Consider the following 54,343-nt stretch of genomic DNA (forward strand, 5'->3'; position numbering starts at 1 on the left):
GCGCTGCCTGACCATTAATGTCTGCCAGATAGCTGGCCATGGCGCGCACGTCGGCTTCCGGCAGGGTGGCGAGATGGCTTACCACCGGTGCCATCGGTCCGGCGGCAACGCCGTGCTGCGCATCGTAACCACTGCGCAGGTAGTTATACAGCGACTGCGCGGTCCACGGCTGCGGGGCTTTATTCAGCTGATTGAGCGCGGGCGCTTCCCAGCCGTCGACCCAGCCACCGGCGAGGAAATTGTCCCCGCGTTTTTCCGCGCCCAGCAGATTACGCGGCGAGTGGCAGGCGCCGCAGTGTCCGGCCCCGTTCACCAGATAGGCACCGCGATTCCATTCGGCGCTTTTACGGGGGTCAGGCTGGTATTCGCCGCGCCCCAGGTAGAGCGCGTTCCAGCCCGCCATCAGGAAACGCAGGTTATAGGGAAAGCGCATCTGGTTCTCTGGCGGTGCCTGCTGTACCGCTGGCTGCGACATCAGCCAGGCGTACAGCGCCTGCATATCGCCTTCGCTCAGCTGGCGAAAGCTGGTGTAGGGAAACGCCGGATAGAGATGATGACCGTCGCGGCTGATGCCCTCGCGCATGGCGCGATCGAAGGCGTTAAATGACCAGCTACCGATGCCGGTCTGTTTATCTGGCGTGATGTTGGTGGTGTACAGCGTGCCAAACGGCGTATCCATCTTCAGGCCGCCGGTATTGGTCGCGCCGCCTTCCGTGGTATGGCATACCGCGCAGTCACCGGCGGCGGCCACCTGACGGCCGCGTTCCAGCATCTCTGCCGACCAGCTTCCGGCGGCCGGGGGTGTCACGGGCGCAATCGGTGCGCGCCACGGCAGCGCGTTGATCGCCACGCCAGCGGCGAGGCCGAGCAATCCTGTTACGCCACCCAGCGCCCATTTTCGGCTGCGGCGGCGGGCGGCTTGGGCCGGTGCCGCCAGCTGTGGCTCCGGCTGCGGATCGGGGCCGTTCAGCGCCTGACGCAGTTTGTCAGCGGTGATGGGCAATTCGCGAAAACGGATACCGGTGGCATCAAATACCGCGTTAGCGATGGCCGCGGCGCTGGGCACTGACGCGGATTCCCCCGCGCCGAGCGGCGGTTCGTGCGGGCGCGGCACCATCATCACGTCGATATCTGGCACTTCCGGAAACGTCAGGATCGGGTAGCTGCCCCATTCCTGGCTGGCGATCAGGTTGCTTTCAATTGTCACCTGTTCTTTGAGCACCCGGCTGGTGGACTGAATGACATTGCCGTGAATCTGATGCTTTACCCCTTCCGGGTTGATCATCATGCCGGCATCATGGCCCACGGTGATGCGCGTAACGGCGATCTCGCCGCTTTGCTTATCAATCGCGACATCCGCGACCCAGGCAGCCCAGGCGGCGCCGAAGCCGGGAAATTTGCTGTGAATATAGCGTGCGTAGGCAAAACCGCGCCCGCGCAAAATGCCGGGTTCGCTGGCGGTCTGCTGAATGGCGGTGCGCGGCGTCCAGTCTGCGCGCGCAGCGGTGGAGCGCATTAGCTCGGCGGCGCGATCGTCCTGAATGTAGCGCAGCCGGTACTCCACCGGATCGACGCCTGCCGCGTGGGCCAGCTCATCCATATAGGATTCATGGGCAAAGGTGTTGGGCAGGGCTGAAACGCCGCGCATCCACGAGGCGCGTACAATCGGCGCCATGTCCTCAATGGTGACGCGCAGATGGGGAAAATCGTAAGGTGGAATGGAGGTGCGATCGCCCATTTCATACGCCAGCGCCACCGGATCGACGCGGCCGGTCAGCAGCAGCGCAAGGGTGGGTGCGCCGTTGGATGGATAAGACGTAGTGAAATCATACACCTGCGGATTGCCCTGCGCGTCCAGCCCGCCGTCCACCTCCATCAGCTGCGCAGTGCCTTTCGGTTCCCACACGTGCTCCTGGGCGCGCGTCAGCTGTACCCGCACCGGCTGGCCCACCGCGCGTGACAGCAGCGCCGCATCGGCGGCCACGTCATCGGCGCAGTTGCGACCATAGCAACCGGCGGCTTCCATGCGGTTCACTTCAATAGTCTCTTCCGGCCTCTCCAGCAGCCATGCCAGATCGGCGCGCAGCAGGTGCGGGTTCTGCGTGCCGCTCCACACCTGCAGCGAATCAGGCTGATAGTCGGCCACCGCACAGGAAGGGCCAATCGACGCATGCAGCTGATAGGGCCAGACATAGCTGCGGGTAAAACGCTGCGCGACATTCGCCAGCGCGGCATCCACTTCACCGCTGTCATGCACCACGCGCGAGGTGCGGGGATTATCACGAATAGCCTGTTCGATATCTCGCAGGTCCGGCAGGCTGTGTTCCCACGGCTTCCAGCGCACCTGTAACGCGTCCATCGCGGCGATGGCCTGCTCCTCGCGCTCGGCCACCACGCCGACAAAATCCGCGATCTGCACCACTTTCACGATGCCTTCGAGATGCGCGATCGAGCTTTCGTCAATGCTGAGCAATGAGGTGCCGACAAAGCTGCCGGTGTCATAGCCCGCATACGGTGGACGGATGACCCGGCCGTGCAGCATACCGGGCACGCGCAGGTCATGCACCCACGTCAGTTCGCCGGTGGCTTTGGCGGGAATATCTACCCGCGCCGAGCTGGTACCAACTAAGCGATATTCACTTGCGGGCTTGAGTGTTACCTGATGATCAATCGGCACGATGCTGCGCTGCTGCTGCACCAGTTCGGCAAATGACAATTGCTCACCGCCGGGGTGCTGCAGGAAACCGCTGTCCAGCGTGATGCTCTCCACCGGCAGCTGCCAGCGCGCGGCGGCCTGTTGTAACAGCCACTGGCGCGCCGTTGCAGCCGCTTTACGTAGTGGTACGGCAGAAATTTGCAATGTGGCGCTGGCGATGGTGGCGCCCTGGTTGGGTACGCGCAGCGTATCGCCCAGTACCATTTGCACCTGATCCATGCGCAGATTGAGCTCTTCGGCGACGATTTGCGTCAGCGCGGTTTTCACCCCGGTGCCGAGATCGACATGGCCATTGAAGGCCCAGACGCTGCCGGAACCGTCAATAGCCAGAAACAGTGCGCGCTCTTTGGCTTTCAGCGTCGGCGTCTGGCCTTTGGGTACCAGCCCTGGCGGCGGCTGAATCTCATCGACAATCAACAGGACGTCGCTGGCTGCCAGCAACTGCTGCTGCGTGGGTACATTCGCCGCACTCATGATGCCGCCTCCGCCTGCTGCAGGCATAAGGTGATGGCGCGCTTCACCGCGCACAGAATCTCCTGATGGGTGCCACAGCGGCACAGATTACCGCTCAGCGCTGCACGTATCTGCCGGTCATCAGGGCAGGGCTGAGCGCGCAGCAGCGCGGCGGTGGTCATGATCATGCCGTTAAGGCAGTAACCGCATTGTGCGGCCTGCGCCTCAATAAACGCCTGCTGCACCGGATGCAGTGCTTCGCGGTTGCCCAGGCCTTCCAGCGTGGTGATAGCGCGCTGACGCACGCCATACGCCGGGATGACGCAGGTGCGCGCGGCAACGCCATCGATCAGCACGGTGCAGGCGCCGCATTCGCCCAGGCCGCAGCCATATTTGGGTCCGTTAAGCTGGAGTTGATTACGCAGCACCAGCAGCAGCGAGGTATCGCGATAGCTGCTGATGGGGTGAGTCGCACCGTTCACCTCAAGGGCGTAATGGCACGTGGATGCAGGTGAAACCGGTGTGGCAGTCTGATGTGCCAGCATTTTCATTATTAACCGCCTTAGCGAGGCGGCTAAGCGCCCCGGGTTAGGGCTGGCTCGTATCGTCCAGCATTTTCTTCAGCAGATAAATCAGCGCGACCCGTTCGGCCGGATTCAGCTGCCCGTAAGTCATTTCGGTGATGCGCATCGCGTTATCAGTCGTGCTGTCAATCAGGCGGTGGCCTGCATCGGTCAGCATGACAATCACTTTGCGTTTGTCGGTGGGATCGGGACCCAGACTGACCAGATCGCGCGCCTTAAGACGCTCAACCACACCGCGAATGGTGGCCTGATCGACGGCGGTATAGCGCACTAAATCGTTCTGTGCGCTCGGACCGCGATCGCGCAGCGCACAGAGGGTAATAAATTGCACGGCGGTGATCTGTGAATCACCGACGTGTTGCTGAAAAATCGCCGCATGGCGTTGATACACCTTGCGCAACAGATGGCCAACCTGCTCGGTATAGTCATAGCGCTGGTCTGCGCGCGGATCCTGCTGGTGCGACATGCCTTTATCCTTTTTCCCGGAAACTGTCAGGCAGTGTAATGCATTGTCACTGCGCTGACAGCCGTTCCCTGCGCACGATTAACGCGCGCGTGAGGCCTCCGGTGCCACCACTTCACCTTCCGCCACCACCAGCAAATCGTCCACTTTGATGTCGCAGCGGCGCAGAGCAATGTCCATATGGCACGGCGTTTTGCGCTTACCGCCCACTTCGGTGTTCGGTCCGGTCGAAAACAGGAAGTTGCCGTAGAAGGCGCGCGCGTCCATACACATGCCGTCGTTTTTGTCGTGTAATCCCATCGCTGTCCACTGCGCGCGCGGCTGCAGCCCCCAGCCGATGTGGGAAATACCGTACACTTCCGGATCGTTAAAGTAGCGCATGTAATCGCGCAGATACTCAGCCTCAAAGCCGCCGTGGATGTGGGTGACAAAGCCCTGCTCAATCTCCAGCGTAATACGTTCACGCGCGTAAGATTTAAACGGCAGCAGGATGTCGCCGACGTCCAGCACCAGCACGCCTTCAGCCTGATCTTCATTCGGCCAGGTAAACAGGAAGCCGCTCGGCCAGTGATCCCAGCGGCCTGGCTCATCCGCGTAGCCATATTCCGTTACCGTGGGGTACTGGCCGAGCGGGGCACGAAAATCACTGCCAGCCGGCGATTTCACCGTCATCATGCGCGCTTTTTCCAGCACCGCCGCCGCAGCCATCACGCGCGACTTGTCCTCTTCGTTTGGCAACATTCGTGCCAATACTTCCGGCGGCTCGACGGCCAGCAAAATTCGTGTCCCGGTTTTCAGGATTTGTTCCTGCTCCGGCGAATGCAGCAGCATCATGGTATCGACGATCAGATCCGCCGCTTCCAGCGCGCGCTGCGCGGCAATGTTGCCGGTAAGCGCGGTATCACCGCAGTAGGCGGTCATGTCGTTACCCATTGCCGTCGGGTGATTGAAGGCCGGCAGCTCAACGCAGTACACCTTCGCGCCCAATCGTAGTGCAGCATCAGTGGCGGCCTGCACGGTGCGTGCATCGGAATAGTGACTTTTCAGGATGGCGACACTCTGGCTGGCGTCGACTTTCGACAGCCGTAAAACCTGCTCGAACATCTGGCCTAACTGGCTCTGATTTACTGCCATGGCGGTTTCCTCTCAGGGTTAGATGTCAGACAATTTGCTGCGCAAAACTTCAGCTATTTATAGCGAACACGCTTTATATGTTTGTTATAGACGTGTTGCGAAGAACAGTGCAAGCATTTCTTTTTGACATAAGAAAAGCCTATTTAACCTTATCATCAGGCTGTGATTAACATCATGTTATCGAGTTTTCACTGTAAATACGGTTGCTTTTAACAGTGTCATAACCTCAATAATTAAAGTGTATGCACTATAAATTCACTGTCGGGTTTGATCGTTTATCCGCGTGCATACCTTCAAATCAGCGTCTGTGTGAGAGGAAAATATGAGCAATATGAAACGCATCGCGGTAATCGGCGCCGGGCTGGGCGGGCTTGCCGCCGGCTCGCTGTTACAGAAAGCGGGATTTCATGTCACGGTCTACGAACAAAGCCCGGCTTTCTCCCGTCTGGGTGCCGGCATCCACATGGGGCCGAACGTGCTCAAGGTGTTTCGCCGCATGGGCATCGAACAGCAGCTGGAGGATCTGGCTTCGCATCCCGATTTCTGGTTCAGCCGCGACGGCGAGACCGGGGAGTATTTGTCACGCATTCCGCTGGGCGCTTATGCGCGCAAAGAGTACGGTGCGGCTTATGTCACGGTGCACCGGGGCGATTTGCAGGCCATGCAGATGACCAGTCTGCAGCCGGGCAGCGTCCAGTTCGGTAAGTGCCTGAGCAGCGTCGAAGACAGCGGCAGCGATGTGGTGCTGCGTTTTCAGGATGGCAGCGAAGCGCGCGCGGATATCGTGATTGGCGCGGATGGCATTAACTCAAAACTGCGTGAGCATCTGCTGGGGGTGGAAGCGCCCACTTACAGCGGCTGGGTGGCGCACCGTGCGCTGATCCGCGGCGAACAACTGCGTAAATACAACCTCAGCTTTGAAGATTGCGTGAAGTGGTGGTCTGAAGATCGTCATCTGATGGTCTATTACACCACCAAAGCGCGCGACGAATATTATTACGTCTCCGGTGTGCCGCACCCGGCGTGGGATATCAAAGGCAGCTTCGTTGACAGTAGTCAGCAGGAGATGCTGGAAACCTTTGGTCACTACCATCCGGTGGTACAGGCGCTGATCGAGTGCAGCGAATCGGTCACCAAATGGCCGCTGCTCAACCGCCAGCCGCTGCCGGTATGGAGCGAAGGGCGCATTGTGCTGCTGGGTGATGCCTGCCATCCGATGAAACCGCACATGGCGCAGGGCGCTGCGATGGCCATTGAAGATGCCGCCATGCTGTCGCGCTGCCTGACGGAAACCGGTCTTGATGATTATCGCACCGCATTCCGCCTGTATGAAGCCAACCGCAAAGAACGTGCGTCGCGCGTGCAGGCCGTCTCTAACGCCAATACTTTCCTGCGCACCCAGGAAGATCCGGCCTGGGTGTACGGCTACGACGTGTTTGCCGCGCCGCTGAAAAGCGAGGTGACTTCATGAGCCGTTTTATGCACGGCGGTCAGGTACAGGCCAACGGCATTCGCCAGCACTATCTGCGCTACGGCGGCAGCGGGCCCGCGCTGATCCTCGTACCGGGTATCACCAGCCCGGCAATCACCTGGGGTTTTGTGGCGGAAGTTTTTGCGCAGCATTTTGATACCTGGGTACTGGACGTGCGCGGTCGCGGGCTCTCCAGCAGCGGTGAAGGGCTGGATTACGGCATGGAGAGCTGCGCCGATGACATCAACGCCTTCGCGGATGCGCTGGGGCTGACGCGCTATCACCTGGTTGGCCATTCGATGGGCGCGCGCTTCATCATGCGTGCGGCGGTGAAACAGCCAGCCGGCGTGCTGTCGCTGTCGCTGATCGATCCGCCGGTTTCCGGTCCGGGACGGCGTCTCTATCCGGGGCAGTGGCCGTGGTATGAAGATTCCATTCGCGACGCGCAGCGCGGCATGGACGCTGAAGCCATGAAGCAATACTGCCCGGCCTGGAGCGATGACCAGCGCCAGCTGCGCGCCGAGTGGCTGCACACCTGCTATACGCCAGCCATCCGTCGCGCCTACGACGATTTTCACCAGCTCGATATCCATCAATATTTCCCTCAGCTGCCGGCAAAAACCTTGCTGATGGTGGCAGGCAAGGGCGGCGTCATTCAGGCGGAAGATGAAGCCGAAATCCGCGAGCTGCTGCCGACCATTGAGATCAGCCGGGTAGCCGGCGCCGGTCACATGATCCCGTGGGATGATTTTCACGGCTTCTTTAATGCCTTTGGCACCTTCCTTGGCCCCTCACTGACTCCGGAGACGCAGCCATGACGCGTTCGTATCGTATCGGCCAGATTGTGCCGAGTTCCAACATCACCATGGAAACCGAAATTCCCGCCATGCTGCAGGCGCGCCAGCTGATTCGCCCGGAGCGGTTTACCTTCCACTCCAGCCGTATGCGCATGAAGCACGTCAATAAAGATGAACTGGCGGCGATGGATAAAGAGTCCGACCGCTGTGCGCTGGAGCTGTCCGACGCGCGCGTTGACGTGCTCGGCTATGCCTGTCTGGTGGCGATCATGGCGATGGGCCCGGGCTATCATCGCCAGTCGCAGCAGCGCCTGACGCAGGTCACGCGCGACAACGAGGCGCTGGCACCGGTGATCACCAGTGCCGGCGCGCTGGTCGATGCGCTGCATATTATGGGCGCGAAGAAGATCGCGCTGGTGGCGCCCTACATGAAGCCGCTGACCGAGCTGGTGGTGGATTACATCCAGCGCGAAGGGATTGAGGTAAAGCAGTGGCGCGCGCTGGAAATTGCCGATAACCTCGCCGTCGCCCGCCACGACCCGGCCAATTTACCCGGCATCGTGGCGGACATGACGCTGACGGATGTTGACGTGGTGGTGCTGTCGGCCTGCGTGCAGATGCCATCGCTGCCGGCGGTGGCAAAAGTGGAGGCGCAGACCGGCAAGCCGGTAATTACGGCCGCCATTGCCACCACGTACGCTCTGCTGAAGGCGCTGGAGCTGGAGCCGGTGGTGCCGGGCGCGGGCGCACTGCTGTCCGGTGCGTGGTAAGGAGAAAGCATGAGCCAGAGTGTCAGTGATAACTACGCCGGTGTCTGGGGCAACCGCATCGGTTTTGGTCAGCGTCCGGCGCTGCTGATGATCGACTTTCTGCAGGGCTACACCACGCCGGGCGCCGCGCTATTTGCCCCGGGCGTGGTGGAGGCGGTGGCCGCTGCGCAGGGCCTGCTGGCGGCGGCGCGCCAGTGCGCGATTTCGGTGATCCATACGCAGATTCGCTACCATCCGCAGCATCAGCAGGACGGCGGGATCTGGGTGCAGAAAGCCCCGGTGATGCGTGACATGGTGGAGGGCAATCCGCTCGCCGCGTTTTGTCCGGCGGTGCAGCCGCTTGCCGCAGAAGTGGTGATCACCAAACAGTATGCCAGCGCGTTTTTTGGCACGTCTCTGGCATCGATGCTGGTGGCGCAGGGCATCGATACGCTGCTGATCGCCGGCTGCTCCACCAGCGGCTGCATCCGCGCCAGCGCAGTGGATGCGTTGCAATACGGTTTTCGCGCCATGGTGGTGCGCGAATGCGTGGGCGATCGCCATGATGCGCCGCATCAGGCCAATTTATTTGATATCGACAGTAAATATGGCGACGTGGTAAGTAAAGCCGCGGCGCTGGAGTATCTCGGGAAGTTCAGCGCCCGTTAAGGGCGCGTTTCACCTGCACGGAGTGCGCACAAACAGTCCGTTTCGGCTGCGGCTGAGACGCATAACAACATCTCCCCGACGACGGGGTTATTGCGCCCGGAGAACACCATGACTGACGTTTCAACCCGTCCTGCTGCGCTGGCAGCCGAAGACACCGCTTCGATTTATCGCAAAATCACCTGGAAGCTGATTCCGTTTCTCTGCCTGTGTTATCTCGCGGCCTATCTTGATCGCATCAATATCGGCCTGGCTAAGCTACAGATGGCGAGCGATCTGGCGCTGAGCGAGACTGCGTTTGGTCTGGGTGCCGGGCTGTTTTTTGTCGGCTATATCCTGTTTGAAGTGCCGAGCAACCTAATCCTGCAGCGGGTCGGCGCAAAGATCTGGATCGCGCGCATTATGATTACCTGGGGCCTGCTCTCGACCGCCACGCTGCTGGTGCAAACGCCGACCCAGTTCTACATCATCCGCTTTTTCCTCGGCGCGGCCGAAGCCGGTTTTCTGCCTGGCGTGCTGTTCTATCTCACCAAATGGTTTCCCTCATGGCGCCGCAGCCGCATCATTGCGCTGTTTATGATTGGCCTGCCGCTCTCCAGCCTGATTGGCGGACCGCTTTCCGGCTGGATCATGGGGCATTTTCATGAGGTTTACGGCATGCGCGGCTGGCAGTGGCTGTTTCTGCTGGAAGGCCTGCCCAGCGTATTACTGGGTGTGCTGACGTTCTGGCTGCTGCCGAACAGCGTCGAGAGCGCCAGCTGGCTCAGCAGCAGTGAGAAGCAGGCGGTGCTTCGCGAACTGGCGCGCGATGAAGGTGACGCCAAAGGGCTGAAACACAGCCTGCGTGATGGTCTGCTGAATATTCGCGTGGTGATGCTCGGCGGCATCGATTTCTCGATTCTGCTCAGCGCTTACGCCATGGGTTTCTGGATGCCGACCTTTATCAAGAATGCCGGCACCACCGATATCACCACCATTGGCTATCTGACGGCGATCCCCAGCCTGGCGGCGTTGATTGGCATGCTGGCGATTGGTGCCAGCTCAGACCGCCTGCGTGAACGCCGCTGGCACATCATCGTTCCGTTTATTATTGGCGCGGCAGCGATGGGGACCAGCACCTTCTTTGCTCATAACGTGGCGATGACCGTGCTGCTGTTCTCGATTGCGCAGGCGATGATTATCGGGGCGGTGCCGGTGTTTTTCAGTCTGCCCGCTACGTTCCTGAAAGGTACGGCGGCCGCGGCGGGTTTTGCGCTGGCCTGTTCGATCGCTAATATCGCCGGACTGGTGAGTAATTCCGTGATGGGCGTGGCGCTGGACCTCACCGGCAGCAGCAACGGCGCGCTGTGGTTCTTCGCCGTGTGTCTGCTGCTCAGCTCGCTGTTGGTGGTCGCGCTGCCAGCAAAGCTGGTGAATCGGTAGCGAATACCTTACCTATTTTAACGATCGCTGATGGATTGCCATCGATGGCGTAATGCCGAATAGTTCAGAAACTGCAATACGCACAAATTCGTAGCGGCGCGATTCATCGCGCAATAAATTGCGCCGCTACGATAAGTGCAATCATTTATGTACAAATTCAAAGATAACTGACAAGGATTACGCCATTCATGGCGACCGCCTCACAGCCGCATAATGCAGCTTCACACCCCGCCAGACCGTCACGCCCACCCGCACCCAATCCTCCTCGCTTATCGGTTATCCATAAGGTAAAAATCTTGTGGGATAGCTCAAACTATCAGCTAAAGGTATTATAAAGGTATCTATTCTGGTGCTAGATTGGTTCTACCAACACCGGGGAGTCTATTTCGATGAAAACTACAATTCCAAAGCTGTCGTTCATGATGTTCTTAGAGTGGTTTATCTGGGGGGCATGGTTCGTGCCGCTGTGGGCGTTTCTCAGCAAAAACGGTTTTTCGCCGGTTGAGATCGCCTGGTGCTACGCCTGTACCTCCATCGCTGCCATCCTGTCACCGATTCTGGTCGGCTCGCTGGCTGACCGTTTCTTCCAGGCACAGAAAGTGTTATCGCTGCTGACCATCGCCGGCGCGATCCTGATGTTCTTTGCCGCACAGCAGACGCACTTCAGCAGCTTCTTTCCGCTGCTGCTGCTGTATGCGCTCACCTATATGCCGACCATTGCGCTGACCAACAGTATTGCGTTTTCCCACGTCGGTGATGTGGAGCGCGACTATCCGCGCATCCGCGTGATGGGCACTATCGGCTGGATCGCCTCCGGCATCGCCTGCGGTTTCCTGCCGCCGCTGCTCGGCTTTGGCGATATCTCCGCCAGCAATGTACCGTTGCTGATCACCGCGGCCAGTTCGCTGCTGCTTGGCCTGTTCGCCCTGACCCTGCCAGCCACCGAACCCAAAAGCACCGGCAAGTTCAGCCTGCGCGTGGCGCTCGGCCTCGACGCACTGCATCTGCTGAAAGATCGCAGCTTCCTCGTATTTTTCGTCTGTTCATTCCTGTTCAGTATGCCGCTGGCGTTCTACTACATCTTCGCTGAGGGATATCTGACCGAAGTCGGTCTGCCCCACGCCACCGGCTGGATGACGCTCGGCCAGGTATCAGAAATCTTCTTCCTGCTGGCGCTGCCGTTCTTCATTAAACGCTTCGGCATCGGCAAAGTGCTGCTGCTCGGCCTGGTTACCGCCGCGCTGCGCTACGTGTTCTTTGTGTTCGGCGGCGATCAAAACCTGCTGACCTTCGGCCTGCTGTTTATGGGCATTCTGCTGCACGGCGTCAGCTACGACTTCTATTTCATCACCGCCTACATTTATGTGGATAAGAAAGCGCCGGTGGCGATGCGTAACGCTGCGCAGGGCCTGATCACCCTGGCCTGTCAGGGCATCGGCAGCCTGCTGGGTTACCGCCTCGGCGGCTATCTGATGCAGGAGATGTTCGCGTATGACCAGCCGCGCAACGGCCAGACATTCAACTGGGCGGGGATGTGGATGTTTGGCAGCGTGATGATTGTCATCATCACTATTGCCTTTATCGTCCTGTTCCGCGACGGCAAAAAACGCAGTGATGAATTAACCGCTTTTGAAAACTCAGCAACCGCTGACAGCCATAAATAAGAGATGTAACCATGACGATGACACACCAGGAAAAACGGATTTTGGGCGCATTTTACGGCCAGGCATTGGGCGATGCGATGGGCATGCCATCGGAACTGTGGCCGCGCAGCCGCGTGAAACAGCACTTCGGCTGGATCGATCGCTTCCTGCCCGGCCCGGCAGAAAACAATGCCGCCTGCTACTTTGGCCGGGCGGCTTTCACTGACGACACCTCAATGGCGCTGGCGCTGGCCGATGCCATTATCAGCCACGACGGCGAAATTGATGCGGAAACCATCGGCGTCAATATTCTGCGCTGGGCGGAAGCGTTTGATGCCTTTAACAAAAATGTGCTCGGACCCACCTCCAAAATCGCGCTTAACGCGCTGAAAAACGGTACGCCGGTGGCGCAGCTGGAAAATAACGGCCTGACCAACGGCGCGGCGATGCGCGTCTCGCCGCTGGGCTGTCTGCTGCCGGCGCGTGACCTGCCGGCCTTTATTGATGCTGTCGCGCTGGCCTCCAGCCCGACGCACAAATCCGACGTGGCGATTGCCGGTGCCACCGCGATCGCCTGGGCAATCTCCCGCGCGATTGACGGCACCGACTGGGCAACGATTCGTGACGAACTGCCGGCGATTGCTCGTGCGGCACAGGAGCGGCGCGTCACCACTTTCAGTGCGGCGATGGCGGCCCGCATCGAACTGGCGTTGCAGGTGGTCGCGCAGGGCAGGGGCACCGAGTCGACCATGCAGCAGATCTACGATCTGGTCGGTACCGGCACCAGCACCATTGAATCGGTACCGGCAGCGATCGCTATGGTCGAACTGGCAGCCACCGATCCCAACCGCTGCGCCATTCTGTGCGCCAATCTCGGCGGCGATACGGATACCATCGGCGCGATGGCGGTTGCCATTTGCGGCGCGCTGCACGGTATCGACGCGATCGATGCGCAGCTAAAAGCGGAGCTGGATGCCGCTAACGCGCTGGATTTCACCCATTATAGCCGCGCGTTTGTCCGTTTCCGCCAGCAGCGTGAGGCCGCCTATGCTGCCGCCTGACGATCTGTCCCGACTGGCGGGCCGGTTGCCGGTGTGCGTGGTGGGGGCGGCGGTAGTGGATGTGATTGCCGATGCCTGGACGTTGCCGTATCGCGGCAGCGACATCGAACTGCATCAGCAGGGCGTGAACGTTGGCGGCTGTGCGCTCAACGTCGCCATTGCGCTGCATCGTCTCGGCATTCCTTCTATCAACGCGCTGCCGCTGGGGAACGGTATCTGGGCCAGTATCGTGCGACAGAAGCTGGCGGAATACGGTGTGCAGAGCGTACTGGAAAATGCGCACGGTGATAATGGCTGGTGTCTGGCGCTGGTCGAGCCGGATGGCGAGCGCACCTTTCTTTCCGTCAGTGGCGTGGAAAACCAATGGGACGCCGCGCTGTTGCGCACATTGCCGCAGCCGGCGCAGCGCTGGATCTATCTCTCCGGTTATCAGCTCACCAGCAAAAGCGGCGAGGTGCTGATCGACTGGCTGGAGCAGCAGGCACCGCCGTTTCAGCTGCTGGTGGATTTTGGCCCGCGGCTGGCGGACATCGGCGAGGCGCAGTTTGCGCGCATCATGGCGCTGCAGCCACTGATTACAGTGAACAGGCAGGAAGCGGAGCTGCTGTGGCATGAGCGTCTGCGCGCATCCGAACCTTTCGACGCCCATCAGCTGATGGCGCGCTGGCAGCAGCAGTTTGGCGGCGCAATGGTGTTAAGGCTGGACAGCGAAGGTGCCGGATACATCGACGCTGAGGCGCAGGGCTGGGTGCCCGCACTGGCGACAACGGTGGTCGATACTATCGGCGCGGGCGACAGCCATGCTGGCGGATTACTGGCGGGATTAGCGTCCGGCTGGTCACTGGCGGAGAGCGTTGCGCTGGGCAACGCAGTGGCGTCGTATGTGGTTTCCCGGCGCGGTGGCGACTGTGCGCCCGATCGCGCCACCCTGCGCGCTTACTGGCAGCAACGCCTTACTCAGCAATAAACACGTACATATCGCTGCGGCAGTAGCTGATGCTGTACTCCAGCGGATTGCCCTGTGCGTCGAGTGCCAGCTGCTTAATCACCAGCACCGGCACATTGGCGGGCAGGGCAATTTGCTGCTGCAGGGCTTCGTCCGGCATACGCGCACTGACCCGGCTCTGGGATTTCACCGGCAGGATCTGCTGGCGATGAAAATAGTCATACAGCGAAATACCAATCTCATCGGCATCGGCAATGTAGCGCGCCGGCACCCATGACTCTTCAACCGAGACCGCCTGGCGGTCGACATAGCGAATACGTTTCAGCAAATAGACATCGCTGCCTGTGCTTAGCCCCAGCTTTTCGGCGATCTCTGCGCTGCAGGCAATTTTGCTTTTGTTGATCCACACGGTGTCCGGCGTTTTACCGCGCAGCACCGCCTGCTGCGACAATCCTTTTGGCTCTTTGAGTGAATATTCAAACTGGCTGCAAATCTGCGTGCCGTAGCCGCGGGAACGGAACACGACGCCCTCTTTTTCCAGCTCGTCCATGGCTTTACGCACGGTGATGCGTGAAATGTTCAGCGACTGGCTGAACTCGCGCTCGCCCGGCAGGATCTCTTCGTGCACCAGCGTGCCATCGCGCACTGCCTCTTTAATCGCACTGGCAAAGCGTTTATACAGCGGCGTGCGACTCTCTGTCGCCAGCGTGGTGGTCAACCGCGCCAACAGCGCATTGTGGTCAGTCATAGCGGGCAGGGCACTCACTCGGGTCAGCGGCAGGAACCGCTATAATACTGAATTTTAATGCGGCGCGCAGCCAGCGTCGCGTGACGGTGCGGGTGCTATGCTGCCAGACGGCCCTGTTGGTTCGCTTGTTTATTTCCGGAGACATTATGTTAATCGCTCAGATTTCAGACATCCATGCCGCACCGGACAATGATCACCTGCTGCGCCTGGCGCGGTCGCTGGCGTGGCTCACCCATGTGCAACCGGATGCGCTAGTGTTAACGGGCGATCTTGTTGATGGCGAGTGGCGGCAGGGTTACTGGCAGATAGCTGAGCAACTGCGCCAGCAGCATTACCCTACATTTATATTGCCGGGCAACGCCGATGATCGACGACTCATGCAAACGACATGGCATGAAAATCACTGGGCGAAAAACACCCCGGCAGACGCGCTGCATTTTGTTCAGGATATGGGCGGTTTGCGTATGCTGGGGCTGGACTCCACGGTGAATAAACAGAATTTTGGCAGCGTCGGGGAGCATCTGGAATGGCTGGAAAGACAACTCAGCGATACGCATGGACTGCCAGCGCTGCTTTTTCTGCATCATCCGGTTATCGCATCGGGCATACCGACGCTGGATGAATCAATGTGTCGCGGGCTTGATAAGCTTGAGTCGATCCTCAGACGCAACCGGGCCAGAATACTGGCTATTGCAGCCGGGCATGTGCACCGGCCCGCAGCAGGCATGTTTGCAGGGGTTCCGGCTTATATTTGTGGCTCAATTTGCCCGGCGAACCCGCTGTGGTTCGGCAGCCAGCAGGTTCCTCCGGTGAATGATCCACCGGCACTGATGGTGCACCGTTTCGCCCGCGGCGTTTTGACCAGTCATCATGTTTCTGTATAAAGTAAAAACCACGTCATTTCCTTAATCCAATCAAGACAGTTCTTTTGCCAGTCGAGGGCAATAGCATGAAAATGGATGCGTTTTCTTTTACTACTACCAACTGGCATGAAGTCGAAAGAACCGAGCATGCCGGGGAAACCGGTATGGCTTACTGGCGGACGCAGTTCTTCGGCAACGGGCCCGATAAAATGCGCGTGCGTATGGTTGAATATTCTGCCGGTTATCTCGCCGATCACTGGTGCCACAAAGGACACATTCTTTTTTGTCTGGAGGGAGAACTGGAAACGTTGCTGGAAGACGGACGCACATTTACCTTGCACGCCGGCATGAGTTATCAGGTGGGAGATAATGCGGAGCGGCATCAATCCAGAACTACCTCTGGTGCAAAACTTTTTATTGTCGACTGAGCAACGTGCGCAGTGGTGGTGTTCTGTCGTTTTTTAAAGGAAGGCTGACATATATGTCAGCCTTCCGGGAAATGTTTTTTTATTGCAGCACAGCCACGGTTAATAGCGCTACGTAAAGTGAAATAAACCGCGTTCATAACGCCATTGCATTAACGGGTCAACCTTCAGCCTCATAATGAGGCACATCGTCGCGTTCTGTTAGCCACGGCACGGTGTGCGAGCACCAGATATAGGAAACCGGCGTCTGAGCGGGATCGTCGTCCAGCGTGGCCACACGCAGAATCACGTGGCTCTGATGAGGTCTTTCAGCCATCAGATGAGATCCGCAGACTGAACAGAAATAACGCAACTTATCCGGGGAAGAATTAAATGCCGTCAGAAATTTTTCTCCCTGGGTCCACCTGAAATCCTCACGCCGCACGCGCGCTGTGGAGGTATAAGCGGCGGCGTGCGCTTTCCTGCAGGTATGACAGCAGCAATGCGTAATGCTGCCCGCCAGGCGATCGCATTCGTAGCGCACACGTTTACAGAGACAACTTCCGTTCATTTTTTCTCCTGATTCCTGTGCCGGATTATTGCATCAGCTTCAGATGGAGGAGGGGAAACGGTTTCCCCTCACCATCAACGGAAGACCGTCCAGTCACCTGAAAGCCCAGATGCTGATAAAACCCGAGCGCAGCGGTATTTTGTTCGTTAACGTCCACTTTCTTCGCTGAAAGATGACGGATAGCGTAATGGACTAACCGTGCACCGATCCCTTTTTTGTGATGAGCGGGCGAGACGAAAAGCATCTCGATATTCTCATCCTGCACGCCGATGAATCCGACAATGTCATGGTTTTCATCGCTCACTTTTCTTAAAACAACAGCATCAAAATAATTTTCCAGAATAAGCTGTCTAAGCCGCAGGATATCCTGTTCATTCAGGAAATGATGCGTTGCCCGGACGGCAGCCTCCCAGACCTGAATCAGTAAGTGATACTCTTCCTTGCTTACTTCGCTAATTGTCACTATGCCTCCTTAACATGCCAACGCGATGGCTTAACGCAATGCCTGCGCTAATCGCTGGCCAGCCGCGCATAAAGATATTCATCGCCCCACATCCCTTTGAAAAAAATATTCTGCCGGTAGTGCGCTTCACGGCGAAAATTCAGCTTTTCCAGCAGGTTTATGGCGCGAATATTACGTGTGTCTACTACGGCTGTAAGACGGTGTTTTGCAAACTGCGTGAAAAGCAGAGTAACGATGGCACTCATTGCTTCAAGCGCAAAACCCTGTTTCTGATATCCGGCATCAAATGTCATGCCGAGTTCAGCTTGTCTTCCTTCATCAAAAAAATGAATTCCGATGTCCCCTATCAGCCGGTCGTCTTCCTGATGTGCTACGGCAAACTGAAACCAGGTGTTATCGCTGTTGAATGGCAGCGCATCCTGCTGCGCATATAATTTCTCAGCGTCCTGCCGGGTAAATTCTTCCCAGCTCTGATAACGAGCAACGTCTGGCAGATTGCGATAGCGCGACAGATGCGGCAAATCAGCCAATGCCAGCTTGCGTAACACCAGGCGTTGAGTATAAATCGGCAACGTCAGTGCCATATGTTCTCCGCTGCCTGCGTGCAGGCGAGTTAAAGTAAACCGGGAGCGGTGCGTATCGCTTCAAGCCCGACGCGCTGCCCGAAAGACAGCTCCAGCGTATTGCCATCAGGATCGGCAAAAAATACGTAATATCCCACCGGTTCGCCAGCCTCTTCGGGGGCTTTGCGTAACACGCCTTCGGCGACGGCCATCGCTGTTTTACGATCGATCTCTTCGCGTGACGCACAGGCAATGCCTAAGTGTCCAAATTTACCCAGTGGCGTATCTGACACGTCATCCGCCTGCACCAGAACCAGCGCGAAAGGGCGGGTATGATCGCTCAGCCATGCCACCTTGCGGGCAGCCGGGACGTCAGGTTCACGGGTGTGTATCACCTTCATTCTTGCATAGCGGCGGTAGAAATCCATGCTCTTCTCCAGATCCCTTACCATAAACGCAACGTGGGTAAATCCAACATCGATATCCTTCATCTGCATCCTGTCTCCATTTATTGCCTCCCCGACACGACAAAAACTCAAGCCTGGTTAAGGTTAATTGCCATAAAGGGCTTGGTCGCTGCTCATTTTTCCGTGTGGAGGCGTGGTGCGTGAAACGGTACTCTCTCTTAAAATTTCAATATAACTCAACAGTTTTAAGATAAAAACGACACGGCAACGCGTGCTATATGCCTATTAATAACGTTGACGGAGCGGAAATAAAAACGATTTAATTTCCGCCTGTTTTTTAGGAAAACTAAACAATGCGAAATAGCCTGCCTTCTCTTAACGCCCTGAAGGCGTTCGAATCCGTTGCCCGGCACCTCAGCATGACCCTTGCAGGCCAGGAGTTGCACGTCACGCCCGGCGCGATCAGCCTGCACATCAGGGAACTGGAACGGCAACTGGGCCTGCCCCTGTTTCAGCGAAATGGACGCAAGCTGGCGCTGACGGCATCCGGTCAGGGCTATTACTACTCGATTGCTTCAGCTTTCAGCCTGATACGTGAAGCCACTGAAACGCTGGTGCAGGAGATACAAAAAAATACCATCACGCTGGCCTGCACCACCGGATTTGCGACCCACTGGTTACTGCCGCGGCTGGCTGATTTTGAACGTGCCTGTCCGGATATCGACCTGCGTATCAGCGCCACTTCCCGCATCCAGTCTTTCGCCACGGATGGTATCGACCTGGCCGTACGGCATGGCAACGGTTTCTGTGAGGGTTGCGTGAGTGAGAAGTTGATCGACGACGACTACCTTGCAGTCTGCATTCCTGCTGTGGCGCAGCAACTGGGGGAACCGCCGGCACTGACCGCACTCGATCGCGTCACGTTACTCCATGATATGCACCGGGAAGACTGGCAGCGCTGGCTCGCTGAAGCCGGTGTCGGGCATATTGATTCCGGTAAAGGGCCCTTGTATAGCGATGGCAGCGGGGCGTGGCTGGCGATGCTAGCCGGCATGGGCGTAGCGCTGATGCGCAGGCGATTTGTTCAGGCCAACCTGGCATCCGGTGAAGTGGTGGCACCGTTTCCAAATACGCTGAATACCGGACACGCGTACTGGCTTATTACGCCCCACGAAGCGCTGCTGCGTTCTGCCGTGGTAAAAGTAAGAGCCTGGCTCATGCAGCAGTCCACAGAATAGAACAGCGTCCGGCATTTCTTCATATCAACAAGACATAGTAAATTTCTGAGCAAGCCGATATAACAGGTTCAGGATATTTCACCTGCAGAGGATATCATGGCGCTTTCACACGAATTAATGCTGATCTACACCACTTATTTTGTGGCAACGGCCAGCCCTGGTCCGAGTAATATGGCGATTATGGGAACGGCGATGAATAAAGGGCGCGGTGCCGCCTTAGCGCTTGCGGGCGGGGTAATTGGCGGCTCAATGCTGTGGGCGCTGCTGGCGGCCTGCGGGGTATTAACCGTTTTGGCGACGTTTGCCCAATTGCTGCTGGTGTTGAAAATCGGCGGCGGGTTATATCTGTTGTGGCTGTCATACAAAGCCGGTAAATCTGCGTTAACCCGCACTGCTGCCGATAAAACCGTTATCAGCGATCACCGTGTTGCGTATGGCGCGTTATTTCGTCAGGGAATTTTGATGCACGTCGGTAATCCGAAAGCCATTTTAACCTGGGTCGCGATCATGTCCGTCGCGCTCAAACCGGACGCTGCAGCCTCGACCTTACCGCTGATTATTCTCGGCTGTGCGGCGATTTGCGTCGCAGTATTTTGCGGCTATGCGCTGATATTTTCCACCGCAGCAATGAACGCGTTTTACCGTCGTATCCGCCGGGGATTAGATGCGCTATTAGCCTGCTGTTTTGCCATTGCCGGACTGAAACTGGTGTTGAGTCGTCAATAAAGTAAATTTTTAACCTCAGGTTCGCCCTCCATAGCAACAGGCCGCTCAGTTAAGTAAACCACCATGAGCAGCCTGGTTGTCGCGGCGCAACGCATCGCGCCCTGCTTCAGGCCGTCACTCCGGTGTGATAACCGCGCCTAGAGTCTTGATCTCAAATGTGTTTAGATACCTGAACGTCAAAGCCTGTGAATCGTTGCCATGAATCTAAAGGAAACTATCGTCCGCGAGTTCAGTGAATTATCGCCAGAACTACAGCGGGCTGCCGAATTCTCACTGCAGAATGCCAATCAACTGGTGGTGCAATCCATGCGCACCTTTGCGCAGCAGGCCGGGGTGAAACCGGCAACGTTGCTACGTCTGGCGAAACGGCTGGGCTATAACGGCTGGAGTGAACTCAAAGACGCATTCATCGATGATATCGGCCTGCGCAATGATACCTATGTCTCGAAAGCGGAAAAGCTTGTGGCCGCCGGCACGCAGCCGCAGCTGTATGATGCGATGTTCCAGGCCCACCAGACCAACCTGGCCTTTACGCAGGAGGAAAACCGCCAGGCAATGGAACAGGCCGTGACCTTACTCGATGCGGCTGACAATGTTTACATCTGCGGCTTCCGCGCCAGCTTTCCGATCGCCTGGTCATTATTTTATGTGTATCGGTTGTTCAATCGTCAGGTGTCACTGGTGGATGGTCTGGCGAGCAACATCGAAGTTTTCACGCGTGAACTGACCGCCGCGGATTGCCTGTTGCTTACCAGCTTTGCCCCTTATTCACGCGAATCACTTGATGTACTGCGCGCAGCGCAGCAGGCGGGTGCAAAGATCATCGCCATCACCGACTCACCGGTCTCGCCGCTGGCGCAGGCCGCTGATTGCTCGCTCCGGTTTTCACTGGACAGCCCATCGTTCTTCCCGTCTGTCGTCTCTGGCATGGGCCTGGCAGAGTGTCTGCTGGCGATGCTGGTGGCCCGTCATGGACGTGATGCGGTCAGTAAAATTGAAAATGCCGAACGCTATTTAATCGATTCCGGCGCTTACGTGCATGCCGGCAAATCCTGACAGATGATTCATTTGTATCTGTCATAAGAATATTGAATGCGATTGAATCATTATTGCGTTGACGTGATTCAAATGGATCCTGCAAGATACGTTTCAACAACGAAGCGTATTCAGGAGCAGGACCAGCATGAGCCGTATCATTCACCGCAGTCTGCGCAGCGTGCCCGCCGTGGCCACGCGCGCACACGGGGCCTACATTTTTGATGCACAGGGAAAGCAGTATCTTGATGCCTGCGGTGGCGCCGCCGTTTCCTGCCTGGGCCACGCCCATCCTGACGTCCTCGCAGCTATGCATCGTCAAATCGATCAACTGGCTTATGCGCATACCAATTTCTTCACCAGCGATACCGTTGAACAGCTCGCCGAACAGTTAACGCGCACCGCACCGGGCGATCTTAACTATGCCTATTTCGTATCGGGCGGTTCTGAGGCGGTGGAAACCGCGCTGAAACTGGCCCGGCAATACTTTGTTGAGATCGGACAGCCCGCGCGTACCCGTTTCATCGCCCGCAAACAGAGCTACCACGGCAATACGCTGGGCGCGCTGGCGGTGGGTGGCAACGAATGGCGCCGGCGTCAGTTCGCACCCCTGTTAATCGACGTGATTCGCGTTTCCGCCTGCAATGAGTATCGCGATCGCCGTGCCGATGAAACCCAGCAGCAGTATACCCAGCGGCTATTGAGCGAGCTGGAGCAGGCGATTGTCGATGCGGGCCCGGAAACGATTATTGGCTTCTGCGCGGAGACGGTGGTCGGTGCGACCAGCGGTGCCACGCCGCCGACGCCGGGCTATCTGCAGGGTGTACGTCGCCTGTGCGAAAAGTACGACATTTTGTTTATCGCCGATGAGGTGATGTGCGGAATGGGGCGTACCGGCACACTGCACGCGTTCGAACAGGATGGCGTGGTACCTGATTTGGTCACCATCGCCAAAGGACTGGGTGGCGGTTATCAACCCATCGGCGCGGTGCTGGCCAGTGAGAAGATCGTGTCTGCGCTGCAGGCTGGCAGCGGTCTGTTCCAGCATGGACACACTTATATTTGTCATGCGACAGCCGCTGCGGCGGCGTTAGCAGTACAGCAGGTGATTGAGCGCGACCATCTGCTGGAGGCGGTTCAGCAGCAGGGCGCTTATCTGCACAAGGCGCTTCGCGACGTGCTGGGGGAGTTACCGCACGTGGGTGATACGCGCGGCCGCGGCCTGTTTGCCGGTGTGGAGCTGGTGCGTGATAAAGCCACAAAAACCCCGTTCGATCCGGCGATGAAACTTCACGCAGCCATCAAGGCCAACTGTATGGCGCGCGGTTTGCTGGTCTATCCGATGGGCGGCACGCTGGACGGGCAATATGGCGACCATATTTTAATTGCCCCACCGTTTATCGTCACCCCGCAACAACTGGATTTTGTCGTGGATACGCTGAACACCGTGATACGTGAAGAGACCGGCAAATTATGATTAACCGATTACCGCCGCTGGCAGAGCAGGACTGGGATGAGCAGCAACGTCCGCTCGCGGAAGAGATTATCAACGGGCCGCGCGGCGCGCTGCTGCCCCCGTTTGAGCCGCTGCTGCGCAGCCCCGAGTTAATGGCACATGCACAGCGTATGGGGGAATATCTGCGCTATCGCAGTGCGCTGGGCCAGCGGTTATCGGAACTGGCGATTTTAATGACGGCAAGGCACTGGTCACAGCCGGTAGAGTGGGCAATCCATGCGCCGATAGCGCGCGAAAAGGGGATTTCTGCTGCAGCGGTGCAGGCCATCAATGAAAAACGTCAGCCCGCGGATTTGCAGCCTGATGAGTGGGTGATTTATCAGTTTTGCCAGCAGTTACATCAGCAACAGAAAATCAGTGATGCCACCTGGCAGCAAGCCATCGAATTATGGGGCGAGAAGGGCGTGGTGGATTTGATAGGCATTAACGGCTATTACAGTTTTCTCTCGATGATCATGAACGGCGCACAGACGCCGGTACCCTTTACGCAGGATCACTTGCTTCCTGCATAAGTTGTCGCATTACTCCGGGCGTACCTGATGCGCCCATTATATTAACCACCTTCTTTGACCATGTCCGCCGGATTATTTCGCTGGATGACGATCATTGCACGCTACATTACTGACGCTGAGGGTTATTATGTCTGCATTTTTAAATAAACTAAAGGTTACACTGGCATTGGTTGCCTGTTCCGCCAGTTTTATCGCTGCGGCGCAGGATAAATTAACTGTCGGGGTTGATACGGCTTTTGTTCCTTTCGAATTTAAGCAAGGTGATAAATACGTCGGCTTTGACATTGATTTATGGGATGCCATCGCGAAGAAAATGCATGTCAGCTATGAATTACACCCAATGGACTTTGGTGGCCTGATTCCGGGGCTGCAATCACGGAATCTGGATGTCGCGATGGCAGGCATTACTATTACCGATGCGCGTAAGCAGGTGGTGGATTTCAGCAACGGTTATTATGACGCCGACTTATTAATGGCTGTCAAAAGCGATGATAACAGCATTAAAAAATTCAGCGATTTAACCGGCAAGAAAGTGGGCCTGAAACAGGGCACGGCCGCAGCCAGCTTTATGAAAAGTAAATACAAGGCAAATTATGTTGAGTTTCCTAATATCGACCACGCCTATCTGGATCTGCAGGCCGGCAACCTTGATGCGGTGGTCCACGACTCGCCCAATGTGCTGTACTACGTGAAAACGGCGGGCGATGGCAAAGTGAAAGCCAGCGGTGAAAACGACACGATTCTGCCGCAGCAGTATGGCTTTGCCATGCAGAAAAACAGCAGCCTGACGCCTAAGATCAACGCCGCGCTGCAGGCCCTGCGCGCGGATGGGACTTACAGCAAAATTTACATGAAATGGTTTGCTAAGCAGCCGAAATAATCCTGCCAGGCCGGAGCTCTCCGGCCTTGTTTAGCGTTTACAGGTTAAATTATGAATTTTGACAGTAAATATATTTGGGAATCTCTGCCGCTACTGCTGCAGGGTCTGCAGCTGACCTTGATTATTTCGCTGTCAGGTCTGCTGGGCGGTTTTATTATTGGCTTACTGGCGGGAACCTGCCGTGCTCTGGGCGGAAAAATCGCCAAAACGCTGTCACTTATTTTTGTCGAGCTTATTCGCGGTACGCCCATCATGGTGCAGGTAATGTTTATCTATTTTGCACTGCCGATGGTGTTGCCGATAAGAATTGATCCCGTTACCGCCGCGATCGTGACCATTGTGATTAACTCCGGTGCCTACATTGCTGAAATTACCCGGGGCGCGATCCTCTCAATCAATAAAGGCTTTAAAGAAGCGAGTCTGGCGATGGGCTTATCGCAGCGCAGTACGCTGTGGTATGTCATTATGCCTTTAGCGTTACGCCGCATGATTCCGGCTTTGGGTAACCAGTGGATTATCAGTATTAAAGATACCTCACTGTTTATTGTGATTGGCGTGGCAGAACTGACGCGTCAGGGGCAGGAGATCATTGCGGGTAATTTCCGTGCGCTGGAAGTGTGGACGGCGGTCGCCATGATTTATCTGCTGGTGACGTTATGCCTGAGCTTTTTACTGAAGCAGCTGGAAAAAAGGATCCATATTTTATGAGCATGGTTGAATTTAACGCAGTGTCGAAAAATTTCGGCGCCACGCAGGTCCTGCATAATATCAATTTAAAAATTGAGTCCGGCGAGGTGGTGGTGATTATTGGCCCTTCAGGCTCGGGTAAATCAACGCTATTACGCTGCATCAACAAACTGGAAGAGATTTCATCCGGAACGCTGCTGGTCGCCGGAATGCACATCACCGACCCGCATGCGAATGAATGTGATATCCGCCGCGAAGCCGGCATGGTGTTTCAGCAGTTTCACCTGTTCCCGCATCTGACTGCACTGGAGAACGTGATGTTCGGCCCGATTCGCGTGCGTCATCAAACGAAAGCCGCGGCGCGCGAGCAGGCGCTGGCGCTGCTGGAGCGCGTTGGCTTGCGCGATCGCGCCAGCCACTATCCGTCTGAACTTTCCGGGGGCCAGCAGCAACGCGTGGCGATTGCCCGGGCACTGGCCGTCAGGCCGAAAATGATGCTGTTCGATGAGCCAACCTCCGCGCTGGATCCGGAGTTACGTCATGAAGTGCTGAAAGTGATGCGCTCGCTGGCTGAAGAGGGCATGACCATGGTGATTGTGACGCATGAGATTGGCTTTGCCCGCGATGTGGCTTCGCGGCTGATCTTTATTGATGGCGGTACCATTGCCGAAGATGGGCCACCTGATATGCTGCTGACTGCCAGCCGTAATCCGCGTCTGAAAGAATTTCTGCAACATGTATCCTGAAATGAAGTGAAATAACGCTATGAAAAAACTCGACTTCCGTGGTTCGGCTTTTGTTATTGGTCAGCAACTCGGTGACTTTGGCCGTGATGCCTGGCATAACAAACTCACGCATACCCGTCTCTGGCAAACGGTCACCGCCATGAAAGATACGCAGCAAATCCGCAATATGCGCGCGCGGGTCCAGCGCCAGTTTCCGCTGATCTGGCAGGAGCTGGAAGGACTGGCTGAAGGATTACAGGTACCGATTGACGAGGTGTTTGCGTGGAACTGCCGGGGCGATCTGGTGCGTTCTACTTCGGATGGCTGCACCACGGTGGCGGGAAAAAGTGCCAGCGGGGAGTTGATCATTGCGCACAACGAAGATGGCTTTCCCCAGCTGCGTGACGACTGTGCGCTGGTCACCGTGACCCCCGATGACGGGCTCGCGTTCACCAGCTTCGCCTATCCGGCATCACTTTGCGGTCACACTTTTGCCGTTAATGAAAAGGGCATCGTTAACACCGTCAATAACATTCGCGCACAGCATCGTCCGGATGGCGTGCCGCGCCAGATCATTGCCCGCGCGTCGCTGAACGCGACCACGCTGGATGAAGCGATCGCCATACTTAGCGCCACGCCGCGCGCCGGCGCGTTTCACCACACGCTGGGGCAGCAGGGCGATAGCCGCCTGTTCAGTATTGAAGCGACAGGCTCAGGCTGTTCAGTGATCCCACTGACTGCGCCTTTCGGGCACGCTAACCATCTTATTCACCCGCAGCTTGCCGCCGTCGAACAGGTGGTCACCGCCAGTTCCGGCTCGCGCCAGCAGCGTCTGGAGACATGGCTGACGACGCAAACGGCGGTAGATGGCGCGGCGGCTAAGGCGATTTTATCGGATCAGCAGGATGCAGCATTGCCGATTTACCGGCTGTCGCCGCAGGATCCGGATGAGGAAAATACCCTCGCCACGGCTGTTTTTACCCTGAGTGACGACGCGGTGACGTGGCAGATCTTCACGCGCGACCGCCAGCGCGCCGCTTTGCAATCTGCTGGTCGTCAATGAGGTGGTATTTTTAATCTCCACCGCCCATCACTGAAGCCGTACAGTGATTGCTGGCAGCGCGCTAACCCGCGCTGCCAGCAATACTGACTATGTTACTCGTGGAAACGCGCTTCTTCGGACATCAGACATCCGTCGCTGAAACTCCAGTCATCGACGGTGTTAAACTGAATAATCACCATCACATCCTGCGGATCGATATCCAGCGATTGCGAGAGTTGCTGACACAATCTGCGACACAGCTTGTGCTTCTGTTCGCGGCTGCGCGGCTTGCCCGCAGTAATCATGAACTGAACAAAATTCTCTGAACGCCCGCGGCTTTTATAGTGGCGATCAAACACCCTTAGCCGCGCCGGCAGTTCTTCAAATACCTGAAAGCGGTCGCCGGGTGGAACGGCAAATTCGACCTCCAGACTCTGTTGCAGGATGTCGGAAATCTGCGTTAATTGCGCGTCGCTATAACCCTGACGCAGTATGATGCGGGTAAAAGGCATGAGGGTTACGCCTCTTCCAGACAGCTTAGCGCTGACACCGCCGCCGGCCAGCCGGCATAAAAGGCCAGATGGGTGAACACTTCGACGATCTCTTCTCGTGCCAGGCCATTTTGTTGCGCGAATTCGATATGCCACGGCAGCTGTTGCACCCGCCCCAGCGCCGTCAGTGCGGCCAGCGTAATCAGGCTGCGTTCGCGCGGCGTAAGCGCGTCACGTTGCCAGATGTCATCGAAAAGAACCTGCTGACTGAGTTCGGCCAGCTTTGGCGCGATGCGCGCCAGCGTTTTACTATCGAGTGTTTTTGCCATGATGTTTCTCCGTATTGACTCAGCCGCGATTGTGGCGAAACATAACCATCCTGAAAATCAAATAAAACACCGTCATTCATCCCATAAATCAGGACGATTATGCAAAAGTTAGCTCAGACGCTGGATCTGGATGCGTTGCGCAGTTTTGTCACCGGCATGGAGTGTGGCAGTTTTGCGCAGGCCGCCGTGCGGCTCTGTCGATCCACTTCGGCGGTCAGCGCCCAGCTGAAAAAGCTGGAGCAGCAATGTGGCAGCAAGCTGGTGGTGAAAAGCGGGCGTCATCTGGCGTTAACCCTTGAGGGGGAAGTGATGATGGGTTATGCCCGTCGTCTGCTGGCATTGAACGACGAAGCACTGTGCACCTTCAGCGGTGTAGGGCTGCAGGGGGAAGTGCGCCTTGGCATGCAGGAAGATTTTGGCGACACCCTGATGCCCGGTATTCTGGGCGAATTTACACGTCACCATCCCGGGCTGCAGATCATCGCCCGCGTGGCGCGTAATCAGGAGCTGCTTGCAGCGCTGGACAGCGATGCTCTTGATATGGCGCTGCTGTGGCAGGCACAACCGCTGCAGCGTAAAGGCGTATTGATCGGTCAGTTCCCGCTGGAGTGGATCGCCCACCCCGACTGCGACGTCAGCGCGATGATAAGCCAGGGCGAACCGCTGCCGCTGGTGATGTTTGATAATCCATGCCTGATGCGCTCGCGCGCCATCGACAGTCTGGACCGGGCGGGCATTGCATGGCGAATCGTGTTTGTCAGCCTTAGCCTGAGCGGCATCTGGGCGGCGGTGCGGGCCGGTCTGGGGATCACCGTGCGCACGCGGGTCGGCATGCCCGCTAACCTGGTGAGCGCTGGCAATGTTTTGCCGCCGCTGGGCGCGCTGGGCGTTACGCTGGAACAAAAAAGTGGCAGCCAGACTGAGCCGAATGCGCAAAACCTGCTGGCCAGACTGATGGAAAATGCGCTGCGCAGCATAGAGCCGTTACCGGGTCTGCGGCCCGCCTGAATTGCTGCGCTAATCGCTGCGACAGTTACTTCGCAATCAGCAGCGCATCGGCGATATCCAGCATGGCGCGCAGGCGGTCCATGTGCCGCAGATCCTGATGATAGCCTACCCAGATATCGCGTGAAGGCGGCGGCTGTGGGGTTGGAATCCGCTGCAGTCCGGCGGTGGCATCGCCCAGCGGCTGGGGTAACACCGCCACGCCCATGCCGCGCCGGCACATCTGCGCCTGCACCGCCCGGCTGGTGCTGGTAAAAGCCCGCCGTGACTGTGGAAATTGATCGAGCAGCCAGACGACGTCCGGAAAATGCGCTTGCGCGGTATTCATCAGGATCAGCCCCACTGAGGCGGGATCGTGCTGCAATGCGCGGGCATTTTCAGGCGTGCCGTATAACGCATAGGGCATGCTCATCAGGCGCCGCTGGACAATATCCGGCTCGGTAAAAGGCACAATGCGAAAAGCCACGTCGGCATCGCGCCGCGACAGATTGAGCAAACGGTAGCTGGCGATAATTTCTGGCACGATAGCGGGATGGCGCTGTGTCAGCTCGCTCAGTACCGGTGCCAGCACAGCGGTGGCAAACCACTCGGCACAGGATATGCGCAAAATGCCTTCCAGCCGCGGGTGATTGCCTGCAAGCCGTCTCTCCATCGCCAGCGCAGCATTTTCCATACTTTCCGCCAGGCCCAGCACGGCGTCACCGGCATCGGTTAACACCAGGCCATCCGGCGTGCGGCGAAACAGCGCCTGATGGGCCTGCGCTTCAAGCACCTTAATGCGACGACCCACGGTCGGATGGCTAACGCCGAGCCGGCGCGCGGCCTCGCCATAGGATCCGCTGCGCATCACCGCCAGAAAGATCCGTACATCGCTCCATTCCATTGCGCTTGCTCCCGTTCAAAAATGAACGTCGAATATACAAAAATGGCAGTTCTCAAACAACTTTGTAGCTATCACCATAACGGCATCATCCAGACTGAACAGATTGAGGATTGCAGAACATGAAGAAGCTTCAGGACAAAGTCGCCCTCGTAACCGGCGCATCTAAAGGCATTGGTGCGGCGATTGCCCGCCAGTTGGCCGCCGACGGCGCAAAGGTCGTCGTCAACTATGCCGCCGATAAAAACGAGGCGGATAAGGTGGTCGCCGCTATTGAGGCCGCCGGTGGCTCGGCGGTGGCGCTGGCAGCGGATGTCACCGATCAGTCGCAGGTTGAGGCACTCATTCAATCTACCCTCGCGCAGTTTGGCCGGCTGGACATCGTGGTGAACAATGCCGGCGTGTATCAGTTTGCGAAGATCGAAGAGAGCAGCGAAGCGCTGTATCGCAAGCAATTTGACATCAATGTGCTCGGGCCGCTGCTGGTGACGGGCGCCGCCGTGCCACATCTGGGCGAGGGCAGCAGCATTATTAATATCAGCTCATTTGTAACGCGGGTATTTCTGGCGGAGAGCGCTATCTATAGCGGCAGCAAAGGCGCGATTGATGCCATTACCGGCGTGCTGGCGCGCGAACTCGGCCCGCGCGGCATCCGCGTCAACGCGGTCAATCCGGGGTTAATCGAAACCGAAGGCACGCACAGCACCGGCGCGATGGGATCGGAGTTTCAGCGCTGGAACGAAAGCCAGACGCCGCTTGGCCGTATTGGCCAGGTGCAGGATATTGCGCCGATTGTGGCTTATCTCGCTTCCGACGATGCCGGATGGGTGACGGGCGAGGTGATGATGGCGTCTGGCGGCATGCGTTAACGGGAGAAAAGGATGCATCAGATGATGGTGGTATGTGTCGGCGATGAAACCCATCGCTTTGACCGCGACTATTATACCCACACGCACCTGCCGCTGGCGCTGGCGTGCTGGCAGGATTATGGGCTCATTTCGGCGGAAGCGTTCTATCCCGCTTCAGACCGCAGCGGCTGGCTTTCCATCGGTGTTTACACGTTTGGCTGTCAGCAGGATGTCAACCGGGCGCTGGAGTCCGAACAAACCAAAAGGGTGATGGCAGATGTGGTGCATTTTACCGACGCCACCACGGTGATTCGCAGCCATTTCATTCCCTTCTGAACGGCAGCGACGCCGCCGCGCGGTTATGCCTTCCATTCACCGGTTTGACAGCCTGCTTAATGAACGCATTGTGCATTAAGCAGGCATCCCGGCAGCAAAAACGGGACGCGCTGGTGCCAAATCAGGACAAACCAATCCCTGAATCTGGTACGTGGCGCTGCCTTTTGCTATTTCATGTGTGAGCTATCACCGCAGCAGCACACAGGACGCAAACATGAATTTTTACAGCAGCAGAGAATTTACGGGTTCCAAAGCCTGGGAGTCTCAGCATATTGCCAGCTTTGATAACACCAGCGTTAAACTGCACTGGACCGATCAACCCTACAAATGGCATATCAATGACGGACAAGAGGTGTTTGCCGTTATGGATGGTTGCGTTGACATGTTCTACAAACAAGCGGGTGAAGTGAGAACCCAACGATTAACCACCGGCGATATTTTTTATGCCAGCGAAGGCACTGAACACGTGGCACATCCGCAGGGTGTAGCCCGGGTGCTGGTGATTGAACAAGCGGGATCGGTTTGATGCGACGCCTAAACCCCGGTTATTTCACGATCGACGAAGCCTGATCAGCGCGATTACCGGCTATGACGCGCCGGCGATGACAGTCGGCGGGATCGAGCCGTTCTCCCCGGGCAGAATAAACGGCCAGTTCAGGTAACGGTTCGCCGTTGGCGTTATCCAGCAATACCGAGTGTGTCTCGCCTTTTTCAAATAAATAACGCTCTCCCCACTGGCGCATCGCCACGACGATTGGGAAGACGGCTCGTCCCCGTTCGGTCAGCACATATTCCTTGTAGGCGCTGCCATCTGACGCCGGACAACTCTCAAGCACACCGACTTCGACCAGCAGTTTCAGCCGTGACGCCAGGATATTTTTTGCCAGTCCAAGGTTTTTCTGGAAATCACTGAAGCGGCGCACATCATCAAACGCTTCACGGATGATCATCAGACACCAGCGTTCGCCAATCACCTCCACGGTCCGGGCGACCGGGCATTCGCTGGTTCTGAGCGCTTCCTGTTTGGCCATCTTCTCTCTCACTCTGCTGATTTACTGACGGCAGCTTAGCCTTCAGTAAAACAAGTTGCAAAAAAAAACCTCCGCTGCTACTTATAGAATAAATCGGTTTCAAAAAAAAACCACATAGGAATGCAACATGACTTGCACCAGTGACACCCCTGCAACCTCTGAGGTGCCTCTTTCGCCGGCGACGTCCTCAGTGCTGTCGCCTCACATCATTTTTCTGTTCTCACTGACCTGCGCGCTGGCTGTCGGCAATGTCTATTCTGCCCAGCCATTGCTGGAATCCATCTCCGCAACGCTGCAGGTTTCGCCCGGCACCATCGGCCTGGCTATCACGGCAACACAGGCGGGTTATGCCATGGGATTGTTCTTACTGGTGCCGCTCGGCGATCGCTTTGATCGCAAAAAGCTGGTGGTCACGCACCTGCTGCTGTCGGTGCTGGCACTGATCGCGGCGGCGTTAGCAAAGAGTTTTCTGGCGCTGCTGGTGGCGATGCTGCTGGTGGGACTGATGGCGGTGGTGACGCAAACCGTGGTGGCGTGGGCCGCTATCCTGTCGGCACCGGCTCAGCGTGGCAAGGTGGTAGGCAGCGTCACCAGTGGCATCGTCATGGGCATACTGCTGGCGCGGCTGGTCTCTGGCATCATCGCCGATATCGCCGGCTGGCGGGCGGTGTATATGACCTCAGCCGCGCTGATGCTGCTGATTACCGTGCTGCTGATGAAAGTGATACCTGCTGCCGGTCCGCAGAACACAGCCACTTCCGTGGCCGGGCTGCTGGGGTCTGTCCCGCGTCTTTTTGTCACCGAGCCTTTGCTGCGTCAGCGTGGCGCGCTGGCTCTGCTGATTTTTGCCGCGTTCAGCATGTTGTGGAGTTCCATGGTTTTGCCGCTCACGGCCATGTCGCTTTCCCATACGCAAACAGGGCTGTTTGGTCTGGCTGGAATAGCCGGAGCGCTGGCGGCTTCCAGAAGTGGCGCCTGGGCTGACAGGGGAACCGGGCAGCGCGCCAGCGGATGCGCACTGGTTTTATTAACGCTCTCGTGGCTCCCGATCGCCTTCGCGCAGGCCTCATTATTGTTGCTGGTTATTGGTGTGATCATGCTGGATTTCGCCGTGCAGACGGTGCATGTCATCAACCAGAGCATGCTGATTGCCGGCAAACCCGCTATCACCAGCCGGCTTATCGGTGCCTATATGTGTTTTTATGCGACAGGCAGCGCGCTGGGCGCTATTGCTGCCACCCAACTCTATGCGCACTGGGGATGGTATGCCGTGTGCGGCGGCGGGGCACTGGTCAGTGCCTGCGCACTTATTCTCTGGTATGGAACACGTCAATCATGAAATTATCACACCTGCTGCTGGCCATCGGTATTACCGCCATCTGGGGCATTAATTTTTCGGTGATTAAATTAGGGCTGCACGCCATCGATCCGTTTATTCTGGCAGGGCTGCGTTTTACGTTGTGTGCCATCCCGGCGCTCTTCTTTATTAAAAAACCTGACGTCCCGTGGCGCTACCTTATTGGTTACGGCTTGGTATTCGGCATTGGCTTGTGGGGCCTGGTGAATCTGGGGATAAAAACCGGGCTGTCGGCGGGGATCGCCTCGCTGGTGCTGCAGTTCAGTGCCTTTTTCACTCTGCTGCTCGGCAGTTATGTGTTCAAAGAACAGCTCAGCCGCTATCAGATCGCTGGCTTTGTGCTGGCGTGCAGCGGATTGATGAGCATTGTGTTTATTACCGACGGCTCGGTGACGTTTGCCGGGTTGCTGCTGGTGCTGGCAGGCGCCATAGCCTGGAGTATTGCCAATATCATCATGAAAAAAGCCGGCACGAAGCAGGTATTCGCGTTTCTGGTCTGGTCGAGCGCCTTTTCGCCGCTTCCGCTTTTTCTGCTGGACGGATTAATTAATGGCAGCGCGGGCTACAGCGCATTAATCAGCCATATGGATACCCATGCGATATTGTCCATTCTGTTTCAGGTCTACCCCAATACGTTATTAGGCTACTGGATCTGGAATTCATTGCTTAAACAGTATCCTGTCTCCACCGTCGCGCCATTATCGCTGCTGGTGCCGGTATTCGGCATTCTCGGTTCGATGATGATATTTGGTGAAGCTATTTCTCCGATGAAAATCGTGGCGCTGGTACTGATTATTACCGGGCTGGCGGTTGGCTTATATGGACAACGCATCAAACGTTATTTCATTCCGCAGTCGGATTCGCTGTGATCAGCAGCCCGCTGATGAGCCGTGATCCGACAAGAGCGGGCATCCCGCCCGCTCTCTCTGTCAGTGAAAATCCGCTTACTGCACCACGAAACGCGCGACTGAGCCTTCCAGTGTCGACGCCTGATCGCGCAGTGCGCTGGCGGCGGCCGATGATTCCTGCACCAGCGCGGCGTTCTGCTGCGTCACGCTGTCCATCTGAACGATAGCGACGCCGACCTGCGAAATGCCGCGATTCTGCTCATCGGATGCCTGCGCGATTTCGGCGAGGATGCTGGTTACGTTGCCAACGGAATGTACAATTTCATCCATGGTTTTACCGGCCTGACCCACCAGCTGTGAACCACTGCTGATACGCGCGACCGATTCGCCAATCAGGGTTTCGATCTCTTTGGCCGCCTGAGCGCTGCGCTGCGCCAGACTGCGCACCTCACTGGCGACCACGGCAAAGCCGCGTCCCTGCTCACCGGCGCGCGCTGCTTCTACTGCTGCGTTTAACGCCAGGATATTGGTCTGGAAAGCAATGCTGTTAATGACGGTGGTGATTTCGGCGATTTTGCCGGAGCTGGCACTGATCTGGTCCATGGTTTCAACCACGCCTTTGACCAGCGAGCCGCCCTGATTAGCCTTCTCGGAAGTGGCACGCGCCAGTTCGCTGGAGTGATGAATGTTTTCCACGTTCTGCTTCACGGTAGCGGTTAACTGCTCCATGCTGGCTGCCGTCTGCTCCAGCGCGGCCGCCTGCTCCTCGGTGCGGGCGGAAAGATCGTTATTGCCTGCAGCAATTTCTGCGGAAGCGTGGCTGACCTGCATCACGCCGCTGCGAATGTTACCAATGATGCCGCGCAGATCGTTGCTCATCTCACCGACCGCCTGCATCAGCTCGCCCAGTTCGTCCTTACGCGAAGTTTGCAGCTGTACGCTCAAATCTCCCTGCGCAATCTGCCGCGCGACGTTCAGTGTTACCGCTAAAGGACGGGTAATCTGCCGGGTGATAAACACCGCAATCAGAATGCTGATTACCACAGCCGCCGCCAGGATCAGCGACATCCACAGGATTGCCCGGGCGATATCCTGGTGCGTGGCGGCCAGCTGCTGGGTAAATAATTGATTACTGGTATTGGTCAGATGCAGGCCCGCGATGGCAAGCTGGCGGGTCGCTTCCACTTCTTCTTCCGCGGAGGCGTTGTAGTCCTGCACGCTGTCGCGTCTGGCCGCCAGCGTTACGGCAATTTTATCCAGCGCGTTGCTGTCATCAGCGCTCAGGCGTGGTCGAGCCTGGTCAATGAGTTGAATCGTTTCAGCTATAAAGCCTGACAAAGCCAGACGGTTTTCTTCACTGTTGTCCAGTGCCATCAGCTTTACACGAATACTGATACCATTCAGATATTTAGCGATTTCATTGAGCGCGGTTGCCGTATCCTGCTGTGTGCTGACGTAGTTTCTGGCCAGCGCGGCAACCGCCGTGGTTTCGTCACTGAAGCGCAGCGCCTGCAGAATACTCTGGCGCTTATGCACTTCGTTCACCGTTTCTGCACGATGCTGACGATAAAGGTTCATCGCAGCCGGCAGAGAGGCAATCAGCGCGGTCTGCGCGCTATCCCATCGCCAGGTTTTTAGCTGGTTAATACTGCCCTCAATCGCCTGCAGTCGCGATTCGTTGTCGGCAATGAATTTTTCATCGTGGGTTTTTACGTATTGCAGGCGGGCATCTTTAGCCTGCGCAAACTGATCGTTAATGCCTTTCAACTGGCTGAGTTTTTCCGCACGTTCCGCGATGTCGTGCAGGTTTTTGATGCCACAGGAAGCTACAGCAATGCTGAGGATAAGCAGCACACCAAACCCGAGCATGAGTTTTCTGCTGACTCTGATATCTTCCAAAAAAACACGTATTTTTTTCATTAAGGTGAATCTCCCTGGTTGTTGTTGTCCACGCTTTTGCCTGATGGCAATGGCGTTATCGGCAGGGAGATGATTAATTTCAATTAAAATAATTAAAAAACATATAATCACCTAAATTTATTAGATGAGCTATGCTTGGGGAAGGGCTGCAACGGTAGGGCAGGCGTGGAGCTCGGGTTTTCTGTTTTAGACTGGTACTGATTTTGGCGGATAGCGGTGCGGGGGAAAGTATTGACGCAACCTGCCGGTTTGTCAAAGCGCCGGGATTTCAGGCGAAGGGCCCGATAGCCCTCAGGCCAGGCGTTGCGCCTGAGGACATTCCGCTACGCCTGAAATCCTCAGGACTCCGCTGGCTGGTTCGTCAGCCACTGAGCGGCGCTGGTGGTGGCAATGTGTTCGCGGTAGTTAAACGTCTCCTGTTTAGGCCATGCCACACCGTCCGGACGGGCAAAGGCCAGCCGGTAGGCCGCGCCAGTGTCACGGGGATGACGCTCTGCATCTTCCCTTAGCCTTTCCCGGCTAAGTAATACTCGCCTGACCGCGCTTTGCCAGTGAGATTGCATCAGGTCAGCCAGCTCTGCGTAAGTCAGCGTATCGCCAGCGATATAAACAATGTCGTTCTGAAAAGCGGGCTGATGAAAGAAGATATCGGCTGTCAGCTGCCCGATATCGTCTGGCGTGGTGAGTGTCAGGGCATAGTTCCAGTCGCCGAGGGCATAAACCGTTTTATTCCCGGCATCGATCACGCCAAAATCGGGTTCAAACAGATAGCTGGTAAAAATACCGGTCGAAACAATTACCCAGTCAGTGTTGCTTTGGGCGCGCAGCAGGTGGCGCACTTCAAGCTGCTCATCCCACACCGGTTGCCCACTCTCTTTGCCGATAACGTCATAATCCACGCCAAACTGCCAGGGAAAATAGCGGGCGACACCCGCCTTCAGCACGGCCTGAGTGATTCTTAGCTGCGTTCCCGGCCCGCCGACAAAACCACTGCAATTAATGATGGCATCATAAGTGCGAAATAATGCTGAGAGTTCGCTCAGGCTATTTTTCTGCAGGTCGCCTTCCACCACAGTGATATTTAGCTTTTGCAGCGCATCCAGCCGGGTTTTAAGTGGGCCGGACGTGGCATGTGCAGCCTCGCTTCTGAGTAATACACTTATTTTGATCAGCGGATGCTGCTGCACTTTTTTAGGCATGGCGTTTAACACCGCCATGCCTAATTCTCCTGCGCCGAGGATAAGAATATTTTCGACATGTTGATCAACGGGTAGCATGCTTGTCTCCTTAGGTTATATCCGTCATCCTGACAGCGGACAAACCCTGATTCAATCAGGTACACCCGTGATACCGGAGGAGAGATGGAACCCAATCGCGAAGCCCTGCTGCAGTTTTCCAGACAATTTTGTGAGGCGTTGAGTCACGATGATGAAACATTAAAGCGTGAAATTCTTTCACACGCCGGCAATCGCTGGTCGCTGGGTGTATTGCATATTCTGGTCACCCATGGACCGTTGCGCCATGCAGAAATGGGTCGTTTACTACAGGGGGTCACACAACGAATGCTGACGCGCACACTGCGTACGCTTGAGCGTGACGGCCTTATATCCCGTTGTGATTATCAGGAAAAAGTACCGCGTGTCGTCTATACGGCCACGGACGCGGGCGAAGAAATGATGATGAAAATGATGCCGCTCTGGGCGTGGATTATTTCGTCGGCCGACTATTTTAAGCAAAGCAGGATTACGTTTGATACTCCTGATCAGTAATGGCATTAAATTGCGCGATGACGACCTTGCTGAGGATGCGTGATTATTTCCCTGCTGCCAATAGTGCAAATTTTTTTGCACTCTTAATCCTGTCCCGGTTTTGACAGGTTGTCTCGTGAGAATTCACGCATTGAGAGCAGCACGGGCATCAGATTATGGCCTGCATGCGTGAGTGCGTATTCAACACGTGGGGGCTGTTCACCAAAATCAGTGCGGGTTATCAGCCCATCACGTTCAAGCTTGCGCAGATGTTGAGTCAGGACTTTATGCGATATCTCCGGCATACTCTTCATGAATTGCGAGTGACGCATCACAGGCTCCGCAAATAATCTGAATAAAATCTGCAGTGTCCATCTGCCGGAAATAATAGTTAAACATTGTGTGACATAAGCGACCGAACCTTCTGGTCCGAGACAACGTGTTTTCTCCTCATCGCCTACAGGCACTTTCAGGTGCGTAATTGATTCATTCATCAGTTTATTTTCCAATAGATTTTTCACGTATTCTGGAGAACAGTAATGGATCTGAAACTCGACGGCAAAATTGCTCTGATAACGGGTAGCACCAAAGGTATTGGAGAAGCGGTAGCCAGAGGGCTTGCCGCTGAAGGCACCCGCGTTATTATACATGGCCGGGACCCAGCTAAAGCTGAAAATATCGCCAGCGATATCATAAAGCAAGGTGGACAAGCATACGCAGTAACGGGAGATTTAACCCGTGAGGCAGATATTCAACTGCTTTATCAGCAAGTCTGTTCGCTTGTACAATCCGTTGATATTGTTGTTAATAATGCGGGTGGCTCCGGCCCCACAGAGGACTGGACGTCTTCTTTGCCAGAAACCTGGGCGGCTGGGTATGATAAAAACGTCCTTTCAGCCTTACGTGTCATTAATCTTTTTCTTCCTGGGATGCGTGAACACAAATGGGGCAGAATCATTAATATTTCGAGCCTGGCAGCGTTGATGCCTCCCGCCAGGCGTCCGGATTATGCTGCTGCTAAAGCAGGGATTATTGCCATGACCTCATCGCTGGCAAAAGCGGTCGCACACGATGGCGTAACCGTAAATACTCTCTCACCGGGTACTATTCATAGTGCAAGTCTGGAAAAAGCATTTCGTCAAACGGCCAAAGATGCAGGGCTTTCAGCTGACGCGCCATGGGAAGATATTGAACAGGCCGTATTGCCCCTGTATGCCAATGTGCCCATGGCGCGCGTAGGGGCGCTCAAAGAAATAGCGGACGCCATCACCTTTCTGGCCAGCCCGTTGTCGGGTTACATAACGGGTTCAAATTTAAGGCTTGATGGCGGTATGTGGCCCGGACTTTAAAGCCAGCCGCACAACATCCTGAATAAAATCTCTGTTTCAGCTACTACTTCATTCGATGACATCATCAGAGCCGATTTAATTATCAGAACTTAGCAGGCTGCTGTTGCAGCCCTGCTTATAGCCTAACGTCATCCTCTTCATGATGCGCGCAGTTCCGGTCGGTATGCCCAATCCTGTTTATTGACAGTCCACGCCTGGTCATGCATATTGTTATGTTATAACGTAACAATGAAAGTACCATGATGAAAAACTCGCTCTCCCTGCTTATTGCGGCGCTGCTGTCGCTTCCTATATTCAATGCTAATGCCAGTAACTATCCGTTCACCGTTGATAACTGCGGTGTCAAAGAGACCTTCGCTCATCCGCCTGCGCGTGTCGTCACCGTTGGCCAGCATGAAACGGAACTGCTGCTGGCGCTCGGTCTGGCAGATAAAATTGCCGCAACCTCGGTGTGGTTTGGCGCGCTGCCCGCCGATTTGCAAGGGCAGGGCAGCCAGCTTAAACGGCTGGCCGATAACGCCCCAGGCTTTGAAGCGGTGGTGGCGCAGCGCCCGGAGCTGGTGCTGGCGCAGTACAGCTGGCACGTCGGGCCGCAGGGTGAAGTCGCCACGCGTGAACAGTTTGAACAGCTCGGCATCCGAACCTGGATTTCGCCTGCCGACTGCATCGGCAAAGCCGTCACCACCACGTCCAATAGCGACGGTGCACGCACCACACCGTATGGGATCGAGGTGATCTTTGCGGAAATCAGCGCGCTGGCGCGCATTTTTGATGTGCCGGCGCGTGGCGAAGCGCTCAAACAGCAGCTGGCCGCTCGTATAGCACAGGTTCAGCAACAGCTGCACAAATCGCCGTCAGCGCCTCTGAAGGTGGTTTACTGGTTTTCCAGCCCGCGCCTGAAAGGCGATCCCTGGGTCGCCGGCAATAAAGGGGCGCCGGGCTGGATCAGCCAGACGCTCGGTCTGACTAACATTATCGATTCAGACGAAGAGTGGCCGGCGGTCACGTGGGAGCACATTGTCTCCGCGCAGCCGGACATCATCGTTATTGCCAGCATGGCGCGGCGGCTCTATCCCGCCGATGACGTCGCGGTTAAAAAACACTTTCTGCAAAGCGATCCGGTGACGCGTGAAATGCCAGCGGTGAAAAACGGCCACATCGTGGTGGTACCGGCGATGTCACTGAATCCCTCGTTGCGCAATGTGGAAGCTGTAGAGCTGATCGGTCAGCAGATCGCTGCTTTCGCACCTGCCCGATGAGCGCTCACGCTGTCTGTTACTGGCGCACCGGCCTGCTGATTGCTGCGGGCGCGCTCAGTCTGCCGGTGATGATGACGCTGGCCGCGGCAACCGGCGATGTCGCGATCAGCTTTACCCTGACCGCGCAGGCCATCAACAATGGTCTTGGCATCACCCATTACGACCTGCCGGCGCTGGAAGCCGGCATCGTCTGGCAATACCGCATGAGCCGCGCGCTGATGGCGGCGAGCAGCGGCGGCGGCCTGGCACTGTGTGGGATGGTGTTGCAGTCGTTGCTGCGCAATTCGCTGGCCGACCCTTATCTGCTGGGGATTTCCGCCGGTGCATCAACCGGCGCGGTGTGCGTGATGCTGCTTGGCATCGGCGGCGGGGCCATCACCACCGGTGCCGGCGCGTTTGGCGGTGCCTGTCTTGCATTTATGCTGATTGTCCTGCTCTCCGGCGGCATGCGGGAAAACACCGCGCGCATCATTCTGGCCGGTATTGCCGGGACGCAATTATTTAATGCGCTGACCGCTTACATTGTCAGCACGGCGGCCAATGCTGAGCAGTCGCGCGGCGTGATGTTCTGGCTGCTCGGCAGCCTGAGCGGCGTGCGCTGGGCAGATGCATTACTGTGTTTTGCCGTAACCCTCGCCGGTCTGCTGACTGTGCTCTACCATGCGCGCGCGCTGGATACCTTCTCGTTTGGCACCGAGGTCTCCGCGACGCTGGGCACGCAGGTTTCAGCGGTGCGCATCGTATTACTGCTGACCACTGCGTTAGTGACGGCGGTGATCGTCAGCGCGATTGGTGCGGTCGGTTTTGTCGGGCTGGTGATCCCGCATATCACCCGCATGATTGCCGGGCCGCGTCATCTGGTGACGATTCCGCTCGCATTCCTGGGCGGCTGCCATTTCATGGTGATTGCCGACCTGGTATCACGCACGTTAATCACCCATCAGGTGCTGCCGATAGGCGTGGTGACGGCGTTAGTGGGCGCCCCGGTGTTCGCCCTGATTCTGTATCGCAACCGGGAGAAATCATGAAGTATGTCGCGGTGGATAAACTGAGCGTGACGCTACAGGCGCGCAGGGTGTTATCTGACATCAGTTTTGCGGCGCAGCGGGGACAAACGGTCGGGTTGCTCGGCCCTAATGGCTCGGGAAAATCGACGCTCATCCGTGCGCTGGCGGGCGTTCAGCCCTGTGCTTATAACGGGCTGGAGATGGGCGGCACGCGGCTGAACCAACTCAGCCGGCGGCAGCGTGCCCGTACGCTGGCCTTCGTGCCGCAGCATGCCGAAATGGAAGCTGAGATGTGCGTTAGCGACATCGTGCGTCTGGGGCGGGCGCCGCATCGCAACGCGTTCAGCTCGTGGCGGACGGCAGATGAAACGGCAGTGCAGCACGCGCTGTCGCTGATGAAACTGGATGCGCTGGCCGGGCGGTCGTGGCAGCGGCTGTCCGGTGGCGAACGCCAGCGCTGCCAGATCGCGCGTGCGCTCGCGCAGCAGCCGGATATCCTGTTGCTGGATGAGCCGATTAACCATCTGGATATTAAGTTTCAGCTTGAGCTGATGCGGCTGATTGCCGCACTGCCGGTCACGGTGATTGTGGCCCTGCACGATCTGAATCTGGCGGCAAAATTTTGCCAGCATCTGGTGGTGCTGCAGCACGGGCAAGTGGTGGCGAGCGGTGAGCCCGCCGCCGTGCTGACGCCTGCCCTGATTCAGCGGACGTGGCAGGTCGAGGCCATCGTCAACCGCAGCGAGCGCGGCTCCATGAATATTCAGTACGCCTGAACCGGGCTGATCTTAACGCTCGTCGAACGGCACGCCGCCTTTGGATTTATGATGCTTCGGCGTTTCGATAATCGACACGGTGACCACATCAGCATCGATCTCAAACGAATCCACCACCGCCTGGGTGATGGCTTTGAGTAACTTTTTCTTCTGCTCAACGCTACGGCCTTCCGCAGCATAAACGACAATCTCTGGCATAACGGCGTTTCCTCACGGGTTAGAGTTCTTCTCAAGCATACCTCAGCCAGGCTGCCGCGCGCAGCGTTAACCTGTCGCGACGGTTAAAAGGCAACAAGCGGCTGACGAATTCCCTGCAAACGCCGTGTGTTAAAGTGTGAATTGTTATGTTATAACGTAATTGATTCGATGATAGTGTAACGGTTTATTCGGAAAATTTAATGAAATCAATGCAAAATTTGCTGATCGCTGCGGCGCTCGGCCTGGCTTCCTGCGCCGTTGTGGCGGCGAGCACACCCGAAAAACCGGTGCGGATTGCCGCACCGTTTGAAATTAAAGGCAGCGATCCGGCGCTCTCCGGCGACATTCTGTTGCGCATGGATGTGGTTGAAACGCTGGTAGAAGTGAACGAACGCGGTGAGCCGGTGGCGGCGCTGGCGCAGCGCTGGCAGGTCTCTGACGATGGGCTGCGCTGGCAGTTCCAGCTGCGCGACGGCGTGCATTTTCACGATGGCTCGCTGCTGGATGCGGTTGCCGTGGTGAAATCACTCAACACCGCACGCGGCAAAGCGGGCTTACTGGACAAAACGCCAATCGCCGACATCAGCGGGGCAGGGCAGCTTGTCACCATCACGCTGCGTGAACCCTTCACGCCGCTGCTGTCAGTCCTGGCGGAAAGCCGCTCGCAAATCCTCGCACTGGCCAGCTGGGATGCGCAGGGCAACATCACGCGCATTATTGGCAGCGGGCCGTTTACGCTCACTTCCTTCCAGCCGCCGCAGTCGCTGACGGTGGCGCGCTTCGCGGATTACTGGGGCGAGAAACCGGCGATTACCGCCGCCAGTTATCTGGCGACCGGCCGCGCGGAAACCCGTGCGCTGCTGGCAGAAAGCGGTGATGCAGATTACGTGTTTAACCTTGATGCCGCCAGCCGGCAGCGGCTGGCACGCAAAGCGTCGCTGCACATTCCGGCGATTCCGGTGCCGCGCACGTTGATGCTGAAGCTTAATCTGGCCGATCCGCTGCTGGCGGAACTGCCGGTGCGTGAGGCGATCAGCATGGCGATCGATCGTAACGCGCTGGCGCAGGCGGTGCTGCGTTATCCGGGCGCAGCCAGCCAGGTGTTTCCCCCTAACGTGGCAGAGTGGCACAACACGGCACTCACGCCGCTGCACTATCAACCGCAGCAGGCTGCTCAGTTATTACAGTCGGCCGGCTGGCAACGCGGCGCGGATGGCGTACTGACGCGCAACGGCCAGCGCTTTAGCCTGACGCTGCTGACCTATCCTGATCGCCCTGAGCTGCCGCTGATGGCGATGGTGATTCAGCAGCAGCTGCGTCAGGTCGGCATAGACGTGCGAATCAACGCGACCAACGCCAGCGAGATCCCGGCGCAGCACCACAACAACCGTCTGCAGCTGGCGCTGTTTGCGCGTAATTTTGCCCTGACGCCCGATCCGACCGGAACGCTGCTGCAGGATTATGGCACCCACGGCGGTGACTGGGGGGCGATGAACTGGCATGCGGCAGGCTTCGACGCGGCGCTCCACACGCTGACGCAATCCACCGATGGCGCAGCCCGCGCCGGGGCGCGCAGCGTCATCACCCGCGCGCTGCAACAGGAACTGCCGGTGATTCCGCTGGCCTGGTATCAGCAGTCGGCGGCGGTTAACAGCCAGCTGCAGGGCGTCAAACTCGATCCGTTTGAACGCCACTTCGGCCTGCGCCAGATGCACTGGGGGGAGCCATGATTAAACAACTCAGCTGGCGCCTGGCGCAGGCGCTGTTCGTGGTGCTGGCGGTAGGATTACTGACCTGGCTGCTGGTGCAGGCGCTGCCGGGCGACATGGCGTGGCGCATCGCCTCGGGGCGCTATGGTTATGATCGCGTCGATGCCGACGCGGTGGCGCGGGTACAGCAGGAGCTGGATGGAGCGCTTAGCGGCGGCAGTGCGCTGCTGCACTGGCTCTTCGATCTGCTGCAGTTTAACTTTGGCCGCTCGCTGGTTTCCGGTGAGCCGGTGATGGATGAGCTGCGCTGGCAGCTGGGCCAGACGCTGGCGCTGGCGGGCGTTTCGCTGCTGCTGGCGTTGCTGCTGACGCTGCCGCTCGGCATCTGGGCCGGTTGCCACGCCAACGGCCGGCTTGACCGTGCGCTGTTCTGGCTGACCGCCTTGCTGAAATCGGTGCCGCATTTTGCACTCGGCATGTTGCTGATCCTGCTGTTCGCGCTGCAACTCGACTGGCTGCCGAGCGCCGGTCACGGCGAGCTGCGCCATTTCCTGTTGCCGGCACTGACGCTGGCACTGTCGCTGACGGCCGTCGGCGTGCGCGTGGTGCGCGAAGCCACCTGGCAGGTGGTGTCGTCCGGCTACTATCGCTGGGGAGCGCAAAAAGGACTGGCACCCGCGCGCCTGCTGCTGCGTCACGGCCTGCGTAATCTAAGCGCGCCGGTGCTGACATGGTTTGGCATGCAGTTTGTCTGGCTGGTGGAAGGCGTGGTGGTGGTGGAAACCCTGTTTGCGTGGCCGGGGATCGGTCACGCTCTGGTGCACGCCATTTTTGCGCGTGACGTGCCGGTAATTCAGGCCAGTGCCATGACGCTCGGCCTGCTGTTTGTCCTGCTGAACATGCTGGTGGATGCCGGTTGTCATCTGCTCGATCCCCGGGGGGCGCGCGCATGAAGATGACGCTTTCACGCTGGGTGGGTCTGGTACTGCTGGCGGCGCTGCTGGCTTACGCGTTTGTGCTGCCGCTGATTCAGCACGGCGATCCGCTACAGCAGGATTTGCTGCAGATGCTGCAGACGCCGAACCGCAGCCATTTGCTCGGTTTCGACCATCTCGGTCGCGATATGTTAACGCGCCTCAGCGCCGCGCTGCGTCTGTCACTCGGGCTGGCAGCCCTGTGCGTGATCAGTGCGCTGATAGCGGGCGTGTTCACCGGTGTGCTCAGTGCGCTGTACGGTGGCTGGCCGGAGCGATTACTGAGCATCGTCGGCGATATGTGCCTCGCGCTGCCGGGATTACTGCTGGTACTGCTGCTGGCCGCCATTGCGCCAGACGCGCCGCAGATGCTCTGGCTGGGCATTTCGCTGGTGCTGTGGGTGGAATTTTTCCGCGTCACGCGTGCCACGCTGCGGCCAATTGTGCAGGCGCCCGGTATGCAGGCCAGCAAACTGCTCGGGTTCTCTGCCTGGTATCGTTTTCGTCATCATCTGTGGCCTGCGCTGGCACCGGTGCTGCTGACGCTAACCTTGTTCTCTTTCAGCAGCGCCATCATGGCGGTGTCGGCGCTCGGTTTTATCAGCGTTGGCGTGCGTCCGCCCACGCCGGAGCTGGGCCTGATGATGACCGAACTGCTGCCGTTTGCGTGGGAAGCGCCGTGGCTGCTGATGCAGCCGGTAGCCGCACTGTTTTTACTGTTGATCAGCCTCAATCTGCTGATGAAAAAGGAGCGATGATGAAGGGATTACAGATCACCGGGCTGAGCGTTGCCACAGCGACTGAAACACTGGTTGAGCCGGTGGATGTGCGGCTACAACCCGGTCGGCCGCTGACGCTGCTCGGCGAAACCGGATCGGGGAAAAGTCTGCTGGCGCAGGCGATTATGGGGATATTGCCGCCGTCGCTGCAGGCCAGCGGTGAGGTGATGATCAACGGCAGACGCTTTCAGCTGCCGCAGGATACGGCGCAGCTGCGTCGGCTGTGGGGCAATACGCTGGCTTCGCTACCGCAGGAGCCGTGGTTGTCGCTCGATCCGACCATGGCGATTCAGCAGCAGGTGGCGGAAGGGCATCGCTTCGTGCGCGGTTTGCCGCCCGCCGCCAGCGCTGCAGCGGCGCAGCAGGATCTGCAGCAGCTTGGTCTGGCCGCGGCGGCACGGCGTTATCCGTGGCAGCTTTCCGGCGGCATGGCACAGCGCGCCGCGTTTGCGGCAGCCCGTGCCGGTGGCGCGCAGATTCTGATTGCCGATGAGCCGACCAAAGGGCTGGATGTGGCGCGCCGCGACGAAGTCAGCCAGCTGTTACAGCGCGAAGTGGCCGATGGCGGCATGCTGTTGACCATCACCCACGACATCGCCCTGGCACGCCAGCTGGACGGCGACGTGCTGGTGATACATAAAGGCAGCGTGATTGAACAGGGCCCGGCGCAGCAGGTGTTGCAGTCACCGCAGCAGCCTTACACGCGCGCGCTGCTGGCTGCCGATCCGGCCGTCTGGCCCGCCCGACAACAAACGGTGATCGGTGCCAGGCCGGTGATCAGCGCCCAGGACATTATGCTGGCGCGCGGGGGCAAAAGGCTGGGTGTGCCACGCGATTTCACGCTGCACGCCGGTGAAATCGTTGGCCTGCACGGTGCCAGCGGCAGCGGCAAAAGCAGCTTCGGCGACGTGCTGTTGGGGTTGCTCGCGCCGCAGCAGGGCCGCGTGACGCACCACGCTGATGCGGATGCGCTGAAATATCAGAAAATCTATCAGGATCCTTCCGCGCTGTTTCCGCCGCAGCGCACGCTGGGGCAAAGCATCAACGATGTGCTGCGGCGTCACGCTCTCCCGCCGGCACAGCGCGATGCGCTCATGGCACGGCTGGCCTTGCATCCCGCGCTGCTGACGCGGCGACCAGAGGCGCTCTCCGGCGGCGAACTGCAGCGCTTCGCGCTGCTGCGGGTGATGCTGCTGCGGCCGGTATTTCTGTTTGCCGATGAGCCGACGTCACGCCTCGATCCGCTGGTGCAGCAGCAAACATGGCAGTTGATCGTGGAACTGGCGCGCGAGCAGCAGTGCGCGGTGCTGCTGGTGAGTCATGACCGCGATCTGCTGGAGAAAGGCACTAATCGGGTGATTGCCATGGAAGCGGCTTAGCGATCGGGCGGCTGGCTGTCACCCGGCCCGAGACTCCGCTGCATTACCACGGTGTCCAGCCAGCGGCCATGTTTGTAACCCACCGATTTCATCACGCCGGTGTGCTCAAAACCGAGCGCCCGGTGTACTCCCAGCGAGCCCTGGTTGGCGCTGTCACCGATAATCGCGATAATCTGGCGAAAGCCAGCGGCTTCGGCCAGCGCCACCGCTTTTTGCAGCAGCGCCTTACCGATGCCGCGTCCGGTTTGCTGCGGGTCGAGATAGATAGAGTCTTCCAGCGTGAAGCGGTAGGCGTAACGCGGACGGTACGGCGCGAGATAGCAGTAACCCAGCATCTGCTCCTGCTCCTCAGCCACCAGCCAGTAACCGCCGCGCTCATGCACATCATTAATGCGCCGCAGCATTTCACTCTCCGCCGGCGGTTCCGTTTCGAAGGTTGCGGTGCCGTGCAGCACGTGCCAGGCGTAGATCTTCTGAATCGCCGCCGCGTGATGCGGCTGCGCGGGAATAATGTCCATATGTTCCTGCTGTTCTGCCAATGATGCTGACAGCATGCCACCGCGCCGCAGCGCAATCATCCGCATTAGTCATAGGAAATTGTGATAGTGGTTTCGCTAATGGGTTTTAAGACGATACGCATCTCGCTCAAAATCCTAAAGCCGTACCCTGTACCAAAAATAGCTGGAAATCAGTACGGGGTACGACTAAAATGACGGGTAATTATCTGGAATTTATCGAAACGCGCGTGTTTTCAAAAGCTCGTCAGAGTCTGCTGGCAGACGATCAAGAATTTCAGGAACTGCAAATTTTTTTGCTTGAGCATCATGAGTCAGGTGACACCATTAGTCAGACCGGAGGATGCAAAAAGATTCGCTGGAGCCGGGCCGGAATGGGTAAACGTGGCGGAACAAGGATTATTTATTACACCCGCCTGAGCTCAGGCAGAATTTATCTGTTACTCATCTATCCCAAAAATGTGAAGGATGATTTAAATGAAGCGGAAAAAGCGTTGCTGAAAGTATTTACCCAACAAATAAACCTCTAAGCCACAGACCTGCGAAGATTAAATTATGGAAAAACAGCTATTTAATGACCTGCTGGAAAGCGTACAGGAAATGGTCGCCATTGAGCAGGGTCATGAATCACCGGATATGAACCGTGTCCACCGTCATGAACTGCCGGATGTAAAGCTGATCAGAAAGAATGCCGGGCTAAAACAAGTTGAATTTGCCCATGCGATGGGCGTTAGCGTGGATCTTATTCGTAGCTGGGAGCAGCACAGACGCAACCCTACCGGTCCGGCATTGAAAATGCTTTATCTGATTCAGCAGCAGCCATTACTCATCAACGCTTTACAGGCGCTGTAATCCTTATTATGCCACCGACTATTATCCCGGCACGGCAGATTGCCTTTTGCGGAGCTTTCAGTAACCACTAAACGGATTGAGCTCACAAACTTTTGCTGTGAGCGAGTCCATATTTGCAGGCTGCACACCTAATTCTGCTCTGACAACTGTACTGCCATGGTATCGGCCTCGAGCGCCTCGAAGATGTGCGGTTCATCGGCGGGATAACAAATATAATCGCCCGGGAACAGTTCGACCGGCGCTTCCATCAGGCCAACCCGCGCGCGGCCGCGTGCCAGGATAATGTGTTCGACTGAACCCGGTGGATGCGGTTTGGAGGCGCGCGGTGCGCCGGGCTGGCTGGTAATCAAATACAGATCGCGGCGGCCGCCCGGCGGACAGCTGGCCAGTAGCGCGGCCTGAAAGTCTGCTAACTCTGCTGACACGACCATGCCTTCGCCACGCCGAATCACCTGCATCTTTTTCACTTCCGGCTCCATCAGCCGTGCAAAGGGAATATTCAGCGCCACACACAGTGACCATAACGTCTCAATGCTGGGGTTACCGTTGCCTGCCTCCAGTTGCGACAGCGTTGACTTGGCGATGCCAGCGCGGCGCGCCACTTCTGTCAGCGAAAGTCCGGCACGCTGGCGTTCGCGCACCAGTCCGGCGGCAATGATAGCAATGGGCGGGGTCACAATTACTCCTGTTCTTTATATCGAACGTTTTGTTCATCTTGTAAAACACGTACGGTGCGTTCATTATAACGTCTTTCTTGTTCGTTATGAGATCAAATTGTGATGCGTCTGGGTGCCGTACCGCTTGATCGCGGCGTATTGAAAGCGATCTTCCTTGTTTGTCTGGCCGACGGCATCGTTGGCCTTTCCTATGGTTCTCTCGCCGCTGCCGACGGCTTTCCGCTCTGGGTGCCGATTGCGCTCTCGACGCTGGTGCTGGCGGGGGCATCCGAGTTTTTATTTATCGGCATCGTGGCAGGCGGCGGCAGTCCGCTAACCGCTGCCGCAGCCGGTTTACTGGTCAACGCACGTCATCTGCCGTTTGGCATTGCGGTGAAAGACCTGGTCGGGCAGGGCGGACGCAGTCTGCTGGGCTGCCATATCATGAATGACGAGAGCGTGGTGTTCGGTATTTCACAGCCGAAGCTGGCGCAGCGTCGGGCGGCTTACTGGGTTTGCGGACTGGGTATTTTTGCCATCTGGCCGCTCACGGTGATTGCCGGTGCGGTGATTGGACGCTTTATTCCTGATGTGTCGGCGATTGGCCTGGACGCGGTGTTTCCGGCCATCCTGATCGCGCTGATTTTCCCGGCGCTGCGCCAGCGTCGCACGCGCATTCCGGCCACCCTCGGGGCGCTACTTTCCGTGCTGGCAACGCCTTTTGTGCCAGCCGGTATGCCGGTGCTGTTTTCTTTACTCGGTTTGCTGAGCTGGCGGGAGCGCAAAGATGCAAAATAGTTTAGTGATTGCCGGCATCGCGCTGCTGGCTGCAGGCACGTATGCGATTCGCTTTGCCGGTTACCGGCTGGGCAGCCGGATGCACATGTCGGAACGGGTGCGCAACATGCTGTCCGACGCGGCAACGGTGCTGCTGCTGGCTGTCGCTGTCACCACCGCGCTGTTTGAGGGCACCGATTTCGCCGGCGTTGCGCGACTGACCGGCGTGTTGTTCGCGGTGTTTCTCGCCTGGCGTCGCGCGCCATTGATCCTGGTAATCATCGGTGCGGCGGTGATGACGGCGCTGCTGCGCTATTTTGGCGTACCGTAAGCGGCGGCGTTATCTTTTCATCACGTTTTTTTGCTACTGTGGCAAGTCCGCAGTTAGCTCAACAGGAGTAAAGATGACGCCGCGACTAGCCCACATTGATGAAACACCGGCGCTATGGCGAATCCGTAATCTGGCCATTCGGCATGGCTGTCGTGAGGTTTACTCCGCTGAGATCATTGCCGCATGGACGCCGGACGAATTACCGCATGCTTACTACGATGCCGTGAAAAATAATCCTTTTTATGTGATTGATGATGCAAAGCACGGTGTGGCTGCGACCGGCTTTCTCGATCTGCAAAGCGGCAGCGTTGAAGCGATTTTTACTTTGCCAGCCTGCCACGGTAAAGGCTATGCCAGTGCGATTATGCACGCCATTATTGCTGAAGCACGCCGTCGCGCGTTCAGCCACCTGACACTGGCTGCGACACCGAATGCCAGTGGTTTTTATTTACGTCACGGTTTCAGCACGCTGCGCGAGGCGCTTTATCCCTCTTCGCTGGCCGGTGCGGATTTAGCGTGTATAGAAATGCAGCTCAGGCTTTGCAGCTATGATTAGGGATAGTGAGTACAACAAGGACAACGCGAAAATGGTGATTAACTGCGTGGTGTATCGCCACGGCAAACGCGAAGAGCATGTCGAAGTCGATCAAATCAGCGAAGTGCTGAAAGAGGAAAAATCGTTCGTCTGGCTTGGCCTGTATCAACCCGATCCGGCGTTCATGCAAACGCTGCAGGAGGAGTTTAGCCTGCATGAGCTGGCGATTGAGGATGCGCTGGTGGCGCATCAGCGGCCCAAGATTGAGCAGTACGGCGAGTCGGTATTTATCGTGGTGAAAACCGCACACATGGAAGATCGCCAGCGCATCAGCTTTGGCGAAACCCACTTTTTCCTCGGTAAAAATTTTCTGATTACCGTGCGCCACGGTTCGGTTGAGGGCTATAAAGCGATTCGCGCCAAAGCCGAGAAAAACCATGCCATGCTGTGCCAGGGACCCGGCTATGCGCTCTACTGCATCCTCGATTTTATCGTCGACAACTACAGCAAAATCACCGAATCGCTGAGTGAACGTATTGCTGACCTGGAAGACGGCATGTTCACCACCCGCTTTGACAGCGTAACGCTGGAGAATGTTTACCATTTGCGGCGTCAGCTGCTGTCGTTGCGCAATGCGGCGATGCCGGTGACAGAGATCTGCCCGCAGCTGGTGCGCTTCCATGAAGATATCATCCCGAAAAATCTGCGCGCCTATCTGCGCGACGTGCAGGATCACGCGCACCACGTCATGATTGATGCCGAAGACATGCGCGAAACGCTGGCCAGCGCCATGCAGGTAAATCTGGCACTGGTCTCGGTACAGCAGAGTGAGGTGAATAAAAAACTGGCCGGCTGGGGGGCAATCCTGATTGTGCCGACCATCATCTTCAGTATGTACGGCATGAACTTCTCAGACATGCCCGAGCTGCACAGCCACTTTGGCTATCCGGCGGCGCTGGCGGTCACGCTGGTGATCTGTTTCGTTATGTGGTGGCGGCTGAAAAAAGCGGGCTGGCTGTAAGCGTGATGGCCTGCGCGCGCTGTCACCAGACGCGCAGGCCAGGGCGATTTCAGCCTGAAATCGCCACGCTCCATTAGCCTCAATGCGCGCTGGCAGTAGGGCGCACCGTGATCTCATTGACATCAACTTCGCCAGGCTGATTAATGGCCCAGCTCACCGCCTGCGCAATGGCTTCGGGTTTTAACGCAATCTGACGATAGCTCTGCATGGCCACGCGTGCGGTCTCGTCAGTGATGGTGTCCGCCAGTTCCGATTCCACCACGCCGGGATTAATGACCGTCACCCGCAGCTGGCGCGATTCCTGACGCAGGCCATCCGAAATGGCGCGAACGGCGAATTTTGTGGCGCAGTACACCGCTGCCGTCGGCGATACCGCCAGCGCACCAATCGAGGCTATATTGATGATATGGCCGCTTTGCTGCGATTCCATAAGCGGCAGTACGGCAGCGATGCCGTACAGTACGCCACGCACGTTGACGTCGAGCATACGATCCCATTCATCCACCTTCAGCGAACTGAGCGGCGACAGCGGCATAACGCCGGCATTGTTGATCATTACATCAACCCGACCATATTTATCGCGGGCAAAATCGGCCAGCTGCTGCGTATCGGCTCGCTGCGTTACGTCGGTGGCCAGATAATCCAGTTGCGCGCCGCTGGCACGCAGTTCATCACACAGTATCGCCAGCCGATCGGTACGGCGCGCGCCGAGCACCAGTTTATGCCCCTGACTGGCCAGCAGACGCGCTATCGCTTCGCCGATGCCGCTGCTGGCGCCGGTCAGAATAATCACTTTCGCATTGGAATGAGCCATGATGGTTTCCTCGTGTTGGTTGACGAGGCTATTGTGGAAAACGCCGGCTAAAGCGAACAGACCGGATTGTGGCGTATCATTGCCTGATTCTCTCGTCACCGTTGTGAGCAGGGAAGAAACCTGGTTATGCTTTGCCTGAACCTCTCACCGGAAACCCGTTATGTCGCAAACCGTACAACAGCAGACCTGCGCGCTGCTGCGCCAGCTGGCACCGCAGGAAGGTTATACTGCTTCACTGCTCGACAGCGTGCGCTTTATGCGTGCCGACCGGCAGTGGGCGCGCACGCCGGTTCTTTATGAGCCGAGCATCATCATTATCTGTCAGGGCTCGAAGCGGGCGTTTCTTGCCGACAAAATGTATCGCTACGACGCACAGCACTATCTGGTGTTGTCGGTGCCGCTGCCGTTCTCCGCTGAGACTGAAGCGACCTCCGCCGAACCGTTGCTGGGGCTGGCTATCCGTCTGGATGCGGCCACGCTGGCGCGACTGGTGACCCAGGTCGCAGCGGCAGACATTCCGCTGGCGGAGACACCAGCCAGCATTATTTCGACGCCGGTAAATGAGACGCTGGCGGACAGCACGCTGCGCCTGTTACAGGCGCTGAGCGATCCGCTGGAAGCGCAGGTTTTAGGCCCGGCACGGGTAGAAGAGATTTGCTTTCGTGTGTTGCTGGGTGAGCAGGGCGGTGCGGTGCGCGCAGCGCTGACCTATCAGGGGCATTTTGGCCGTATCGCGCGGGCGCTGCAGCGCATTCATGCTGACTGGCAGCAGCCGCTGGATGTGCCGCATCTGGCCAGCGAAGCGGGCATGAGCGTTCCGCGCTTCCATCTGCATTTCAAAAGCGTCACGCAGACCTCGCCGATTCAGTATCTCAAGTCGCTGCGGCTGCATCAGGCGCGTTTGATGATGATTCGCGATAATCTCACCGCCGCCGGTGCCGCCGCACGTGTCGGTTACGAAAGTGATTCACAGTTTAACCGGGAGTTTAAGCGGATGTTTGGTCGCACCCCGGCTGACGAGGCGCGGGTGATGAAACGCGCCTTTGCGCTGCTGCCGCCGGAACAATTATCCGCGCGGCTACAGGCACATTAGGTCAGTACGCGATGAAGATTGCTGCCACTACGCCAATCCAGAACAGCAGGCTGGCAGCCAGTGCCAGCTGGCACAGTAACCGGCGGGAAAAACTCAGCAGCGCACTGAGGCGCGGCGATAACATTAATACCATAATCATCCCTCACAACAGCCAGCAACTGTTCAGCGCAGCCCCATCACGGCAACCACCAGCAGAATCCAGAAAAATGCACAACCTGTTAGCAGGAAACGCCAGACAAGATGGCGTTCGGGAGTCAGCAGCGTGTGCAGACGCATACGAAGAAGCAGTGGCATAGCAACCTCAAATCAGAAAGTTTTACCGGGAATATCTGGCAGCTGAGAACAGAAAATTCTGTCAGCGAATAAGAACATTCTGACGTGTTATAAGGCCGCGAAACGACAAGACCAGTCTTGAAAACAGGCTGAGAAATTCATCATGAGGCAGGCGGCAGCCACAGCGGACATCAGATGCCGCTGTGGCCATCAGGCACAGCAAAGCCGGTTACACGCTGCGCGTGACGCCGCCGTCCACGCGAAGATTCTGCCCGGTGATATAAGCCGCGCCGGGCGAAGCAAGAAACGCAATGGTAGCCGCCACTTCTGCAGCCGTGCCGTAGCGCTGCATGGGCACGCTGTCGCGCCGTTCATCCGTTTTCGGCAGGCTATCAATCCAGCCAGGCAGGACGTTGTTGATACGAATATTCTCAGCTGCGTAGGTGTCGGCAAAGATTTTACTGAAAGAAGCCAGACCGGCACGAAACACGGCCGAGGTCGGGAACATGTCGGTGGGTTCAAACGTCCATGCCGACGAGATATTAATGATACTGCCGCCACCCTGCTGCTGCATGATCGGCGTGACCAGACGTACAGCGCGCACCACGTTGAGGAAGTAGGTTTCCATTCCCTGCTGCCACGCATCATCGCTTAATTCGAGGATTGGCGCGCGCGGACCGTGACCGGCACTGTTAACCAGCACGTCAATACGTCCCCAGCGCGCCAGAGTGGCATCAATCAGGTGCTGCAAATCGTCCACTGACTGAT

At 57.4% G+C, this 54,343-nt stretch carries 64 protein-coding genes (2 of these 64 only partly in view); 41 read left to right on the top strand and 23 right to left on the bottom strand.

What is annotated here, in order from left to right; all coding sequences use genetic code 11:
• The 4 genes from F3I21_RS10420 to F3I21_RS10435 all read right to left on the bottom strand — a co-directional run.
• Positions 1-3,190: the 5' portion of a molybdopterin cofactor-binding domain-containing protein gene (locus F3I21_RS10420; protein WP_150058843.1), read on the bottom strand. The gene continues 377 nt to the left of window position 1, outside the view; the window shows 3,190 of its 3,567 coding nt (coding positions 1-3,190); the start codon lies at positions 3,188-3,190; its stop codon lies off the left edge, out of view.
• The gene (locus tag F3I21_RS10425) at positions 3,187-3,714 is read right to left on the bottom strand and encodes a (2Fe-2S)-binding protein (RefSeq protein ID WP_370515618.1); all 528 of its coding nucleotides are present in this window, start codon (positions 3,712-3,714) and stop codon (positions 3,187-3,189) included. Before F3I21_RS10425 ends, F3I21_RS10420 begins: the two co-directional genes overlap by 4 nt.
• A gap of 43 nt (positions 3,715-3,757) precedes the next feature.
• A complete protein-coding gene (locus tag F3I21_RS10430) occupies positions 3,758-4,219 on the bottom strand; it encodes a MarR family winged helix-turn-helix transcriptional regulator (protein ID WP_021508807.1) in 462 nt (153 codons plus the stop codon).
• A gap of 78 nt (positions 4,220-4,297) precedes the next feature.
• The gene (locus tag F3I21_RS10435) at positions 4,298-5,350 is read right to left on the bottom strand and encodes a 2,5-dihydroxypyridine 5,6-dioxygenase (RefSeq protein WP_150058845.1); all 1,053 of its coding nucleotides are present in this window, start codon (positions 5,348-5,350) and stop codon (positions 4,298-4,300) included.
• 322 nt (positions 5,351-5,672) lie between these two features.
• Between F3I21_RS10435 and F3I21_RS10440 the strand changes: the two genes are divergently transcribed.
• The 8 genes from F3I21_RS10440 to F3I21_RS10475 all read left to right on the top strand — a co-directional run bounded on the left by F3I21_RS10440 (position 5,673) and on the right by F3I21_RS10475 (position 14,126).
• On the top strand, positions 5,673-6,821 hold the full coding sequence (locus tag F3I21_RS10440) for an FAD-dependent monooxygenase (protein WP_058758938.1): 1,149 nt from the start codon (positions 5,673-5,675) through the stop codon (positions 6,819-6,821).
• A complete protein-coding gene (locus F3I21_RS10445) occupies positions 6,818-7,639 on the top strand; it encodes an alpha/beta fold hydrolase (protein WP_021508810.1) in 822 nt (273 codons plus the stop codon). Before F3I21_RS10440 ends, F3I21_RS10445 begins: the two co-directional genes overlap by 4 nt.
• Before the next feature lie 47 nt (positions 7,640-7,686).
• On the top strand, positions 7,687-8,388 hold the full coding sequence (locus F3I21_RS10450) for an Asp/Glu racemase (protein ID WP_199188990.1): 702 nt from the start codon (positions 7,687-7,689) through the stop codon (positions 8,386-8,388).
• 9 nt (positions 8,389-8,397) lie between these two features.
• Positions 8,398-9,036 (top strand): isochorismatase family protein, encoded by a 639-nt coding sequence (locus F3I21_RS10455; protein ID WP_058758941.1) that lies wholly within the window; start codon positions 8,398-8,400, stop codon positions 9,034-9,036.
• Between the two features lie 108 nt (positions 9,037-9,144).
• Positions 9,145-10,455, top strand: a complete 1,311-nt coding sequence (locus F3I21_RS10460; RefSeq protein WP_021508813.1) for an MFS transporter — start codon at positions 9,145-9,147, stop codon at positions 10,453-10,455.
• A 389-nt stretch (positions 10,456-10,844) separates the two neighbouring features.
• The gene (locus F3I21_RS10465; RefSeq protein WP_031279949.1) at positions 10,845-12,119 is read left to right on the top strand and encodes a nucleoside permease; all 1,275 of its coding nucleotides are present in this window, start codon (positions 10,845-10,847) and stop codon (positions 12,117-12,119) included.
• 17 nt (positions 12,120-12,136) lie between these two features.
• Positions 12,137-13,159, top strand: coding sequence for an ADP-ribosylglycohydrolase family protein (locus tag F3I21_RS10470; RefSeq protein ID WP_190286097.1), 1,023 nt, complete (start codon positions 12,137-12,139; stop codon positions 13,157-13,159).
• Positions 13,146-14,126, top strand: coding sequence for a PfkB family carbohydrate kinase (locus F3I21_RS10475; protein ID WP_150058847.1), 981 nt, complete (start codon positions 13,146-13,148; stop codon positions 14,124-14,126). The genes F3I21_RS10470 and F3I21_RS10475 overlap by 14 nt, the downstream gene beginning before the upstream one ends.
• Here the strand turns inward: F3I21_RS10475 and F3I21_RS10480 are convergent.
• Entirely contained in the window at positions 14,113-14,853 is a 741-nt protein-coding gene (locus tag F3I21_RS10480) for a GntR family transcriptional regulator (protein ID WP_058780995.1), read from the bottom strand. The genes F3I21_RS10475 and F3I21_RS10480 overlap by 14 nt on opposite strands.
• A 146-nt stretch (positions 14,854-14,999) precedes the next feature.
• Here F3I21_RS10480 and F3I21_RS10485 point away from each other — a divergent pair, with 146 nt between their 5' ends.
• Both F3I21_RS10485 and F3I21_RS10490 read left to right on the top strand, forming a co-directional pair.
• Positions 15,000-15,737, top strand: coding sequence for a metallophosphoesterase (locus F3I21_RS10485; RefSeq protein WP_141495798.1), 738 nt, complete (start codon positions 15,000-15,002; stop codon positions 15,735-15,737).
• 65 nt (positions 15,738-15,802) lie between these two features.
• Positions 15,803-16,144 (top strand): DHCW motif cupin fold protein, encoded by a 342-nt coding sequence (locus F3I21_RS10490; RefSeq protein ID WP_141495799.1) that lies wholly within the window; start codon positions 15,803-15,805, stop codon positions 16,142-16,144.
• 157 nt (positions 16,145-16,301) lie between these two features.
• On the opposite strand, the gene F3I21_RS10495 is transcribed toward F3I21_RS10490, so the two are convergent.
• Genes F3I21_RS10495 through F3I21_RS10510 form a run of 4 tightly spaced genes read right to left on the bottom strand, consistent with a single transcriptional unit; the run spans position 16,302 to position 18,208 of the window.
• Positions 16,302-16,691, bottom strand: coding sequence for a GFA family protein (locus F3I21_RS10495; protein ID WP_150058848.1), 390 nt, complete (start codon positions 16,689-16,691; stop codon positions 16,302-16,304).
• A 25-nt stretch (positions 16,692-16,716) separates the two neighbouring features.
• The gene (locus F3I21_RS10500) at positions 16,717-17,154 is read right to left on the bottom strand and encodes an acetyltransferase (protein ID WP_088517457.1); all 438 of its coding nucleotides are present in this window, start codon (positions 17,152-17,154) and stop codon (positions 16,717-16,719) included.
• A 47-nt stretch (positions 17,155-17,201) separates the two neighbouring features.
• Complete coding sequence (locus F3I21_RS10505; RefSeq protein ID WP_104187793.1) at positions 17,202-17,732, bottom strand: GNAT family N-acetyltransferase; 531 nt, start codon at positions 17,730-17,732, stop codon at positions 17,202-17,204.
• 35 nt (positions 17,733-17,767) lie between these two features.
• Entirely contained in the window at positions 17,768-18,208 is a 441-nt protein-coding gene (locus tag F3I21_RS10510; RefSeq protein WP_150058849.1) for a VOC family protein, read from the bottom strand.
• Between the two features lie 269 nt (positions 18,209-18,477).
• Here F3I21_RS10510 and gcvA point away from each other — a divergent pair, with 269 nt between their 5' ends.
• The 9 genes from gcvA to F3I21_RS10555 all read left to right on the top strand — a co-directional run bounded on the left by gcvA (position 18,478) and on the right by F3I21_RS10555 (position 26,506).
• A complete protein-coding gene (gcvA, locus tag F3I21_RS10515) occupies positions 18,478-19,362 on the top strand; it encodes a transcriptional regulator GcvA (protein ID WP_104187642.1) in 885 nt (294 codons plus the stop codon).
• Between the two features lie 96 nt (positions 19,363-19,458).
• Positions 19,459-20,088 carry a LysE family translocator gene (locus F3I21_RS10520; protein WP_058776142.1) on the top strand — a complete coding sequence of 210 codons (630 nt, stop codon included), beginning with the start codon at positions 19,459-19,461 and terminating at the stop codon, positions 20,086-20,088.
• 198 nt (positions 20,089-20,286) lie between these two features.
• Entirely contained in the window at positions 20,287-21,144 is an 858-nt protein-coding gene (locus F3I21_RS10525) for a MurR/RpiR family transcriptional regulator (protein WP_021508824.1), read from the top strand.
• Positions 21,145-21,271: 127 nt separating this feature from the next.
• A complete protein-coding gene (locus F3I21_RS10530) occupies positions 21,272-22,600 on the top strand; it encodes an aspartate aminotransferase family protein (RefSeq protein ID WP_150058850.1) in 1,329 nt (442 codons plus the stop codon).
• The gene (locus F3I21_RS10535) at positions 22,597-23,151 is read left to right on the top strand and encodes a carboxymuconolactone decarboxylase family protein (RefSeq protein WP_176428143.1); all 555 of its coding nucleotides are present in this window, start codon (positions 22,597-22,599) and stop codon (positions 23,149-23,151) included. Before F3I21_RS10530 ends, F3I21_RS10535 begins: the two co-directional genes overlap by 4 nt.
• Before the next feature lie 127 nt (positions 23,152-23,278).
• On the top strand, positions 23,279-24,031 hold the full coding sequence (gene glnH, locus F3I21_RS10540) for a glutamine ABC transporter substrate-binding protein GlnH (RefSeq protein WP_150058851.1): 753 nt from the start codon (positions 23,279-23,281) through the stop codon (positions 24,029-24,031).
• 51 nt (positions 24,032-24,082) lie between these two features.
• Positions 24,083-24,739 (top strand): glutamine ABC transporter permease GlnP, encoded by a 657-nt coding sequence (gene glnP, locus F3I21_RS10545; RefSeq protein WP_021508828.1) that lies wholly within the window; start codon positions 24,083-24,085, stop codon positions 24,737-24,739.
• A gap of 2 nt (positions 24,740-24,741) precedes the next feature.
• Positions 24,742-25,464, top strand: a complete 723-nt coding sequence (glnQ, locus tag F3I21_RS10550; protein WP_058759243.1) for a glutamine ABC transporter ATP-binding protein GlnQ — start codon at positions 24,742-24,744, stop codon at positions 25,462-25,464.
• A gap of 19 nt (positions 25,465-25,483) precedes the next feature.
• Positions 25,484-26,506 (top strand): C45 family peptidase, encoded by a 1,023-nt coding sequence (locus F3I21_RS10555; protein WP_150058852.1) that lies wholly within the window; start codon positions 25,484-25,486, stop codon positions 26,504-26,506.
• A gap of 92 nt (positions 26,507-26,598) precedes the next feature.
• Here the strand turns inward: F3I21_RS10555 and F3I21_RS10560 are convergent, their stop codons facing one another.
• Both F3I21_RS10560 and F3I21_RS10565 read right to left on the bottom strand, forming a co-directional pair.
• Positions 26,599-26,997: a tautomerase family protein gene (locus F3I21_RS10560; protein ID WP_132463383.1), complete on the bottom strand. Its 399-nt coding sequence runs from the start codon at positions 26,995-26,997 to the stop codon at positions 26,599-26,601.
• A gap of 5 nt (positions 26,998-27,002) precedes the next feature.
• Positions 27,003-27,305 carry a carboxymuconolactone decarboxylase family protein gene (locus tag F3I21_RS10565; protein WP_021508832.1) on the bottom strand — a complete coding sequence of 101 codons (303 nt, stop codon included), beginning with the start codon at positions 27,303-27,305 and terminating at the stop codon, positions 27,003-27,005.
• Between the two features lie 87 nt (positions 27,306-27,392).
• Here F3I21_RS10565 and F3I21_RS10570 point away from each other — a divergent pair, with 87 nt between their 5' ends.
• Complete coding sequence (locus F3I21_RS10570; protein ID WP_370515528.1) at positions 27,393-28,313, top strand: LysR substrate-binding domain-containing protein; 921 nt, start codon at positions 27,393-27,395, stop codon at positions 28,311-28,313.
• Between the two features lie 25 nt (positions 28,314-28,338).
• Here F3I21_RS10570 and F3I21_RS10575 read toward each other — a convergent pair whose 3' ends face one another.
• Positions 28,339-29,193, bottom strand: coding sequence for a LysR family transcriptional regulator (locus F3I21_RS10575; RefSeq protein ID WP_058758955.1), 855 nt, complete (start codon positions 29,191-29,193; stop codon positions 28,339-28,341).
• Positions 29,194-29,312: 119 nt separating this feature from the next.
• On the opposite strand from F3I21_RS10575, the gene F3I21_RS10580 reads away from it, so the two are divergent.
• The 3 genes from F3I21_RS10580 to F3I21_RS10590 all read left to right on the top strand — a co-directional run bounded on the left by F3I21_RS10580 (position 29,313) and on the right by F3I21_RS10590 (position 30,900).
• Positions 29,313-30,059, top strand: a complete 747-nt coding sequence (locus F3I21_RS10580; protein ID WP_150058854.1) for an SDR family NAD(P)-dependent oxidoreductase — start codon at positions 29,313-29,315, stop codon at positions 30,057-30,059.
• A gap of 21 nt (positions 30,060-30,080) precedes the next feature.
• Positions 30,081-30,374 carry an EthD family reductase gene (locus tag F3I21_RS10585; RefSeq protein ID WP_223815658.1) on the top strand — a complete coding sequence of 98 codons (294 nt, stop codon included), beginning with the start codon at positions 30,081-30,083 and terminating at the stop codon, positions 30,372-30,374.
• Positions 30,375-30,588: 214 nt separating this feature from the next.
• Entirely contained in the window at positions 30,589-30,900 is a 312-nt protein-coding gene (locus F3I21_RS10590) for a hypothetical protein (protein ID WP_058758957.1), read from the top strand.
• Between the two features lie 19 nt (positions 30,901-30,919).
• On the opposite strand, the gene F3I21_RS10595 is transcribed toward F3I21_RS10590, so the two are convergent.
• Positions 30,920-31,405, bottom strand: coding sequence for a helix-turn-helix domain-containing protein (locus F3I21_RS10595; RefSeq protein WP_058781018.1), 486 nt, complete (start codon positions 31,403-31,405; stop codon positions 30,920-30,922).
• 127 nt (positions 31,406-31,532) lie between these two features.
• Here F3I21_RS10595 and F3I21_RS10600 point away from each other — a divergent pair, with 127 nt between their 5' ends.
• Entirely contained in the window at positions 31,533-32,744 is a 1,212-nt protein-coding gene (locus F3I21_RS10600; RefSeq protein ID WP_150058855.1) for an MFS transporter, read from the top strand.
• Positions 32,741-33,631, top strand: coding sequence for an EamA family transporter (locus F3I21_RS10605; protein ID WP_132463365.1), 891 nt, complete (start codon positions 32,741-32,743; stop codon positions 33,629-33,631). The genes F3I21_RS10600 and F3I21_RS10605 overlap by 4 nt, the downstream gene beginning before the upstream one ends.
• Before the next feature lie 75 nt (positions 33,632-33,706).
• On the opposite strand, the gene F3I21_RS10610 is transcribed toward F3I21_RS10605, so the two are convergent.
• On the bottom strand, positions 33,707-35,479 hold the full coding sequence (locus tag F3I21_RS10610) for a methyl-accepting chemotaxis protein (protein WP_223815660.1): 1,773 nt from the start codon (positions 35,477-35,479) through the stop codon (positions 33,707-33,709).
• Between the two features lie 389 nt (positions 35,480-35,868).
• Positions 35,869-36,807 (bottom strand): aromatic alcohol reductase, encoded by a 939-nt coding sequence (locus F3I21_RS10615; protein WP_150058856.1) that lies wholly within the window; start codon positions 36,805-36,807, stop codon positions 35,869-35,871.
• A gap of 84 nt (positions 36,808-36,891) precedes the next feature.
• Here F3I21_RS10615 and F3I21_RS10620 point away from each other — a divergent pair, with 84 nt between their 5' ends.
• Positions 36,892-37,299: a helix-turn-helix domain-containing protein gene (locus F3I21_RS10620; protein WP_150058857.1), complete on the top strand. Its 408-nt coding sequence runs from the start codon at positions 36,892-36,894 to the stop codon at positions 37,297-37,299.
• An 83-nt stretch (positions 37,300-37,382) separates the two neighbouring features.
• Here F3I21_RS10620 and F3I21_RS10625 read toward each other — a convergent pair whose 3' ends face one another.
• Positions 37,383-37,787, bottom strand: a complete 405-nt coding sequence (locus tag F3I21_RS10625; protein ID WP_220094766.1) for a helix-turn-helix domain-containing protein — start codon at positions 37,785-37,787, stop codon at positions 37,383-37,385.
• A 30-nt stretch (positions 37,788-37,817) separates the two neighbouring features.
• Here F3I21_RS10625 and F3I21_RS10630 point away from each other — a divergent pair, with 30 nt between their 5' ends.
• The 4 genes from F3I21_RS10630 to F3I21_RS10645 all read left to right on the top strand — a co-directional run bounded on the left by F3I21_RS10630 (position 37,818) and on the right by F3I21_RS10645 (position 41,669).
• Positions 37,818-38,627, top strand: coding sequence for an SDR family NAD(P)-dependent oxidoreductase (locus tag F3I21_RS10630; protein WP_150058858.1), 810 nt, complete (start codon positions 37,818-37,820; stop codon positions 38,625-38,627).
• A gap of 242 nt (positions 38,628-38,869) precedes the next feature.
• A complete protein-coding gene (locus tag F3I21_RS10635; RefSeq protein WP_190286098.1) occupies positions 38,870-39,886 on the top strand; it encodes an ABC transporter substrate-binding protein in 1,017 nt (338 codons plus the stop codon).
• Positions 39,883-40,914, top strand: coding sequence for an iron ABC transporter permease (locus tag F3I21_RS10640; protein WP_150058860.1), 1,032 nt, complete (start codon positions 39,883-39,885; stop codon positions 40,912-40,914). The genes F3I21_RS10635 and F3I21_RS10640 overlap by 4 nt, the downstream gene beginning before the upstream one ends.
• Positions 40,911-41,669: an ABC transporter ATP-binding protein gene (locus F3I21_RS10645; RefSeq protein ID WP_150058861.1), complete on the top strand. Its 759-nt coding sequence runs from the start codon at positions 40,911-40,913 to the stop codon at positions 41,667-41,669. Before F3I21_RS10640 ends, F3I21_RS10645 begins: the two co-directional genes overlap by 4 nt.
• A 12-nt stretch (positions 41,670-41,681) precedes the next feature.
• Here F3I21_RS10645 and F3I21_RS10650 read toward each other — a convergent pair whose 3' ends face one another.
• A complete protein-coding gene (locus F3I21_RS10650; protein ID WP_021508848.1) occupies positions 41,682-41,867 on the bottom strand; it encodes a tautomerase family protein in 186 nt (61 codons plus the stop codon).
• 200 nt (positions 41,868-42,067) lie between these two features.
• On the opposite strand from F3I21_RS10650, the gene F3I21_RS10655 reads away from it, so the two are divergent.
• The 4 genes from F3I21_RS10655 to F3I21_RS10670 are packed head-to-tail and all read left to right on the top strand — an operon-like array spanning position 42,068 to position 46,708.
• On the top strand, positions 42,068-43,597 hold the full coding sequence (locus F3I21_RS10655; protein ID WP_150058862.1) for an ABC transporter substrate-binding protein: 1,530 nt from the start codon (positions 42,068-42,070) through the stop codon (positions 43,595-43,597).
• Positions 43,594-44,529 (top strand): ABC transporter permease, encoded by a 936-nt coding sequence (locus F3I21_RS10660; RefSeq protein WP_150058863.1) that lies wholly within the window; start codon positions 43,594-43,596, stop codon positions 44,527-44,529. Before F3I21_RS10655 ends, F3I21_RS10660 begins: the two co-directional genes overlap by 4 nt.
• A 2-nt stretch (positions 44,530-44,531) precedes the next feature.
• A complete protein-coding gene (locus tag F3I21_RS10665; protein WP_081049434.1) occupies positions 44,532-45,308 on the top strand; it encodes an ABC transporter permease in 777 nt (258 codons plus the stop codon).
• A complete protein-coding gene (locus tag F3I21_RS10670; protein ID WP_150059102.1) occupies positions 45,308-46,708 on the top strand; it encodes an ABC transporter ATP-binding protein in 1,401 nt (466 codons plus the stop codon). Before F3I21_RS10665 ends, F3I21_RS10670 begins: the two co-directional genes overlap by 1 nt.
• Here the strand turns inward: F3I21_RS10670 and F3I21_RS10675 are convergent.
• The gene (locus tag F3I21_RS10675) at positions 46,705-47,226 is read right to left on the bottom strand and encodes a GNAT family N-acetyltransferase (protein WP_150058864.1); all 522 of its coding nucleotides are present in this window, start codon (positions 47,224-47,226) and stop codon (positions 46,705-46,707) included. The genes F3I21_RS10670 and F3I21_RS10675 overlap by 4 nt on opposite strands.
• Before the next feature lie 191 nt (positions 47,227-47,417).
• On the opposite strand from F3I21_RS10675, the gene F3I21_RS10680 reads away from it, so the two are divergent.
• A complete protein-coding gene (locus F3I21_RS10680; RefSeq protein WP_104187610.1) occupies positions 47,418-47,753 on the top strand; it encodes a type II toxin-antitoxin system RelE/ParE family toxin in 336 nt (111 codons plus the stop codon).
• Positions 47,754-47,778: 25 nt separating this feature from the next.
• On the top strand, positions 47,779-48,075 hold the full coding sequence (gene nadS / locus F3I21_RS10685) for a NadS family protein (protein ID WP_104187608.1): 297 nt from the start codon (positions 47,779-47,781) through the stop codon (positions 48,073-48,075).
• A gap of 128 nt (positions 48,076-48,203) precedes the next feature.
• On the opposite strand, the gene F3I21_RS10690 is transcribed toward nadS, so the two are convergent.
• Entirely contained in the window at positions 48,204-48,752 is a 549-nt protein-coding gene (locus F3I21_RS10690) for a helix-turn-helix domain-containing protein (RefSeq protein WP_058758972.1), read from the bottom strand.
• 102 nt (positions 48,753-48,854) lie between these two features.
• Between F3I21_RS10690 and F3I21_RS10695 the strand changes: the two genes are divergently transcribed.
• The 4 genes from F3I21_RS10695 to corA all read left to right on the top strand — a co-directional run bounded on the left by F3I21_RS10695 (position 48,855) and on the right by corA (position 51,395).
• A complete protein-coding gene (locus tag F3I21_RS10695; RefSeq protein WP_058758973.1) occupies positions 48,855-49,529 on the top strand; it encodes an AzlC family ABC transporter permease in 675 nt (224 codons plus the stop codon).
• Positions 49,519-49,839 carry an AzlD domain-containing protein gene (locus F3I21_RS10700; protein WP_021508856.1) on the top strand — a complete coding sequence of 107 codons (321 nt, stop codon included), beginning with the start codon at positions 49,519-49,521 and terminating at the stop codon, positions 49,837-49,839. The genes F3I21_RS10695 and F3I21_RS10700 overlap by 11 nt, the downstream gene beginning before the upstream one ends.
• 73 nt (positions 49,840-49,912) lie before the next feature.
• Positions 49,913-50,395 carry a GNAT family N-acetyltransferase gene (locus F3I21_RS10705; protein ID WP_058758974.1) on the top strand — a complete coding sequence of 161 codons (483 nt, stop codon included), beginning with the start codon at positions 49,913-49,915 and terminating at the stop codon, positions 50,393-50,395.
• Between the two features lie 31 nt (positions 50,396-50,426).
• On the top strand, positions 50,427-51,395 hold the full coding sequence (gene corA, locus F3I21_RS10710; RefSeq protein ID WP_021508858.1) for a magnesium/cobalt transporter CorA: 969 nt from the start codon (positions 50,427-50,429) through the stop codon (positions 51,393-51,395).
• A 79-nt stretch (positions 51,396-51,474) separates the two neighbouring features.
• On the opposite strand, the gene F3I21_RS10715 is transcribed toward corA, so the two are convergent.
• Positions 51,475-52,209 carry an SDR family oxidoreductase gene (locus tag F3I21_RS10715; protein WP_058781030.1) on the bottom strand — a complete coding sequence of 245 codons (735 nt, stop codon included), beginning with the start codon at positions 52,207-52,209 and terminating at the stop codon, positions 51,475-51,477.
• Positions 52,210-52,369: 160 nt separating this feature from the next.
• On the opposite strand from F3I21_RS10715, the gene F3I21_RS10720 reads away from it, so the two are divergent.
• Entirely contained in the window at positions 52,370-53,302 is a 933-nt protein-coding gene (locus F3I21_RS10720; RefSeq protein WP_021508860.1) for an AraC family transcriptional regulator, read from the top strand.
• A gap of 1 nt (position 53,303) precedes the next feature.
• Here F3I21_RS10720 and F3I21_RS23515 read toward each other — a convergent pair whose 3' ends face one another.
• The 3 genes from F3I21_RS23515 to F3I21_RS10725 form a co-directional block, all read right to left on the bottom strand.
• On the bottom strand, positions 53,304-53,435 hold the full coding sequence (locus F3I21_RS23515; RefSeq protein ID WP_255467574.1) for a hypothetical protein: 132 nt from the start codon (positions 53,433-53,435) through the stop codon (positions 53,304-53,306).
• A 29-nt stretch (positions 53,436-53,464) separates the two neighbouring features.
• On the bottom strand, positions 53,465-53,596 hold the full coding sequence (locus F3I21_RS23520; RefSeq protein WP_254919537.1) for a hypothetical protein: 132 nt from the start codon (positions 53,594-53,596) through the stop codon (positions 53,465-53,467).
• Between the two features lie 208 nt (positions 53,597-53,804).
• Positions 53,805-54,343: the 3' portion of an SDR family oxidoreductase gene (locus F3I21_RS10725; RefSeq protein ID WP_058758976.1), read on the bottom strand. The gene runs 166 nt beyond the window's last position; only the last 539 of its 705 coding nucleotides appear in the window; the start codon falls outside the window, past its right edge — the gene reads right to left on this strand; its stop codon occupies positions 53,805-53,807.

Origin of the sequence: Pantoea sp. B_9 (assembly GCF_008632015.1) — a bacterium.
Taxonomy (GTDB): Bacteria; Pseudomonadota; Gammaproteobacteria; order Enterobacterales; family Enterobacteriaceae; genus Pantoea; species Pantoea dispersa.

Bases quoted from the DNA above. Each gene is read 5' to 3' on its own strand.
- F3I21_RS10425 (WP_370515618.1), bottom strand. From the start codon at position 3,714: ATGCTGGCACATCAGACTGCCACACCGGTTTCACCTGCATCCACGTGC.
- F3I21_RS10430 (WP_021508807.1), bottom strand. From the start codon at position 4,219: ATGTCGCACCAGCAGGATCCGCGCGCAGACCAGCGCTATGACTATACC.
- F3I21_RS10435 (WP_150058845.1), bottom strand. From the start codon at position 5,350: ATGGCAGTAAATCAGAGCCAGTTAGGCCAGATGTTCGAGCAGGTTTTA.
- F3I21_RS10440 (WP_058758938.1), top strand. From the start codon at position 5,673: ATGAGCAATATGAAACGCATCGCGGTAATCGGCGCCGGGCTGGGCGGG.
- F3I21_RS10445 (WP_021508810.1), top strand. From the start codon at position 6,818: ATGAGCCGTTTTATGCACGGCGGTCAGGTACAGGCCAACGGCATTCGC.
- F3I21_RS10450 (WP_199188990.1), top strand. From the start codon at position 7,687: ATGGAAACCGAAATTCCCGCCATGCTGCAGGCGCGCCAGCTGATTCGC.
- F3I21_RS10455 (WP_058758941.1), top strand. From the start codon at position 8,398: ATGAGCCAGAGTGTCAGTGATAACTACGCCGGTGTCTGGGGCAACCGC.
- F3I21_RS10460 (WP_021508813.1), top strand. From the start codon at position 9,145: ATGACTGACGTTTCAACCCGTCCTGCTGCGCTGGCAGCCGAAGACACC.
- F3I21_RS10465 (WP_031279949.1), top strand. From the start codon at position 10,845: ATGAAAACTACAATTCCAAAGCTGTCGTTCATGATGTTCTTAGAGTGG.
- F3I21_RS10470 (WP_190286097.1), top strand. From the start codon at position 12,137: ATGACACACCAGGAAAAACGGATTTTGGGCGCATTTTACGGCCAGGCA.
- F3I21_RS10475 (WP_150058847.1), top strand. From the start codon at position 13,146: ATGCTGCCGCCTGACGATCTGTCCCGACTGGCGGGCCGGTTGCCGGTG.
- F3I21_RS10480 (WP_058780995.1), bottom strand. From the start codon at position 14,853: ATGACTGACCACAATGCGCTGTTGGCGCGGTTGACCACCACGCTGGCG.
- F3I21_RS10485 (WP_141495798.1), top strand. From the start codon at position 15,000: ATGTTAATCGCTCAGATTTCAGACATCCATGCCGCACCGGACAATGAT.
- F3I21_RS10490 (WP_141495799.1), top strand. From the start codon at position 15,803: ATGAAAATGGATGCGTTTTCTTTTACTACTACCAACTGGCATGAAGTC.
- F3I21_RS10495 (WP_150058848.1), bottom strand. From the start codon at position 16,691: ATGAACGGAAGTTGTCTCTGTAAACGTGTGCGCTACGAATGCGATCGC.
- F3I21_RS10510 (WP_150058849.1), bottom strand. From the start codon at position 18,208: ATGAAGGATATCGATGTTGGATTTACCCACGTTGCGTTTATGGTAAGG.
- gcvA (WP_104187642.1), top strand. From the start codon at position 18,478: ATGCGAAATAGCCTGCCTTCTCTTAACGCCCTGAAGGCGTTCGAATCC.
- F3I21_RS10520 (WP_058776142.1), top strand. From the start codon at position 19,459: ATGGCGCTTTCACACGAATTAATGCTGATCTACACCACTTATTTTGTG.
- F3I21_RS10525 (WP_021508824.1), top strand. From the start codon at position 20,287: ATGAATCTAAAGGAAACTATCGTCCGCGAGTTCAGTGAATTATCGCCA.
- F3I21_RS10530 (WP_150058850.1), top strand. From the start codon at position 21,272: ATGAGCCGTATCATTCACCGCAGTCTGCGCAGCGTGCCCGCCGTGGCC.
- F3I21_RS10535 (WP_176428143.1), top strand. From the start codon at position 22,597: ATGATTAACCGATTACCGCCGCTGGCAGAGCAGGACTGGGATGAGCAG.
- glnH (WP_150058851.1), top strand. From the start codon at position 23,279: ATGTCTGCATTTTTAAATAAACTAAAGGTTACACTGGCATTGGTTGCC.
- glnP (WP_021508828.1), top strand. From the start codon at position 24,083: ATGAATTTTGACAGTAAATATATTTGGGAATCTCTGCCGCTACTGCTG.
- glnQ (WP_058759243.1), top strand. From the start codon at position 24,742: ATGGTTGAATTTAACGCAGTGTCGAAAAATTTCGGCGCCACGCAGGTC.
- F3I21_RS10555 (WP_150058852.1), top strand. From the start codon at position 25,484: ATGAAAAAACTCGACTTCCGTGGTTCGGCTTTTGTTATTGGTCAGCAA.
- F3I21_RS10560 (WP_132463383.1), bottom strand. From the start codon at position 26,997: ATGCCTTTTACCCGCATCATACTGCGTCAGGGTTATAGCGACGCGCAA.
- F3I21_RS10565 (WP_021508832.1), bottom strand. From the start codon at position 27,305: ATGGCAAAAACACTCGATAGTAAAACGCTGGCGCGCATCGCGCCAAAG.
- F3I21_RS10575 (WP_058758955.1), bottom strand. From the start codon at position 29,193: ATGGAATGGAGCGATGTACGGATCTTTCTGGCGGTGATGCGCAGCGGA.
- F3I21_RS10580 (WP_150058854.1), top strand. From the start codon at position 29,313: ATGAAGAAGCTTCAGGACAAAGTCGCCCTCGTAACCGGCGCATCTAAA.
- F3I21_RS10585 (WP_223815658.1), top strand. From the start codon at position 30,081: ATGATGGTGGTATGTGTCGGCGATGAAACCCATCGCTTTGACCGCGAC.
- F3I21_RS10590 (WP_058758957.1), top strand. From the start codon at position 30,589: ATGAATTTTTACAGCAGCAGAGAATTTACGGGTTCCAAAGCCTGGGAG.
- F3I21_RS10595 (WP_058781018.1), bottom strand. From the start codon at position 31,405: ATGGCCAAACAGGAAGCGCTCAGAACCAGCGAATGCCCGGTCGCCCGG.
- F3I21_RS10600 (WP_150058855.1), top strand. From the start codon at position 31,533: ATGACTTGCACCAGTGACACCCCTGCAACCTCTGAGGTGCCTCTTTCG.
- F3I21_RS10605 (WP_132463365.1), top strand. From the start codon at position 32,741: ATGAAATTATCACACCTGCTGCTGGCCATCGGTATTACCGCCATCTGG.
- F3I21_RS10610 (WP_223815660.1), bottom strand. From the start codon at position 35,479: ATGCTCGGGTTTGGTGTGCTGCTTATCCTCAGCATTGCTGTAGCTTCC.
- F3I21_RS10615 (WP_150058856.1), bottom strand. From the start codon at position 36,807: ATGCTACCCGTTGATCAACATGTCGAAAATATTCTTATCCTCGGCGCA.
- F3I21_RS10620 (WP_150058857.1), top strand. From the start codon at position 36,892: ATGGAACCCAATCGCGAAGCCCTGCTGCAGTTTTCCAGACAATTTTGT.
- F3I21_RS10630 (WP_150058858.1), top strand. From the start codon at position 37,818: ATGGATCTGAAACTCGACGGCAAAATTGCTCTGATAACGGGTAGCACC.
- F3I21_RS10635 (WP_190286098.1), top strand. From the start codon at position 38,870: ATGAAAAACTCGCTCTCCCTGCTTATTGCGGCGCTGCTGTCGCTTCCT.
- F3I21_RS10640 (WP_150058860.1), top strand. From the start codon at position 39,883: ATGAGCGCTCACGCTGTCTGTTACTGGCGCACCGGCCTGCTGATTGCT.
- F3I21_RS10645 (WP_150058861.1), top strand. From the start codon at position 40,911: ATGAAGTATGTCGCGGTGGATAAACTGAGCGTGACGCTACAGGCGCGC.
- F3I21_RS10650 (WP_021508848.1), bottom strand. From the start codon at position 41,867: ATGCCAGAGATTGTCGTTTATGCTGCGGAAGGCCGTAGCGTTGAGCAG.
- F3I21_RS10655 (WP_150058862.1), top strand. From the start codon at position 42,068: ATGAAATCAATGCAAAATTTGCTGATCGCTGCGGCGCTCGGCCTGGCT.
- F3I21_RS10660 (WP_150058863.1), top strand. From the start codon at position 43,594: ATGATTAAACAACTCAGCTGGCGCCTGGCGCAGGCGCTGTTCGTGGTG.
- F3I21_RS10665 (WP_081049434.1), top strand. From the start codon at position 44,532: ATGACGCTTTCACGCTGGGTGGGTCTGGTACTGCTGGCGGCGCTGCTG.
- F3I21_RS10670 (WP_150059102.1), top strand. From the start codon at position 45,308: ATGAAGGGATTACAGATCACCGGGCTGAGCGTTGCCACAGCGACTGAA.
- F3I21_RS10675 (WP_150058864.1), bottom strand. From the start codon at position 47,226: ATGGACATTATTCCCGCGCAGCCGCATCACGCGGCGGCGATTCAGAAG.
- F3I21_RS10680 (WP_104187610.1), top strand. From the start codon at position 47,418: ATGACGGGTAATTATCTGGAATTTATCGAAACGCGCGTGTTTTCAAAA.
- nadS (WP_104187608.1), top strand. From the start codon at position 47,779: ATGGAAAAACAGCTATTTAATGACCTGCTGGAAAGCGTACAGGAAATG.
- F3I21_RS10695 (WP_058758973.1), top strand. From the start codon at position 48,855: ATGCGTCTGGGTGCCGTACCGCTTGATCGCGGCGTATTGAAAGCGATC.
- F3I21_RS10700 (WP_021508856.1), top strand. From the start codon at position 49,519: ATGCAAAATAGTTTAGTGATTGCCGGCATCGCGCTGCTGGCTGCAGGC.
- F3I21_RS10705 (WP_058758974.1), top strand. From the start codon at position 49,913: ATGACGCCGCGACTAGCCCACATTGATGAAACACCGGCGCTATGGCGA.
- corA (WP_021508858.1), top strand. From the start codon at position 50,427: ATGGTGATTAACTGCGTGGTGTATCGCCACGGCAAACGCGAAGAGCAT.
- F3I21_RS10715 (WP_058781030.1), bottom strand. From the start codon at position 52,209: ATGGCTCATTCCAATGCGAAAGTGATTATTCTGACCGGCGCCAGCAGC.
- F3I21_RS10720 (WP_021508860.1), top strand. From the start codon at position 52,370: ATGTCGCAAACCGTACAACAGCAGACCTGCGCGCTGCTGCGCCAGCTG.
- F3I21_RS23515 (WP_255467574.1), bottom strand. From the start codon at position 53,435: ATGGTATTAATGTTATCGCCGCGCCTCAGTGCGCTGCTGAGTTTTTCC.
- F3I21_RS23520 (WP_254919537.1), bottom strand. From the start codon at position 53,596: ATGCCACTGCTTCTTCGTATGCGTCTGCACACGCTGCTGACTCCCGAA.